This window comes from Flexistipes sp. (genome assembly GCF_036172515.1).
Lineage (GTDB): Bacteria > Chrysiogenota > Deferribacteres > Deferribacterales > Flexistipitaceae > Flexistipes.
This window is the reverse complement of the sequence record NZ_JAXKVW010000012.1, coordinates 1-57,671: the sequence shown is the minus strand read 5'-3', so window position 1 is coordinate 57,671 and position 57,671 is coordinate 1. Positions and strand designations below refer to the sequence as shown.

The following is a 57,671-nucleotide window of genomic DNA, read 5'->3' as shown; positions in this document are numbered from 1 at the left end:
ATCCTTTCTTTTTCCTTTTTTACCTGCTTATTACTCTGTGTGTCCCGAGATTTCTGTGAATTTTTAGCTGTGGAAGGTTTTCTGGTTATAAATACAATAACTACAGCCATCGCTGTAAAAAATAAAGCAACCACCACTATCATTTTATTGTTCACACCTGAGGTGCTGGCCGTTTGTGCCGCTTGTGAATTACCACCGGCAGCTTTCTGAACCGAAGGAGCGGAAGTGTTTCTTGTATATTCGACACTAACAGGTATTTCCTCAGATGCCGCAACATTCTGATAACTGACATAAAAACTTTCAAATTCTCCGTTCATTTGAGACCATTGTGATGCGGGGTTCATCTTAAAATTTTCAGATCCTGTTGGTTTCTTGACTTCAACTGTTAAATTTTTAACAGGAAACGGTGCACGGAAAATATCGGTGAATCTCCTTTGTGAAACCGTTTCATCAAAATAATCAACATAATACTCAAACATTACGGGGAATTCCTCACCGGGAGCAATTGTCCTTGAGGGTCGCCAGACAACTTTTGAATACTTACCTGCATCTTCAACGATATACCGCTGGCAGAGCATACCCTTTTCTGTTTCGCAGAGCATATTTATCTTTGACCCTTTGGGAATGTAATAAGCCAGTTTTCCGTTAAAAGGCTTACCGGTATCGTTAACAAACTTGCCGGAATAAATAATCAATACGTCGGATTTGTCATACTCCGGCCAGATAGAATACCTCAGTTGTTTCATTGTCATGGAATCCTGAGCAAATGCAGCAGATGCAGCCATAACAATAATTGCAGCAATAAATAATTTCTTAATTACATTCATACAGTGCCTCCATATCTTTTTACAGAACGGATAACAATTGATATGCCACTTTTATCTTTCTATATTTAACAGACACTTACATGATATACTCAGAAACCGGTGTAGAATATTATTCAGCTGGTTACAGAATATTATACAAAAAGTCCGTTAAATAAATTTGGTCAAGACGTGTCACTGCTTAATTATCTCTGTCAAAACAGTGTATAGGGCTTTTTTAATATTAATTGGTATTTTGGCATGATTTTTGTTTTGTAAATGGAAAAAGAACACAAACAGGAGTTGACGTGAGTAATTTTAGACTGTTAATAACACTTTTTCTTATTCTTGTTCCAATCACTGTTCTTGCTTGCGGTGGTGAAGATACGTTTTTAAATGACAGTGGAGAGATTTTAAACAAAAACATCAGCGGGTCATTGGATTATACCAATGTAAATTTTCTGCCGGAAGACGCTTTCGGTATTTTATTAAAAGCATTGCAAAATTCACGTTTTAAAGATGAAGAGTTTGTTTTCAGAAAAGCTGAATACGTTCACAGCAAGCTTGTCTATCAGTTTGAAAGCAAAAACTACTTTGAAGATGTAAATGCAAAATACCATTTCGGACCTGTTAACCAGAACAATCATAAAATACGTATTGATGTGGATGCAATGACAGGTAATGTTTACCTTGCTTCCGGATGCGGGGGTTCTCCATCCCAAAAAGTATACACACCCACCCGGTTTGAGAAATATATAGATTTCGGGGATATCTACAAAAAACCTTTCATCCAGAATAATACCGGATTTATTGCATTGCCGTTAAAGGGGCAAATTAACATTGATGGCCGTCTCAACGAAAAAGCATGGGAAAACGCCATGGCACAATACTTTTATACAGGCAAGGGGAAAAACAGATTTTATACAGAGGTGAAATCATATTATGATAACACATCCCTGTACTTTGGTGTAAAAACGGATTCACCCTACTGGCTTTCTCTCCTCTTTAAAGAAGATCCCAATATGGGGATGATGTGGGAATACAAAGATGCTCTTCTCATGAAATCTGACGGTTCTGTTACTGATGCTCACTTTGCTCAAAGAAAGGATGAATCATATTTTTTAAAAAAAGATATCAAAAGCAGAATTGAGAATTATTCAGCATCACAAAACGGTTTGTATACCTATGAGTTCAAAATCAGACTGAGTCCTGATGACAGTGATGAAGATGTCTCTTTTGCAAAAAACAATGATTATTCTGCGGTACTTATGATGGGCAATACCAAAAAACACTACGGGTTATTCACACTCGATGACGCTCATAAAGACCATGAACATTCCAAGGCAAATAAAAACCACGTAAATGTTCAGGCATCTTCAGAGGAAATTTTCAGGATTGGAGGACTTCCGGATAAAAATCTCTTCGGGGAGAATATTGCTGTCAATGCAAATATGCTCAAAACAAGTTTTTTATCAAGCTATAACCCTAACAAACGTTACACACAGCTTTCCTACACAGATACTTCCAAAAAATTCTCTGCAGGAATCACCTCGTTTTTCATCATATTAATGGGATCTTTTATCTTTTTATTTTTTAAAAAAGAAAAAACAGGCAGATCTTTCTTTTACGAGAAAATTTTAAGAAGCAGATACTTTCATCTTATTTTTACTCTTCCCACGGTGCTGATTTTTCTGCTGATAGGTTTTACGGGTTTTTTCGGCGAACAGCTGCCCAGAGAAAATCTGGCAACTATTATCACATGGATCATATGGTGGAATCTTCTGGTTTTCAGCATTATCTTAGCCGGACGGCTGTGGTGTAGAATCTGTCCGTTTGCACTTTTCGGAGATATGATTCAAAAACTGCACTGTTTTAACAAAAAACTGCCCAAAATTTTCAGAAACTATTATCTGCAAATTACACTTTTTGTTATATTGACTTATATATTCGTCAGATTTGGTATCGACAAGAGTCCTTTTTATACGGCAGTCCTGCTTCTTGTATTTACAGTTTCAGCCGGCCTGTTTTCTTTAATGTATAAAAGGCGGACATTTTGCAGATACGTCTGTCCCATAGGCGGAGCCCTTGGAATTTATTCTGTTATAAGCCCGGTACAGATAGAAAGAGAATCCGACAGTACGTGCAGTTCTCATAATCAAAAATCCTGCATCCCTGCATGCCGGACGTTTGAAAATCCCGTTAAAATGCAAAACAGTGTCTATTGCGATTACTGCATGAAATGTTTTACTGCTTGTGAGAAAAACAATCTGCAGCTTTCCAAAAAAAGGTTTGGAGTGGGAAGCGCCTTAAAAACAACTCTTTCTTCCTCGGAAACGGTCGGTTCCTACCTTCTTTTCGGAGTGGTACTCGTGCAGACACTTTCCATGACCTCTGTAAAAACGACTTTTGAAAAATTTATATCATCCATTATCGGCAGCCAGTGGGCTTTTGAAACGTTCTTCTTTCTCACCGTTTTAATACCGCTGCTGTCGGCATTGTTGATTTTCGGTACAATCAGTCTGTTTTCGCGTAACACAAAAAGTAAAAAAGAAATTCTCTCTAAATTATCGGGAGAATCTGCAATAGCTCTTATCCCCATCAGCCTGGGATTGCACTTATCCCATAATTTCTCGCATCTTGTAGAAGAGATAGGGCTGGTTGTCCCCGGCATCATAACTGGTCTGCAGAAATTGGGCGCTCTAAGCAGTTTATATGCTGATTTTAATGTTACTCCGGCAATTTCAAGTGCAGCGTCTGTTTTCTCTCTTCAGAGTGTTTTTATGGCAGGATTTGCCTCCGTTTCAATTTATGTACTGAAAAAACGGAACCTGGTTAACAAGTCCGGCAGAATATTCATTGCAGCCGGTTTCATATTGCTTAGTATACTTCTTGTGTATGTTTTAAGCTTGCCCATGGCCGGAGGGCATGTACATTAGTGGAGATGATTTGAGGTACTTGAGGTTTATCCCGCCCTTAATCACAGATTAAGGGCGGGGTTGTTTAAGTATTTTGGGTGCCAAATAAGGAGATATAGAAATGGCTGGAAAAACAAATACAGAAACAGGAAAAGTCGTTAAAATAGACGGTGACAAAGTGACAGTGAGGTTTGCAAAAACATCCGCCTGTTCTCATTGCGATCACAAAGATTCCTGCAGCAGCGAAGGTGAGGATTACATGTTTGTTGAACTTGAGAACACCATAGACGCAAAAGTTGGAGAGACGGTTGAAGTTGCATCCTCTGTAAAAAGCACGTACAAAAACGGTTTTATAGTATATATTCTCCCTTTAATCATTGTGTTGATATCCGCCGGTGTAGGTAATGTTTTTGATAAAAAGCTGGGAACGGGATTTATTACACCGGTAACGGCAGTTGCATCAATTATTATGTATTTTTCAATATTGCATCTGATTTATAAAAATAAAAAATCAGAATTAGTGCTTCAAAGACCCGGCAGAAAAAATGTCCAGGGCTGCAGCCACTGCGGATAAAACACTTGAAAATACGACAAAAGCTGATAAAATAGCATCTAAATCATCGTATTAATGATAAATGAGGTGAATCGTTGAAAAAAGTTATTGTGGCAATGAGCGGCGGAGTGGACAGTTCTCTTGCAGCAGCACTGATGAAAGACAAAGGGTATGATGTCACAGGCATTACCCTTAAATTGTTCGACGGACAGGAGAAATATCTGGAAGACGCCTCAAAGATGGCGGATCATCTTGGAATACGCTGGTATATGGCGGATTATTCAGAAGACTTTAAAAGCAATGTCATCAGCTACTTTACAAACACATACAAGCAAGGGCAAACTCCGAATCCCTGTGCCTACTGCAACCGTTATTCAAAATTCAGTTATCTGATAAGTGAAATGAAAAAAATCAATGCGAAAATGGTAGTGACTGGCCACTACGCGGATACCGCTGAACTTGACGGTACCATGCACATAAAAAAGGCTGCCGATCCCAAAAAGGATCAATCATATTTTCTATCATTGCTGACTGCGGATCAGATAAGATACCTGCACTTTCCCCATGCTCATAGAACAAAAATTGAAGTAAGAAGGATTGCCGGTGAGTACGGCCTGCAGGTCAGTAATAAAAAAGACAGTCAGGAAGTGTGCTTTCTGGAAGGCGGAGATTACAGGGATTATCTCTCAAAATTTGTACCGCTGGATTACGGCAAAGGTAACTTTATCCTTAACGGCCTGATTATCGGGGAACACAAAGGGATACTCAACTATACAGTTGGTCAGAGAAAAGGGCTCGGCATAAGCTATCACGAGCCTCTTTATGTAAAAAATATCGATCCTCACACATGCAATATTGAGCTTGCATCAAGACAAAACGTATTCTTCAAAAATATCAAAGCTATAAACTGCAATTTTGTAACAACTCCACCTGAAAGATTCACTGCCAAAGCCAAAATAAGATACAGAATGACAGAACAAAACTGCTCAGTCGAGATCAGAGAAAACAACACTGCTTTTGTAGAATTTGAGGAACAAAGGTTTGCACCTGCTCCCGGACAGATATTGAGTATTTATGACGGAGATTATGTACTTGGAGGCGGGTTTATAAATGAAGTATTTTAAGGATTACAAAAGCTGTATAGTCGCCTTAAGCGGAGGAGTGGACAGTGCTGCGGTACTGAAACTTGCAGTTGACGAACTGGGAACGGACAATGTTGCTGCGGCTACCTGTGTCAATCCTCATGTTTTTAATTATGAAATAAAAAATGCCGAGCTTATCGCAAATACCCTTGGGGTAAAATGGTATACATTCACATCAACTCCCTCAGAAGAATTTTTCAAGAATGCCGCCGACAAATGCTATTACTGCAAAAAATCGGTCATAGGTGAAATTACCAAAATTGCAGAGAAATACGGATATCAAGCCGTCTGCGATGGAAGCAACAAAGACGATCTCGATGATTACAGGCCGGGCATGAAAATATTAAACGAATACGGTGTCTTCTCACCCCTGCTTGAAGCAGGAATGGGCAAAAAAGATGCCGAAACGATTGCAGGAAAAATCAATAACGCAGAAATTTTCTTCAATACTGAATCGTGCGCCGCCACCCGTATCAAAACCGGCCGGATTACCGAGGCAAGGCTTGAGAAAATTGAAAAAATCGAAGACAAACTCAGATACAACTATCCCGGCATACGCGTCAGAGACTACGGAGAAACGGCCAGAATAGAATTCAAGATTAAAAAACATTTAACCAGGTTTGACAGAGAAATAATAGAGAATGTTGTGAGAAAATTTTTTGAAAATGTGGAGTTTGAATAGTTTAGAGGTTGAGTTTAAAAAGGAGAATACATGAAAAAAACTAACTTCAGATGGCTGATTTTACCAATTTTGATAGCAGTCGCATTCTATATTACGGCCTGCACTGACAAGACGGATGTCGAAACCGGGAATTTTACAACGATGGATAAAACAGGTTATACCGATTTTCTCGAAAAGAATAAAGGCAAAGTGGTTCTGGTAAATGTTTTTGCATCCTGGTGTCCATCCTGTCAGTATGAAATGCCGTTGTTAAATAACATTTACTCGGATTTTAAAGGGAAGGATTTTGTGATGATTGGTCTCTCAATTGACAAAAAAATGAATGATCTGAGTAAATTTATAAAGGAATACAATGTCGATTTCCCCGTATATCTTGGTGCTGAAGACCTTATGACACACTTAAAAGTAACTGGTGTGCCTGAAACGTTTCTTTATGATAAAAAAGGCAAACTTGTAAATAAAACAATCGGTCCGGTTAATGAAAATTATAGCGAAAAAGTAAAAAATATTTTATAAGCATACGGTCTTGTAAATGAAGCGCTGTTTTGTGTTTCGGAAGTATGGCTTCAGCAATTTATTGAATGGCACATTGGCAAAATGGAGAAGTGGAGAAATGGCAAGGTCATAATTTGTCGTACAATTCGACCTTCTCAAGTGACTTGTACCTTGCTCCTCAGCCCTTTTACCTAAATTTAAACGTTACCTTATTTCAACACTTAGCACCAATTACCAGGTATCATGGTATCTTCTTTGGTATTTTCTAAGTTATTTAAGTTTTTTTAACATTATATCACATACTCTTCATTTTTTTCATGTACAAGCTGAAATTCTCTGAACAGTTCGTTACGATATGATAGAAAAGCGCTGCTGGTTCGATTACACGGATGCGGCAGTTCCACTTTTACAATACGGCTGAGCCTCCCTGGATTAGTGGCCATAACAAATATACGTCCTCCCAGATAAACAGCCTCATCTAAGTCGTGGGTAACAAAAACAATGGTGGGCTGTTTCTCCTTCCACAATCGCAGAATTTCATCCTGAAGACGCATCCGGGTAAAAGCATCCAGGGCTGCAAACGGTTCATCCATAAACAAAATACTCGGTTCCACTGCCAGTGCTCTTGCTATTGCCACTCTCTGTTTCATGCCTCCGGAAAGCTGGTAAGGATGTTTATTTTCACTTCCTTCCAGGCCGACAAGAGCAATGTATTCACGGGCTGCCTGGAGTGCTTTTTCACCCTTGATTTTTTTTGCCTGAAGTGCAAACAGTATATTCCCCATAACAGTTTTCCATGGAAAAAGTCCATAATCCTGAAATATCATTATACGGTCTGAATCAGGTGATTTTACTTCTTTGCCGTCGATACTAACCGTGCCATAAGAAGGTTTTTCAAAACCCGCCATCAAACTTATAAGCGTACTTTTACCACAGCCGCTTGGGCCTACAACACAAACCAACTCGCCCGCCGAAATTTCAAGATCGATACTTGAGAGTGCGGTATGTTCCTTATAATACTTCTCCACGTCCCTTATAATAATTTTTGGAGGCTGTTTTTCAAATTTCACGATTCAACTCCCCAGAATCTTTTTATAAAAATCTCAAACATTTGCATTATTCTGTAAATTACCAGACCGATTATACCTACGGTCAGCATCCCGGCAATTATCCAGTCAGTACGAAGAAAATTTCTCGAATCAACTATCAAATACCCGAGCCCTGATTGAGAACCAAGCATTTCACCGGCAACAAGATGTATCCACGCTGTCCCTACAGCGATATGAAGCCCAACCATTATTCCGGGAAAAGCAGCCGGCAGTATAACTTTGTAAAAAACCGCCCCTTTGCCGGCACCAAAATTGGCTGCAACTTTAAAATAAATGGGAGGGATCTGGCGAACCGAATCCAGCGTAGATAACAACAGAGGGAAAAATGATGCAAGAAAAATTATGAAAACAGCGGGAGCGTTACCTATGCCGAACCATAGAACTGCGAGAGGAAACCATGCTATAGGCGATATCGGCCGCAATACCTGAATTAAAGGATCAACGGCAAAATGGAACAGAGGATAATACCCAAACATAATCCCCAGAGGGACAGCAAATATGACAGCAAGAATATAGCCTGCTAAATATCTTAAAATACTTACCGTAATATGTTCAGCAAGAACGCCTCTTTCAATGAGCTCAAACAAAGCTGTTAAAACTTGGAGCGGAGAGGGGAAAAGTGTAACTGAATAAAAGCCGGAAAAATACTGCCAAAACAAAAAAAAAGCAGCAATACTTACAATTGGCAGTAATTTTATTAAATTCTTTGCAACTCTCCCCACTTTATCCCTCAAAAAAATCTGTACTCACATAATTTTTCAAACTTACTTTTCTATCGGCAATACCGAACTCTACCATATAGTTCTGAGTGGCTTCAAAATCCGAAATCTCAGGTTTTAAATGATCAAAAGTCAGTCTGCCTTTCGGCTTGGTCAAAACATGCTCCACCACACTAGGCTTCTGACCAAGAAAATCCACGGATTTTTCTGATGCTTTCTTAGGATTATTCTTTATAAATCCGGCCGTATTTACCATTCCACCCACAAGTTCTCTTACTGATTCGGGATGATTTTTTATTACAGATTCATTTATATTAAGAACACAGCAGATGTGATCTTTCCAAATGTCTCTTGATAACATAAGAATTTCTCCAACATTCATAAATTCCGCCTGAGCGCCGAAAGGCTCTGCTACTATGTAACCGTCAATTCTACCCGTAGCCAATGCAACAGGCATCTCCGGGGGTGCCATATCAATTATACGGACTGATGATACTGGTATTTTATTTTCCAACAGAATCTTTCTTAAAAGTATATTATGAGTGGAAAAAGGGCTGGGAATAGCTATTGTTTTACCTCTTAAATCTCCTGTTTTTTTTATACTTTTACCCACTTTTACAGTTATCACACTGCCGTTTCTGTGTCCCAGCATAACTGCCTGAAGTGGAATACCTTTTTTGTAAAGGGTGATGCCAATTGGTGTAAGGAGAAAAGCACCATCAATAGCACCGGCTTTGATTGCTTCCGAAATATCAGGCCATGATGAAAATTTAACAGGCTCAATCTCCGCATGTTGGAATTTTCCCAGACTGGCGGCCATTATAAGCATATGGTCGGTAATAGGAAGATATCCAATCTTTAGTTTTACTTTCCTGTTCTCAGCAGCCCGGAGTATCGAGGGTGCAGGCCACGGCGAAGTGCTTAAAGCTGCTGCTCCTGTAAATATTAATCCTTTTTTTATAAAACTCCTTCTATCCATATCAACCTCCAATCACTTATATTTTCCAGGACAATTTGCTTCGTCGATAGTCAATATCACTCAGAATACATTCTGCTAAAACAACCGGATCTTTCTCCACGACCATCACAGAACCCAGACTTTCCCGGGTTTCATTGTAAAAAAAATTCGAAACCTTTTCTGAGCCACTTATTGGGGGTTCTATGCAATGATATGAGTTAACCCCTATTAATCTGAATCCCAGGGCTGCTCCCACGCCTTTTTCATTTGACCACTCAGGGCTTGAAAAAGCGAAAGGAAGGTTTCTAACAGATTCTCCCAAAGAGTCCGCAACCAGGCGGAACAGCGTGGAGGCTCTGGCATTATCAAGACATTCCCCCATATGCCAGACAGGCGGTAACCCGACCGGTTCCAGAATAGAACGGAGACCATTTCCAGCCCACTTTAAACCTTCTGTGTTGCAATATCCCAATTTTAACAATGCATAAGCAGCACATCCATTTGTAAGTACCAGTACATCATTTTTTATCAGCTTTTCAGCTAATACGGTAACCGCTTCTTCATAAACTATCTTGGGATTATTACATCCCACCAGATTTACAATACCTTTTATTTGACCCGTTTTCAGATATTCTGACAAAATATCTATACTGCCAAATTCAGATGCAATATTTTCAACTGAAAATCCAACTTCTGCCTCCATACGGGCGGGCGGGATGTAAACTTTGCCATCAAGTCGTTCACCAAAATTATCGATTGCATAGGAGATAATACGCTCGGCAATTTTATCAGCTTCCCGCAAATTAGAATGGTGATGATCAAAAGCCAAATGCTCAGCACCGGGCAATCTTGCAGAATCACTTGTCGTTATAACTTTCGTATTAAAACACGCGGCAACATCCATGATGCCGGGGAAAACATCCTGCACATCAGCGACCCACAAATCCATAGCACCTGTTGCCAGAACCAGTTCAGCACCTACTGCACTTGAAAGCGGCTTGACATCTTTAAATTTAGCAAGAGCAGAGTGGCCGGAACAGCAAACTCCGTAAAGCTGTATCTTATTTGCTCCGTTTTCTCTCGCTTTTTCAGTCAAATCCCCTCTTCTGGAAGCTTTGACAATTGCCGCCACAAGAACAGGAGAATGACCGTGGACAGCAATATTAACCGTATCTTTAGTTATGTTTCCCAGATTAACTTCAATTTTGCTGCGTTTAGGTGATCCATAGAGACAGTCCATTGCAATACTCGTCCCTGCAACGCTGGTCCATGCAAAAGCAAGACCGCATCTGAGCATCTGATACATCAGATTTCTCCAGTCTCCGTCAGTCCCTGTGGTGGTCCGGTGCAGAGATTCAAAAACCTCGTGATAAGCTCCTATCGGAAGAATGCCCAGTTTTTCCCAGGTTTTAAGACTGTCCTCAGGCGCAAGAGCTCTGAGAGTCCGATGCTCACCGGGCAAAGTCCTGCACAAGTCATCCAGTAAAATCATAGCAATTTCACCGGCGATATCCTCAATTTTTCTGTTGCTTGTATCTATACCAAAAGCTTTTGCACTTGATAAAACCTTATCTTTTCCCAAGATTGGCAAATCAAGTCTGCCATCCGATACAGCTTTAAGTGTCAGCATCACCTCTCTTCCTCTGGCACCGTGAGCGGAAACACCTGCGGCCACCCATCTCAAAATATTTCTTGCGGCTATGACATTTGCATCAGCACCACATACACCTTTTGGGCTCTTTTTTGTAATCCGGCATGGTCCCATGTGGCAATTTTTGCAACAAGTACCGTTTATACCGAAACCACAAAGAGGTTTCTGAGCATCAAATCTGTCAAAAGCCGTTTCAACACCAAGTTCTTCCATTCTTTCCATCATCATACGAACACCTGAATCGGGTGTCCTCGCTTTAACATCATACTTGTCCGGGTACTTCTCTTTCTTGTCCAGAGTCATCTTACTCTCCTTTTCAAATGTTCCAAACTTCAGGCTTTTTAATATAGGGGCAAAATATTGTCAAGTAAAAACATGATTTTTATGATTTTTAATCAAAAAGAAACTTTCTGCTGTTCTCTTTTATTATTAGTTATCAAGTTTTGCACTTAGTTTTGTCTAGCATTCGCTTCTAGCGAATATATAGAATGTTAAACATATTTACCAGCCTCCGGCTGGTGCTACCCACTTCCAAAACACAAAAAAGCACATTGTGCAAAGCTCTCAATAGTTGCAAGTGCGAAACTTGAGTTAGCTTATTATGGTTTTCCACCTAAATTTAAATTTTTGCTTGTCTTTTTCTTTAAAATTAAATATCATCAATTTAGTGTAGTTAACAAAAAAAAAGAGGTTAACATGAACGTTACTGCCAAAACAGTTTATTCTATAATGGCAATTGTTGAGCTGGCTAATTCTCCGAAGGGGGAAGCCGTAAAAGTATCCAAAATTGCTGAAAAGCACGGTATCCCCAAAAGGTTTCTTGAAATTTCGCTGTCGGAGCTCAGATCATCGGGCATTGTGGATTCAAAGAAGGGAGCAAAGGGAGGATTTTTTCTCTCGAAAAGCGTAGAAGAGATATCTATGTATGATATCATCAAAATAACCGAAAGCAATGTGGAAATCTTCAACTGTGAGAAATACATTGAAAATGAGAACTGTCTTTTGAAATCCATATTCAACAGCCTCAACTCGGAAATAGCAAATATTTTAAAAAACATGACTTTTGAAGATATACTGAAAATGCTTGAGGATGACAGAAAAGTCGTAAATTTTATTATTTAATCTCACCCGAATCATCGGGCAAAGCTTGTTAGCGTTGCAGAGATGATAATCATTCAACAGTATACAGGTAACCAATACACTACCGAACAGTTCAACGCTCTTTTGAATATCAATCTTTTATCCCGTATTTTTCCAGCCTGTATAAAAGAACATGTCTTGGAATGCATAGATATTTTGCCACCTGGGTTTTATTCCCGTCGAATTTTTCAAGCGATCTGAGAATAATATTTTTTTCGAAATTTACCAGATCAAAATAGTCATCAGGCAGATCAAGGTCAAGACAGCTTCTTATATCATTGCTTTCACTCCCTGGAATAACGGAAGGATCCAGCTGTCCGTTTTTTGACAGAATCGTCATTCTGTAAATAATATTGTCAAGCTCACGCACGTTACCCGGCCAGCTGTATGCTGCCAGTTTTTGCAGGATTTCTTTGTCTAATACAGCATTTTTAAAACCGTACTTTTTCAGGAAAAACTCACATAAACTCTGCAGATCCTCTTTCCGCTCTCTTAAAGGCGGTATCTCCAAAGGAAAAACATTTAATCTGTAATATAGATCCTCTCTGAATGTATTTTTCCGCACCATTTCAGCAAGGTTTCTGTTCGTTGCTGCAATAACGCGAACATCAACCTTTTCCACACTGCTTGAACCCACCGGTTCTATCTCTTTTTCCTGCAGAAAACGAAGAAGCTTCGCCTGCAGGGAATCCATAGGCAGCTCCCCTATTTCATCCAGAAATATTGTTCCCTTGTTGGCCTGGGTGATTTTACCCTTTTTATCTCTGTCAGCACCTGTAAAAGCACCTTTTTTGTGACCAAACAGCTCATTTTCAAATAAATTTTCAGGGATAGCTGCACAATTTATTGAAACAAAAGGATTATTATTTCTCATACTTCTGAAATGAATTTCTCTGGCAATAAGCTCTTTGCCTGTGCCGCTTTCGCCCAGCAGTAACACGGGTGCTTCAGTATTTGCCACTTTTCCCGCAAGATCCAGAACTTCCTGCATTTTTCTGCTGTTTCCTATAATCTGCGGTTTGAGAGAGTCCCTTACATAATTCTTCAGGTTCGTATTTTCCTGTTTCAGTTCTTTATATCTGGCAGCCTTATTTACGGTGTGCAGCAAATCTTCATTTTCAAAAGGCTTTGCGATATAATCAAAAGCACCGGCTTTTATAGACTTTACAGCATCCGAAATATTCCCGTAAGCCGTTATTACTATAACCAAAGCGTCCGGATCATCAGATAAAACACGGTGCAATATTTCATGTCCGTTGACCCCGGGCAGCTTAACGTCGGTAATTATGACATCAAACTTACCTTTTTCAAACGTTTCAAGAGCACTGTCTCCCCGGGAGCAGTAAGTGATTTCATAGCCTTCATCCTCAAGCATCATTCTGATAAGCATTGCCAAAGATTCATTATCTTCAATCAGCAGTATATTCATCACTCACCCTCTTAAATTTTATAGTAAAATGTGCCCCGTTGTCATTTTCAATTTGCAAAATGCCGTCATGATCTTTTATAATTTTGGCAGTTATTGTCAGACCGAGGCCGGTGCCTGTCTCTTTGGTTGTAAAAAAAGGTTCGTAAATCCTTTCTTTTATTTCATCCGGAATTCCACTCCCCGTATCTTTTATTCTAAAAACCACATATTCATCGTCACTGTCCACTTCAAAGAGGAGTTTTTTCTCGCCCGTTTGCCCTTTCAATTCTTCCACACTGTTAGAAAAAATATTAAGAAAAACCTGCTTCAGATTATTCACATCCCCTTCCATAAAACATTCTTCAGCCAAATAATTCCGTATTTTCAAATCTATATCGTCAGTGCTTTTACAAAGAAGCTTGAGCAGCTCTGTCAGCTCATCAAAAAAAGAAGAGACTTTTATTTTTTCATTCTCAATTTTCCCGAAATTGGCATATTGCAGAAACCTTTCCACAAAAGCGTTAAGCCTGTCTATTTCCGAAATCATAATATCAAGAATCTGAGGTGAATTCCTGCCGTCTTTAAGCATTCTTGACGCGGATTTCAAAGAGGCAAGAGGATTTCTTATTTCATGGGCAATCCCAGCGGATAGCTGCCCCATTACCCTCAATTTTTCAGATTTGGCGATTTCTTTTTCCATTTTTATCTTTTCTTCAATACTTTTTTCCAGCTGTTCATAGGTCTGTTTCAACTTGCTGTTCTGTAAATAGATTCTTTGGGAATATAATCCGGCAAATAATCCCAAAGTATACATCATAAGTATCTCAACAAAACTTCTAACCTGATAATGCTGCAAATCCAAAAGATTAAGATAAACCCCGGGAGCATAAAAAACAGTGATTATAAATGCTGAAACCAAACCTCCCAAAAACCCGAATTTCATTGCAGTGTAAATAACTGCCAGATAGAGCATATAATAGTGTATTATATGAATTATATGAAAACCGGCCGGCGTGGATAAGTGCAGGTAGGTTATTACAGAGATGGAAATAATGGAGATTAAAGCTGCGGTTTTACTGCCTGGTATATAATACTTTTCAAGCGACAATCTGTCCGTCCTTCATCATAATTTTCCTCCGGGCAAAATCAGCTATACTGCTGTCGTGTGTCACCATAACAACAGTATAACCTTCCTCATTCAGCTGACTGAAAATGTTTGCTATCCCGGTGCTGTTTTCATCATCCAGGCTGCCCGTAGGTTCATCGGCAAAAAGGATTTCCGGTTTTTTCACCAAGGCCCTGGCAACGGCAACCCGCTGCTGTTCACCGCCCGACAACTGATTGGTTAGTCTTTCATACTTTCCCTCAAACCCCACTTTGTCAAGACATTCCTTCGCTTATTCCGCATTTTTCCTGTTTAGTAGCACCAAATATGCCATAAACGTAATAATATAATACTTTTGAATAATTCAGGAAGAGCGCTCTTGTCCGCCAAAGGGTGCGATTAGCCGGGCAAAGTTTGTTTTGAAATTCAGTATTATCAAGCATGCGGGACTCAGCCCGTTGGCTTACAAATAAAGTCCGGCTTCCAAAAACTTTAAAAATTACATAATTCAAAGCTCTCGATTTATAATCGCCTGTCGTGAAGAATATTGCACATACGGTTGAATAATATTCTGCATCCCGGCTTAATTGAATAATTGAAAACTATAAGTTTGAATAATATTATCTACTAATGTATAATTGGTTAGTGTTATTTTGAGGAGGAAAATATTGTTTGACAACAATACAATTCGCATGGATTTCCGGGCCCGTTTTGCATCAAAAATTATGAAAAGTGCCTGCAGTTATTATCTGAAACCAAAGAAATTCAATGCAGATTTTCCCGAATGCCCCGATAATAAAAAGAGGCTTTTATATCTCCACATTCCTTTTTGTTTTTCTTTCTGCACATACTGTACATTTCATAAGTTTATTTTTGACCAAAAAACCGCCGAAACTTATTTCAGGCTGTTAAAAAAAGAAATGCATCTGATTCATGAAAAAGGTTATAATTTCGGGGCTATGTACATCGGTGGCGGAACTCCGACGGTTTTACCTGCTGAACTTGCCGGGCTCATCGATTATGCAAAAGAACTTTTTGATATAAAAGAGGTATCCTGTGAAAGTGACCCCGACCATGTATCCTCACCGATTCTTGAAAACACAGTGGATAGAATAGACAGACTTTCTGTGGGAATTCAGACTTTTAACGATGATTACCTGAAGCTGATAGGCCGGTACGATAAATTCGGCTCCGGAGAATCACAGTTGGAGAAAGTTAAAAATCTCATGCCTCATTTTCCGATAGTCAACATAGATATGATTTATAACTATCCCTATCAGAAAAAAGAGGAACTTATAAACGATATCTCCAAAGTGCTTTCCACCGGCTCGCAGCAGATAACATTCTATCCATTGATGTTTTCCTCCAACAGCGACTGGGGGATAAAAAACAGGGAGGGCTCAAAAAGCTATAAGCGTGAAAGTGAACTGTTTCAGCTTATTCTCACAAATATGGATACTAAAAAATACGAGCAGCGCACACAATGGGCGTTCTCCAAAGATACAGGCGATATTATAGACGAATACGTAATAGATAACGACGAATATATCGGGCTGGGTTCGGGAGCTTTCGGATTTATCGGCAATACACTGTATATAAATTCCTTTTCCCTGAAAGAATACGGCAAATTGATTAAGGATAACAAAATTTCAGCCGTTAAAAATATCAGATTTGGCAAACATGCTATAAAACAATACAGAATGATTGTGGATCTTTTCGGTTTTAACCTTAACAACAAAGCTTTTCCCGAGCCGGAATTTTCTCTTTTAAAACTGTCCGAATGTGTACAAAATAAAAACGGCGGTTACAGTCTGACACCACAGGGTGAGTTTATCATCTCACTAATGATGAGCGAATTTTACGATGGAATGAACCGTGTCAGAACGGCAATGAGAAAAGAACTAACAGACGAGGATTCCGTATTTGAAACATAAAAGTACCTTTACTTATTACAGTTCAAATAAAGAGGATAATCGTGAAAATAATTGCACACCGGGGTTCGAATCTGAAAGCGCCGGAAAATACAGTTTCAGCTGTAAAACAGGCCTGGCTTGACGGCGCTGACGGAGTAGAGGTTGATATAAGACTCACTGCAGATAAAAATGTGGTGGCCTTCCACGATGAGAATACTAAAAGAGTAACAAATGCAGAATACGAAATAAACAAATACTCTTTTAATTTTTTAAGAAATCTTGACTGCACTCTTCAAAAAGATTCTGAAAATATATCTGACAAAATACCGGTGATTGAAGAAATTGTTGAAGCAACAAAAGATGGAAAAGAACTTTTTCTGGAAATTAAATGCGGAAAAGAAATAATCAAACCTCTTAAAGAAAAATTAGCTTATATTTTCCCGTTTGATAAAAAGAAGCTTAACATCATCAGTTTTCTGCCTGAGGTATTGGTAAATATATGGAGCAGTTTCCATGAAATAAAAACCTACAAACTTATAGACCTTGACCGCAATCCGAATATGAATTACCTGAGCGCAGTAAACGAAGCCGTAAAAAACGGGATAACCGGACTGGGGATTTCCGGAGAATTTTATCGATGCAGACAAATGGTAATATTGGCTAAAAGCGCCGGGCTGAAAACAAACGTATGGACTGTAGATGACACTGAAGCCGCTGTAAAATACCAAGAAATAGGGCTGGACTACCTCACCACAAACAAGCCGGTTCTAATGAAAAAAACACTCACAATGGGAGGTGGTTAGGGGTATTAGGGTAGTAAAGGTTTACCCTGTTAAATGCTGCCAAAGGCAACCCATATGAGATGGATTTAACAGGGTTGTTGAAGTGTCAACCGAACACACTACAAAAATTATTAAATTAACGATTTGAATGCGTGGCAGTAGGAAATTCAGACGCTTTCATTTATTGAAAAAAACAGTCTTGATAACTCAGAGAATTATTATAAATTATTTTTAATAAACCAGGAAGGAGAAAATAATGTTAGCTGAAAAACTAAAGGAATCTCTTCAATATTCCCAGAATAATCTGGATTTCCCTGACTTTTTGGCAAGAGAGATAGAAATAATTATGAAAGAACCGGAAATTATGGAATCAAAAAAGAATCTGATAGAATCGCTGATATTCCAGGTGTCCGATTATGACCCATATGCTGAGGCCGGATGCTGCAAAGACGCCACTTCACCTGAGGATATAAAGAAAACAATCAACAGTATTCTTTATAAATAATTTTTCTAACCGGTCTCTTCTGCTGTTTCCTCAACATTTATATTTTTCTTGCTCTTCTTCCCGGCCTTAAGCAACTTAAAGCCGTGTCCGTTTCTTGCCTGCTGTGCAACGCCTATTACCAGAAAAGCCTCCGGATTGACTTCCGCTACAATTGTTTTTATATCCTGTACCTGGGATCTGCTCACCGTACAAAACAACATTGTATATTCTTTATTGGAATACCCTCCTGTCACATTCCATTGGCTGATACCTCTGCGCAGTTTATGCATCATTTCATGTTTCAGTTCATTAGGTTTATTAGTAATAATGGTAACAGTCCTTGCCTGGCTTACCCCTTCCATAACAAAATCATTGGCAAATCCTACAAAAAACAATGTTATCAGAGCAAGCATAGCAAGCTCCCAGCCGAAAACAAACCCGGCGGTCAATATTATCAACCCGTCAGCGAAAAAATAGGACTGACTAAGCGGAAAACCCGTTTTGTTATTGATAATCCTGCCGATTATGCTCGTACCGCCTATTGTCCCGCCGAAACGAAAAATTATACCTGATCCAATACCAAAAATAATCCCGCCATAAAGTGCGTTAAGAAGAAGATCATTGGTTATGGGAAATTTCTCAAGCGTAACGGGAAGTATATAACCAAAGTAATCCGCAAAAACAGAAAAAACTATAACAGATGAAAGTGTAGAAAATAAAAACTGCCACCTCCCCAGATGGCGAAAACCCACTACAAGTAAAGGTATGTTAAGAACAAAATACAAAACCCCCACCGGAAGACCGGTGAAGTGATTAATGATAATACCTATGCCGCCTATGCCGCCTGCCACGATATTAAACGGTACCTGGAACAACGCATAACCCAATGCTGCAATTATCGAACCCGCTGCAATCCAGATCTGGTTATTAATAATCCTGGGAAGTCCATAAAGCTCTATAAAGCTTCTGAGTCTTAACATACCGCCTCCAATGCAATAGATAGGAATGTAAACGTATATTTTTAACATGTTTTATTCAAGAGTTTTCCTCTGCCCCTGCCTATTCTTCCCTATCTCCCTACTTCACCATCTCTCTGCCCCCAATCTCCCCATTTCTCTTTCTAAACAATTTTTTTGTTGCTCCGAAATTAAAATAGGTTTAAAAACATATCCTTATGTTCAAAACAGAAAGCACAAAAATGTATATATTTTTGATGATTCTCACCATTGCCGCTTTTTCCGGTCTGCAGGGATGGCGCACAATATTCAACAACTTCGCTGTGGAAACAGCGCATCTGAACGGTTTCAATATTGGTGTAATACAATCTGTCAGAGAAGTTCCCGGTTTTTTAGCACTTCTGGTCATCTACATTTTACTCTTTATCAGCGAACACAGACTGGCATCTTTATCAATAATTCTGCTCGGCGTGGGTATCGGTATGACAGGATTCTTACCCACTTTTCAGGGGGTTATCTTCACAACGATTCTTATGTCCTTCGGTTTTCATTACTATGAAACGCTGAACCAGTCCCTCACTTTACAGTACTTTACCACTTCCGAAGCTCCTGTTGTCTTCGGAAAACTGCGCTCTTTGGCTGCAATTACAAGTATCGGGATAGGTATAGTTATATTCTTTGTGGTCAATTTTTTAACATACAAAACCATTTTTCTGTTTGCAGGGATATTTGTTGCTTTGCTGGGTTTTATAACAATTTTCATGGACCCCACCAAAAAAGACATGCCGGCTCAGCATAAAAAAATGATTTTCAGAAAAAAATACTGGCTTTTCTATGTACTGACATTTTTTGCAGGTGCCAGAAGACAGATTTTCGTAGCTTTCTCAGTCTTTCTGCTTGTAAAAAAGTTTGACTACAGTGTAACTACTGTTTCCGCCCTTTTTGTACTTAATAATCTGATAAACTTTTTTATAAGCCCGCAAATCGGCAAAGCAGTAAACCGGTTCGGTGAAAGAAAAGTGCTTTCTCTGGAGTACGGCAGCCTTATTGTAATTTTCCTCGTTTATGCGTTCTCAGAAAGCAAAATTCTTGTGGGTATCATGTATATACTGGATCACATATTTTTCAATTTTGCACTGGCAATCAGGACGTTTTTCCAAAAAATGGCCGACCCCGGTGACATTGCACCGAGTATGGCTGTCGGATTTACAATAAACCATATCGCTGCCGTTATCCTGCCTGTATTCGGCGGGATACTTTGGATATACAATTATAAAATCCCGTTCATAATGGGAAGCGCTCTCAGCCTTATCTCTTTCGTCTTTGTACAGATGATAGACAGAGAAGTGGCAAAATAATATTACCACCTGTTACTGTGTATTCTGTCTTTTCTGTATCTGTCCACTTTAAAACCAGATTTATCAGAGTATCCGATTACTACCAGGCCAAGCGGATACACACTTTTCGGCAGATTAAATTTTTCTTTAAAAGCTTCCGCTCTCGATTCATTCGGATAAACTCCACACCAAACAGCTTCCAGGTCTACTTCCTGGGTTGCAAGAAGCATATTTTCAATTGATGCGGCACAGTCCTGAACCCAGAAACCTTTATGCTTTTCCAGAGATATATCGCCGCACACCAGTATTGCAAGCGGGGCTGAGGTGCTCATGCCGGCGTAAGGGTGTATTTCAGGGATTTCATCCAGGATTTCTCTTTCATCGATTACTATAAAATGCCACGGCTGTTGATTACCTGCTGAAGGAGCGCTCATTGCGGCTTTCAACAGTGTTTCGATCTTTTCGGTTTCCACAGGTTTGTCTTTAATAAAACTTCTTATACTTCGTCTTTTAAAAATCCCTTCAAGCAGCTGCATTTCCTACCCCCTTCATGTTTTTACTTTAATATAATATATTTAGCTTAATCTAACAACCTCAGCAGAAAACTTTAGTTGTATAATCGGATAATTCAATTATAATTGGACAGGTTTGGAGGGATTTTATGAATATTGCCATTTCAGGAAAGCAGTGCGCAGGAAAATCAACACTGGCGGAAATAATATCAAAGCATAACGGAGCCAAGCTCTGTAAAGTAATAGACAAGATTTATCAAATAAATAAGTTGTTGGGCGTTCCCCGGAACCGCGGATTCATGCAGGATCTGGGGGAATCGATAAGAAAATATTTCGGTGAAGATTACTTTGTAAAAGATTTGGCATCAAGGGTGAAGCAAAGCGGCTGCTCTTTTGTAACGGATGACATGCGCAAACAGATTGAGTTTGATACTTTAAAATCTGCCGGCTTTACAACCATCTATGTTGATGCCGAAGAAGGTATCAGAAGGAAAAGAGCCGAAAAACTGGGGCTGGATTTCAGAGAAGACCACCCGGCAGAAAAAGAAATCGAACAGTTGAGAAATCAATGTGATTTTGTTATTGAAAATAACAGCACTCTGGATGAGCTTGAAAACAGAATTACCAATATTTTAAAACTGTAAAGTAAGGTTCAAAAAAAAGACTGTTGAACAATTACCCTAACTTCCCACTCAACTACTTAACCACTTGTCCACTCAGCAAATATACTATTCAACTAATTCACTTTTCGGAAATTTCCACAAACAAGTCTTCCAGATCCTTTTTCTGCGGCTGGATGTCAACAATATCAAAATTCTCTTCTTTCATTTTCGATAAAACCAGGTCAAGGCGGGATTTCGATACATTAACACTGCTCAGTTCCTCACTAACCTTAACGGCATCATCCTTAAACTCAGCAGGCAAAATTCCTTCATCTCTGTAAATAATTCTGAAACTTTCGGTACTGTAATATTTAAGTTCCGTATCATCTATTTCATTATACATCCTGCCGTTTTTTATAATACCGATTTTTGTACAAATATCTTCAATATCAGGGATAATGTGTGAACTGAAGAAGATGGTTGTACCTTTCTCATTAAGCTCTTTTAACATATCTTTGAACAGTACCCTGCCCAGAGGATCCAGTCCGCTCATCGGTTCATCCAATATTAGAAGCTCAGGAGCATGTATTATTGCTGCTGCAAAACCTATCCGCTGAATCATTCCCTTGCTGTATTTTCTTACGGCTCTGTCAGAAGCTTCTGTCAACTCAACCCTTTTCAAAAGCTCTTTGCTTTTTTTATTGATTTCGTCACTGTCCATACCATGGGATTTTCCGGCAAATCGTAAAATTTCCCGGCCGGTCAGATTGTCCATAAAAACGGGATTTTCGGGTAAAAACCCGATTTTAGCTCTGGATTTTACATCTTTGGAATCTATACCGAAAATTTTAGTACTTCCTTTATCAGCTCTTATAAAATCCATTAGAATTTTAATAGTTGTACTTTTACCAGCACCATTAGGCCCCAGAAAACCGTACATCTCCCCTTCTTCAATATGTAAATCCAAACCGTTCAAAGCCTGAATTTTTTCTCCCTTATATTTAAACTGTTTAAAGATATTATCACATTCAACTGCCTTCATTTTTCTCACCCTTTTTGTTAGTCAGCTTACTGGTTGTTCTTATTTTACCCTTTTCATTGATATAAAATTCCCCGCCGTAGGGGTCCTGGGGAATTTTATCAAGTATCCCTTTTTCCACAAGCTGATCCAGATTTTCCGGTAAACTGTTAAATCGTTTTTTATGCTCACTCACGCCATCTTCGAGCATTTTTATCATTTTAAGCGCTTCCAGCCTTAATTTATATGACTCTTTGACAGCTTCCTTGCGTGCATTTTCATACATGTACTTCAAAAAAACTATCCCCAGTTCCGTTTCACCGCCTTCATAAAAATATCTCGCAGCAAGTTTTGTGAAAAGGGGGGAACCGCTGATTTCAGCTGCTTTTCTGAAATATTTTGCAGCTTTCTCATAGTCTTTCATAAAATAACTGTAATTAAATCCAAGAAAAAACGGTATTCTGTAATCCCAGATTCTGTATTTCATCACATATTTTAAAAGCGCATTAACTTCTTTCACCCTTCCAATGTCCCATACAAAAGCAGCCTGGGCAAAATAATAACTGTCTTCGTGATAGGGATTCAAAATAATAGATGTTTCAATTGTCCTGAAAAGATTGTAAAACTCAACTTCTTTATATTTTCTTTGCCTGAGCTCATTTACTTTGCCCCCATAATAAATAATAGATTTAAAAGTGAGATAATCCCCCATAAACCATCTGAATTCGCCCAAAACCGACTTATACAACTCTCCCTGGGGTGTGTATCCGAGCTTTTCCAGACCGGAACGCTGATTCATGTTTTGCTTGAACTCAGGCAAAAAGAGAGCAAAAACCACTAAAAAAACTATAAATATCAAATAAATCTTCTTCATATATTAAGTAAAATCCCTTTTATTAAAAATTATCAGAGTCAGGGAAAAAATCAGAGTGAAATAAATCAGAAAATAACAAAAAGAGAATATCACATCTGTTAAAGCTATATCCAGCGCATAAGTAGCATTGGCAACAAAATCCAGCCCGGAGAAATTCGGCAGGATATAGTAAACACCCTTTACAACAATTTCAAAAAAAGCTGAATAGTCAGCTGCAGCCTTCTGTAAAACATATTCATAAATTCCCTGGGATGCATTGCCTGCGATATAGACGGCAACGGTTGCAAAAAAGGGTACAAAAAAAGATGTGGAGAATGACGAAAAAAGAAAACCGAAAGCCATCACCAGTAAATATTTGAGATATTGGAAACAGAATGCTGTCAGAATATTTCCCCATAAAACAGGTAAATTTGATTCATACATTGCTGCAGATATTTTTATCACAATAAATGAAAACACAATATTCAAAAGCATCAGAATCAGCATTATAACAGCAAAGCCTGCAAACCTTCCGAGAATAAAACTTGTCCTGCTCACAGGATTGCCGAGAACTGTGTAGACATATTTGCGTTCTATATCACGCCAGACAGTGGCAACACCTCCGAAAACCGCCAAAAACAGCAAAATCGTGGAATTCAGCGTCAGAGACATCGTTATGGAAACCTCCTGAATCTGTCTCATGGAGAAAGAACTGAAAAAAGGCACAACTGCAAACACCACAATCAGCGAAACAATAAGCCAGAAAATTTTATCTTTAACACTGTTTTTCAATGTTTGTACGGCTATCAGACTAATCATATTGTTACTCTCCCGCTGTTAAATTAACCTCATTATTATCAAATAAATAAACTATTTCATGCAAAAAATCAATCACCCATTCAAAAGCGACTGCAAGATATTTTCAAGCTTCGAAAAATCAAAAGGTTTCAAAATACACTCATCAAACCCGTAATCCTTATAATTTTTCATTACATCATTTTCCGAATATCCGCTTGTGACAACTGTTTTGACTTTTTCGTCTATTTCCTTGATATCCTGGAGAATCTGCTCACCGCTTCTTGAGCCCGGAATGGTAAGATCAAGAATCGCAATATCAAAGATATTTTTTTGGAATTTCTCATAAACCTCGTCCTCACTTGCAGCTGTTGTCACCTCAAATCCAATCATTTCCAGATAAATACGCGAACTTTCCAATATTGGCGCCTCATCATCCAGCATAAAAATCCTCTTATTTTTAAAAACGTCTCTTTCTTTAATCTCATATTTATCTCTGACAATGGTATCATCATAAATATCAGTCATATCGCCGATATCTCTGTTTACAGGCAGATCCACTGTAAAAGTGGCCCCCAGTCCCTCTTTTGAATCCAATTCAATCGTACCGCCGTGCTTTGTAATTATCGAATAGGATGTTGCAAGCCCCAGTCCGGAACCGCCTGTTTTCGTAGTGAAAAAAGGGTCAAAAATTTTCTGCTGAGTTTCAGGAGATATCCCCTTGCCTTCATCTATAAACTTAATCCTTAGATATTCACCGGGATTCAGTTTTTTATCATCGGTAATATCAGCCTTTTCCACCTGTATCATAAGTTTACCGCCGTTTTCCATGGCATCCCTGGCATTAACTGCCAAATTTTGAAACACCTGACTCACCTGATTGCTGTCAACATATAACGGCGGCGTATCCGGTTCAAACTGGTAAACAACTTTTACATTCGAACCTGCCAAAGTAAAATCAACAGTATCCTTTATAATATCTTTGATCTGGGTTATTTTTTTTACAGGAGAACCTCCTTTGGAAAATGTCAGAAGCTGATTTGTCAGTTTTTTAGCCCGCTCAATAGAATTATCAACCTTTTCATATATTTTCTCAGCTTTCTTCTCATCATTTATTATTCTGACGAGTGAAATATTTGAACTTATTGCCGTCAGAATATTATTAAAATCGTGAGCTATACCCCCGGCCAATACTCCCACTGATTTAAGTTTTTCCATTTTTAGCAGTTCCTGCTGCATCATCTCGTTTTCCGTAATATCCCTGAAAACAATAACAACACCGATTATATTTTTTTCGTTGTCAAAAATCGGAGCTCCGCTGTCGGAGATGATATACTGATCCCCGTTTTTAGAGATAAGAAGAATGTCATTTTCCAGTGTGATATTTTTACCGCTTTGCAAAACCCTTTGATATGGGCTTTCAAGGCGTCTTCCCGTCTTTCTGTCAACTATATTAAAAACACTGTCTATATCTCTGTCTGCAGCCTCATTCCTTGAATATCCTGTCAACTCCTCCGCCACTCTGTTGATAACCACAATTTTTCCATTCACGTCGGTTGAGATCACGGCATCCCCGATTGAGCGGAGGGTTACACTTAAATACTCCCTTTCTTCCAGAATTTCTTTCTCGTACCGTTTGAGTTCCGTAATATCTCTGCCGAGAATAACCAAATTTTTTCTCTCACCATTTTCGTTAAAAATAGGAACTTTAAACATATCAAACACATTTTCAGTACCATCCGGAGAAACAATACGCTCCTCAGACCTGTATACATTCCCGCTCTTCCATGCTTCTTCATCAGTTTTCAGACAATTTATAAAAGCTTCTTTGTAGCAGTCGCCCACTAATTCAGCTAATTCAGCATCTGTCTTTTTATAATAATCAACATTTTTAAGAGAAAATAATTCAAGTGCAGCCTCGTTTGCGATAAGCCAGCGCCCTTTTTCATCTTTAAAGCAGATAAAATCCGGCGAAGCATTTATCAGTGCATTCATACGCTCTGCACTTTCGGCAATAGCTTTTTCCGCTTTTTTCCGTTTGGTAATATCCGTTGCCACCAGAATTATCGAATTGACAACCCCCTTATTGTCGTAAACAGGATTAATAGTAAATAAAGCCGGAAAGTTTTGCCCGCCTTTTTTCCGGAAATCCATTTCTCCTTTTATTCCGTCGTGTTTTATTTCAGAATTTCCCGAAATTATTTGATTAATCAGATCTTGGATACTTTCTTTTTCGGCTTCCGGGAACAGCTTTAATATCGACTTTCCAACAATTTCTGATGATTCATATTCGAAAAGCCTGGAAGCCCCCTTGTTAAAAATAACAATTTTCCATAAGTCATTTACAAGCTCGGCTTTTATTATTGCGACATCTCTTGCCGCTCTTAATATATCCAGCAGGTTCTTTTCCCGTTTTCTCAAATCCATTGTTTTTAAATAAACCTGCTTTTTCAGGCTTATATTCCAGTACCAAACCGTAATAACCAGTCCAACAAGTATCAAAAGAAATAAAATAAGATAGGGGATATATTTGACATAAGCAGGAGTCAGCTTTGTTCCCATCCATTTGTGCTCAATCTTTTTAAGGACTCCCGTATCTTTAGCTCTTCTCACCGCTTTGCTGAGGACGGAAACAAGAATATCATTGCCTTCGGCAACAGCCATGCAGTCTTTGCCCACATAAAGGGGATCTCCCACTATTTTTATTTCGTTCAGCAAATTGTTGTCTTTCAGATAGTGAATTACTATCTGCTCGTCAGCCACAGTAGCATCAGCTTTCCCTGTTAAGACCTTATTTGCCGCCTCTTCAAAATTATCAGTATACAGGATATTATAGTTGATGTTTTTGCTTGCCAGAAAATCCAGCGCATAATCTCCCCGCTGAATTGCCAGAGTTGCTCCGTTTAAATCCTCGCTGCCCTGGATTGTTGTATTGTTATCTTTTACAAAGATGGAAGCCGGAACCCGGAATATCATATCAGTGAATTCATATTTTTTATCTCTTTTGCGGGAATAAAAAAATGTGGTTATAACATCAGCCTCTCCTGACAAAACCATTTCCTTGGCGTTTGCGAAAGTCGTGTGTAGAAAACGGGGCTGAAAATTGTATTCAATCCCCATCCAGCGTGCCAGTTCAATACTCATTCCGGTTATCTGACCGTAATTGTTCACATATTCAAATGGAGGGTATCTGTTCTGGCTTACAAACGTAATTGTCTCTTTTTTCTCAAGATATGCCCTTTCCTCAGGGGTAAGCTTGTTTTCATGAAAACAGCCGCTTATAAACAAAAATACCGCAAGCAGGACCAAAAGAAAGAGTTTATTCCTCAAAATTTGTCTCCAAAAATATGCAAGTCTTTTAATTATACATCAAATACATCACTTGTAACAATAGACATCTGAATAAATATACCCGCATATATGTTTATTATATCACTTCACATGAAACAGTTTTCTCTTCACCACATAACAGTGGTTCATAGGAATGGCGAAAAATAAGAATTCAAGTATCGCACTTTTACTTTTTACTCGTCTTTGTTCACCCTGTTAAATATGAGCTATGCTGATTGCCTCTGGCATTTAACAGTTCAGGGAGTGCTAACAACGAGGCCAAAGGCCGTCATTGCGAGAAGTGCTAACGACGAAGCAATCTCGTATTTAAGAAGTATTCTCACTTACGGGACATGAGATTACTTCGGGACTTTGTCCCTCGTAATGACTCCCAAAAAACGTCTGGAATTCACCTTTAGGTGAATAAATAGAATGTTAAACATATTTACCAGTCAAAAGACTGGTGCTAACCGTAGGCATTCTTGCAAAGAGTCACAACGACGAAACAAACTCACAGTACGGTCATTACGAGCGTAGCGAAGCAATCTCGTATGCAGGTCATGAGATCGCCACGGGCTGCCGCCCTCGCGATGACGTTTACGGTCATTGCGAGGAGTGCTAGCGACGAAGCAATCTCATACTTGAGATTACCGCTTCGTCCGCCATTGAGCGGACTCCTCGTAATGACTTGAAAAAACGGAAATTGTTTCCCTACTTCCCCACTTCACCATCTCTCTACCTCACTTTTCACGCATTACGCATTACGCGTCACGCCTTACTGCCTTTTAAATAGTCAAAAAACTCATCTTCCGGCAAAGGCCGGCTGTAGTAATATCCCTGGCATCCGTTGCATCCGATTTCCCGCAGGAAGTCGGATTGGGATTTATTCTCCACTCCTTCAGCAACAACATTCAATCCCAGACTTTTAGCCATCCAGACTATACCCTTTATAAGGTTATTATCCTTTTCATTATCAGGAATATTCTGCAAAAATACCTTGTCTATCTTTATAGAATTCAATGGAAATTGTTTCAGATAGGCAAGAGAGGAATAGCCAGTACCGAAATCATCCATAGATATTTTTACACCAAGTCCGCTCAATTCTTTAAAAAGAGCAAGCGTAGCATCAAAATCCTTCATTGCCACATTTTCCGTAATCTCATAAACAAGATCAGTTGGTTTCAGCGAATATTTTTTCAAGGCATTCTTGGTTTTTGTCACAAGATTCAGATCGTTCATCTGTTTCACCGACAGATTTACCGATATTGTTAAATTTTCAAAACCTGCATCGTGCCATTTTCTTAAATTCTCACAACTTTTATTCAGCACATGATCTCCCAGAGTACCTATCAGTCCGCTTTCTTCAGCCGCTTCTATAAATTCATCCGGGCGTATAAAACGGGATGTATCCGTCTGCCACCTTGCCAGTGCCTCCGCACCAGTTATTTTTCCGGATGTCAAATCGACGAGTGGCTGAAAATACACTTTTATATCATCTTCTTCCAGAGCCTTGGCCAGTTTTGTAGTAAGAGAAATCTTCCTCTCCAGCCTGACTTTAAGATCGCTGTTGTAAAAATAATAATCATTGGCTCCCAGCTCTTTTGCTTTGTACATAGCCATGTCCGCATTTTTTATTAAGGATACAGAATTCCTGCCATCTGCAGGATAAACTGCAATTCCGATGCTTACACTTGTATACACTTCATGTCCGCCGACCTTCTTGGCAGAAGCAACGGCCTTTAATATCCTTTCAGTAACAGTAACAATACCGTTTTCATCTTCGATATCATTCAGTATAATGGTAAACTCATCCCCACCCAGCCTGGCAACCGTGTCAGATTCCCTGCAGCAATCCAGGAGGGTTTCGCCCGCCTTGATAAGCAAAAGATCGCCGATTTTATGTCCCAGCGTGTCGTTAATATTTTTAAAGTTGTCCAGATCTATGAAAAGAAGTGCAAACTTGCCGCCGTATCTTTCATGATGAGCAACCGCCCTTTTTAATCTGTCTTCAAACAGCTGTCTGTTGGGAAGACCTGTGAGCATATCGTGGGTCGCCTGATGCCTCAGTTCTTCTTCACTTTTTTTAAGCGAAGTTATATCATGCATAAGTATGATATAATTCATCACATTGTCGTTATCATCTTTCAAGACACTCACCGACATCCATTGGGGGAAGATTTCACCGGTTTTTTTACGGCACCATATCTCTCCTTTCCATCTGTCATTTTTTCTCACTTCAGCCGCCACTTTTAACAGATATCTTCTGTTTTCATTAAACGGCTGAATTTCCAAAGGTGAGAAATCCACAATCTCTTCTTCTGAATAACCCGTGGAATCAAGAAAAGCCTGGTTAACTTTTTGAATTTTCCCGTCAGAACTGACAATCATAATTGATTCTATGGTATTTTCAAATACACTCGCAAGAAGCTGAAGCTGTTTCTCATTGTTTTTACGCTCAGTGATATCTCTGAAAATACCTTCTATAATCTTTTCTCCGCCCTTTTCCACAAGACGCATGTTGGCCTCGGCAATTAACGGTTCTCCATTCTTTTTCTTAAGAATCATCTCATAGCCGTAAACTTCCTTTTCTGAATAAACTTTCTTTACCAAATCCTGATAAGTCTGTTCGTCATACAGAAGTTTAGAAGAAAAGTTCTTATACAAAATTTCATTTTTATCTCTGTAGTTAAGTAAACCAACACCGGAAGGACTTATAAGAATAAGTTCACCGTTTTCATTTATACAGAACTGAACATCCATAATATTTTCAAACAACGACCTGTACTTCTTTTCACTTTCAGAAATAATTTCACTGAATCTCAGCTGCTTAATATACGAATAAAGAATATAAATAAGAAGAATGGCAATGAATCCGCCGATAAAGATAGCTTTATTGGAAAAACTTGAAATATTCACCAAATTAACAAAAGAAGAATTGTTTAACGAAATTCTGTACACCGAGTTTATTTCACCGCTTTCCCACTGCCTGTGACACCGGGTGCAGTAATCCACTGTAACTACAGGAAAATAATAAGTAATTTTATCACGTCCGGCTTCTGTCAAAGGTCTGCTGATTTCTGCCGCTTTAGAATCTGTGGTTTTCAAAAATTCCTTGTTGGTGGAGTACACAACTTTGCCGTTTTTATTTATAAGCGAAAATTCCTTCACCTGCTCATACGTACCTATTTGTGTCAGTATATCTTCAAAAACTTTCATATTTCCCTTTTTCAGGGAATCATAAGTTGATAAAAAAACCGTATCTTTCAGATAACCCATATAGCGGTTGAGAGAACTTTCAACATCGCTTACCATCTTGTCCTTGGCAATGATTATAATGAGACACAAGAAGAAGACTATTACTGTCACAGGTACAAGAAAATGCAAATCAACGGAAAGTTGTCTGAAAAATTTTTTTATCCGCTTCATCATTTTTTATCTTTTTCCCTGTTTTTCACTTTTTTCTGCATCTCCCACCAGGTGATATCTTCCACCTTTTCAGCAGTAATATACATATCACTGTCAAACGGCCAGTCCGGATGAACACATCCCACACAGGGGGCATTGCTTTTAATACAAAAATTCGTATTGCCGTTCCAGTTCCGAATCGGGCAGTCTGAATATGTGACAGGGCCCCGGCAGCCTTTTTTAAGGAGACAGTTGGTTTTATCCTGTGCATAATCAGATAGGTATAAGTCCTGGCTGAAATGCTGAAACCTGTTGCAATGGTTATGAATAGTGTCTTTATAATATGTTTTCGGCGTTTTCAATTCCGTTATTTTTGGGATTTTTCCGGTGGCCGCAATATAGGAGATACTGCCCATAAGCCAATCAGGGTGTACAGGACAGCCGGGAATACGTAAATACGGCTTTTGAATATTCTGCATATCAAGGTATTCGATAATGGATACGGCTCCGGTTTCATTATTCACAGCTGCGGGTATACCGCCGTGCGAAGAGCATGTGCCGGAAGCCACAATTATAGAAGCATTCTCAACCGCAGGTTTTATAAATTCTTTTAAAGGCATACCCCCTATATTGCATGCGTTGGGAATACCCATTGGAATGCTTCCTTCAAAGACAAGAATATAATCACCGTTTTTTACTGTTTTTTCAAGCATTTCAAGGTAATCATAAGAACTTTCAAAGGAGAGCATGGGATGCACCTGAAGAGAAATAATATGCCTGATAAACTGCAGAAAGTTAGTTTCATTGCCATACATCATGGAGATCGAACAGCCGGCACAAACCTGCCCCTGAATAAAAATCACTTTTATCCTTTTTTCCTCAAGTTTGATAAAGCCGTCAAAAATATCAACTGCAAAAGCTTTATTGCCGAACAATAGCATGGATAGTTTTGCACTGTGTTGCAACAGCTGCCTTCTTGTTAACATAAACCACCTAATGTATTGAGCATGCCGTACACGGATCAAAACTCCTAACAATCCTTTCCGTATGCAACTTTATTGAGGCTTCATCGGAAGATTTTACGCCGATAAGCGCTTTTTCCACGATACCCTTCATACTACCAGTAGAAGGCCCGAAATTCCAGGTGGAGGGCATTACCATATTATACTCATCAATCCTGCCGTCCACCGTTGAAATTTTATGCATCAGATCTCCCCTGGCAGCTATGGAGGTTGCAAAAGCAGAACCTGTAATGTTTTGATTCGGATCCACAGTTACGATGTTGTCATCACCGGGTCTGTATTTTGAAATCAGATCAAACAAATATTTTAAAATTATTTTACATTCCACAACTCTTGCCAGCAATCTGGACATCGTTGAAGAAAGAACATCACCTTGATAATATTTCGCAGTTTCAGTAGATATTGTTTTATTGTGGCTTATCAATAGCCTTGCGATAGGGCCGGTCTCCATAGGAAGCCCATCATATCTAGGCGCCTTTATCCAAGAGTAAGCATGGTTCTTACCATAATACGGTTTCCCTTCATCATCATAATATGATGATGCAAGTCTTTCACTTATTTTGTTATAATCCATAGGATAGAGTTTACTGTCGTGTAAAACACCCTCTTTAAAAAGCGGCTCCCAGCTCATTGACAGTGATTCATAACCAAAGAAACGATCATAAGTTGAGCCTATACCGAAATATTCCGGAAAATATTCGCACAATATCTGCACATCAGCGTAATAATCCTGAATCACAAAATCTGCTGTTTCTTCCAGTACCTTGTGATATTTATACAAAGAATCCAGTGTAACATCGGTTGTAATACCGCCCGGCAGCAACGCCTGGCAGAAAGGTGTTTTTGCTCCGAGTATTGCAAGTCCGGAAGCAGCTTTTGACCTTACATCAATAGCTTTAAAATAATTACGAACCATTCTGATACACAAATCTTCGTTCCGGATGAGCTTTGCATTCTCTTTCCTTTTTAAAAAAGGGTTGGAAGGGCGGGTTATCAGCTCTTTTATTTTAAGAAGATTTCTGTCCGATCCCGAATACTCACTGATAACATTAAAATCAACATAGTCAGGAAGACACAGATTATAAAAATGAATGATGTGATCGGTGATAACGTGCAAGCCCAGAATCAAATCCCTGAGAATCAGACCGTTAAAAGGAACATCCACTTTGTACAAATTTTCAATAGCTTTTACCGAAGCAACCCCGTGCACCTCATGGCATATACCGCATACCCTCTGGGTAATCCTCGCAGCATCAAACGGGTGCCTTCCATGGAGAATTTTTTCAAAACCGCGGTACATTTCGCCATGAACTTTCGCATCTTTGACTGTACCGGCTTCCTCTTCCACACTGATTTTCAGATGCCCCTCAATGCGGGTGAGAGGATCTATTTTCAAATTTTTTGACATAAGAATCTTACCTTTTGATGAAGCAAAATATGACTCAAACAATGAGGAAATTGTACAATTTATAACATTTTTAATCAAGTCACATAGTTAAAGAAACAAAAAAAGTCCCCGGTCTGGCCGGGGACTTAATTATTTGCATTAGCAAAAGTTTTGAATCATTATAAATTTTCCACCTTACCCCCTGATTTAGGGAAAGTAAGGTGGGGTACCTATTCAAAACTCCGTTAGTCAGTTTAAAATTTCAAACGAAATACAGCCTGACCGGAATAAGATTTATAGTCAGAGTTCATTTTTATTCCCGGTACCAAACTAAAAGAGTAACGTTTTCCAATTTCTATACCAAGCTCTGCTTTACCAACAATGGAGAAATCACTTATATCCTGCTCAACTTCCACTTTTCCGGAATTCAAGTTAGCCAGCTCCTGATCAACCGATATATCATTATCACCGGCTACCTGCTCCAGTCTTACCAGCGCTCCCAAGTAAAGTCTGTTATTGGATGATGTTCTCCAGTTCTTTTCACCGGAAATTCCCGCCATCAGTGTTGTATAAGAGTTGCTCTCACTGCTGTATTTCTTATCCCAGGCTGAATCTGATGCATCTGTTGTAAAACTGTCAAGTTCCCAGCGTGTCATTTCAGCACCAACATTAGGCATAATTTCCCAATCGCTGCCAGCAATTCGGTAACCTACAGTTAACCTACCTTTAAGACCGTTACTGTCATAGTCTGCGTCTTCTGTTAACTGATAACTTGGTCCGGTATACCCTGTATAGTCGTGATTTGTCCGGTATGCCATAGCTTTCAGACCAAAATACCAGGGAGAACCGTATCCTGCCAGTCTGTCGAGATTAATACCCAGAGAATAGAATGTCTGATCTTCTTCATCGGATCCCTGAATATCAAAATCAAGATTTCCTTTTGCATAGCCGCCGAAAACTCCAAAACGCAGTCTGTCTCCGATTCCCTTCTCATATCCCAAAACTAAACCTGTTGCGGTACTATCATAAGCTAAATCATCACCTTGCAAACTCTCATAGAAAGGATAAAGATAGACAGCATCTTTATTTTCCTGAGGACCAGCCTCATTGCCACTTAAATATCCCAGTGACGAGCCTGCATCAGTTGCTGTATTGTCGTTTTGTTCGGCCTGTGCATAATACACTTTGGTACCGGATGCAAACAATCCGCCGGAAAATGAACTGCCTGAGAGTATCCTGTCAAATATCGAATCTGCTATTATTCCAGTGTTTGTAACACCAAGGGAAGGAGTTGAATTTTGTGGATTATAGTCAAAAACAACGCCGGAATTCTCTCCCCTGTCACTGCCATACCATGAAACACCTATTTCAGGATTGGTAAACCCTTTATATAGTTTACCGAATTCTCCCGAAACCGTACCATTATCATTCTCAATGAGATAATATGGACTGTTGAAGCTTAAATCCGTTCCGGTTCTTGCTATAAGCCCGGCATCATTCAAATCGAGTGTTGAGTTATTATCCATGTAAATAGGTCTTTCATCCACACCCATCTGACCGAAAGTAATTGCAAATTTATCCTGCAGTCTTACGGATGAGTCTTCTCCGATTCTCAGTGTACGAATATCTGAATCAGCCTCAGGAGCGCTGCTCCACAGGTTTATCATACCGGTATTGGATATGTTAACAGTGTCTCCGGGCGCGCGTACAACATAAATGCCGGAAACATTGTCTACAGAGTCTGCCTGCTCTGCATCAATTTTTACAGAAATCAAGCCGTTATTTTCGATAGTGGTGTTATCTGTATCAGCGGCTACCATTCCTGCAACCTGATTTATATTTGAACCTTTACCACCGGTAACTGAAACTCCAATGTGTCCGTTGTTCACAAACTCAGAATCTCCGCCTAAATATATTCCAGTTATTCCTTCAATATTAATAGTCGAATTGTCACCTGATGCATCGCCGGCTCTTACACTTGTCAAAACAGAGCCTGTATTTTCAGCATTTTTTACTCCTGTTTCAAAACTCAAACCACCTACACCGGAAATATTAACTGTTGAATTATCTCCCGCAGCGTCACCTGCTGAGGCTACTACAGATATTTCCCCTGAGTTTGTAAGGTTATCAACGGAGGAATTAAATTCTCCTCCAAATATACTTTCTATTTCGGCTGTAGTGTCATAGCCAAGCGCACCTCCACTTTTAGCTACAACATTAATATTTCCTGAGTTAGTAAAGTTATTAACACCACTATCACTACCCGGCGTTACATCCATAAATGCTCTTACTGACCTGTATCTTGTCATAACTCCTATTATATTAGCTATATCAATATCAGAATTATCCCCTGAAGCTTCACCGGTTTCAGCGTTAACAGAAATAGTGCCGGTATTTGTAAAGTTATCCACCTTTGCATCAAAACTTGTACCCGCAACATCCCAAATATCCACATCTGTATTGTTACCTGCAGCATTACCTAGTTTAGTGTCTACTGAAATATCACCCGTATTTTCAAAATTATTTACCATGTCCGAATAGGCATCAAAATTCGCACCGGTAACACCTTCAATTCCAACAGAAGTGTTATCTGCAGCAGCATTGCCACCCAGTGAACTGACGGAAATTAAACCTTCATTTATAAAATTCCCAAGGCCGCCGTAATATCCGGAGCCTACTAAAATCCCCGTTAACCCACCAAGGTCAACTCCTGATTCAATTCCTGAAGCGTCCCCCGCTTCAGTATTTACTGAAATAGTACCGGTATTTGTAAAATTATCCATATAGGAGGCCACACCAACTCCGGCTGTTTGAAAAATACTTATATCGCTATCGTAGCCGGAAGCATCGCCGGTTCTTGCATCAACCGTAATGTCACCATCATTAACAAAATTACCAACACCTCCGGTTTCCGGATTCATACCTGCCAGGACTCCTAAAACCCCAGAGACACCCACACGGGAATTATTATCCATAGCGCTGCCTGCCTCGGCAGAAACAGCAACTGTCCCCGAATTTTCAAAATTGTATAATGTATTGCCAAAAAGCACTCCATACACAGGAAAATATGGGAAGTATGTTCTTGACACCTTCAACGAAACCTCATCTATTGAGGCACCCCCTACTTTCATTCCAGATGAACCTACTAAAACAGCTGAACCTTCTCCTGTTGCGTTACCAGCTGATACTTCTGTGACAATACTTCCCTCATTTGTAAAATTACCCACTTCACCGAGAAAACCCATACCAAAATCAGACAAACCTACTATTGAGTCTATTCCTGTTGCACTGCCTGCTGAGCCCTGAGAAATCATGGTCCCTTTATTTGTGAAATTGAACACTTTGCTGTAATCAATCCAAACTGAATTTGCCGTAAAAACACTTACCCAAGATTCCTGTCCGGCTGCATCTCCAGCTTCAGCAGAAGCGGAAATGGTGCCGCTGTTTTCAAATGAGCCGACATGTAAACCAGATGATGGAACTTGTTGTACAGTTCCCTGTAATTGAGGGATATTTGAAGGAATTGAATCTGTGTAAAATACCTCTGAAGTGCTTCCTATATCAACTCCCAGCACATGACCTGCGTAAATTTCAGAATAATCACCAATAGCGCCACCTGCTTTTACAGAAGCCTCTATATTGCCGGAGTTGACAAAACTGTTCACATCAAAATCATTTCCAATATAAGCTCCATAAGTTCCTGCATTAATATCGTTTTTATCTAAAGCAAATACATCAGATGTTCTAACTGTACTGCTGTCACCGTTTGCATTCCCCACAATATTTTCAACCACTATATTTCCCGAATTGTTAAAATCACCAACATTGCCCGAAAGCAAAGTTCCTTTAATGTTGTACGATTCAGCATTCGAAGAATAGCCATTAGCATCACCGGTAGTGGTACTTACTATAACACTACCTGAGTTATTAAAATTATTCACATCACCATATACTGATGCTCCGGAAACAGTGTCTATACTGACGTTAGTTTCATTATCATTTGCACTGCCTGTTTCAGCACTAACAGTAATATCTCCTGAATTTTGAAAGTCATTAACACCATTAACAGAGGCTCCTGACACATAACTTATGAAAGAACCGGATGAAATATTGTCAGCATTACCGGTTTGAACATTAACATCAATCAAACCTTCATTACTGAAATCGCCCTCATTAAAATAAGAAGAAACTCCAACAACTTCGTCAACATATGCATAAGAATTATAGCCATTAACATCTCCGGTTAAAGCGCTGACTGATATTTGTCCGGAGTTGGTAAATGAATCATTTAAACTATCAACAAATATACCGCGAACATACTCAATATAAGATTCAGTGTAATTATCATTGGCATCACCGGATTGAGCATTAACATCTATAAAGCCGGAATTTTCAAAACTCTCCACAAAACTTAAGTATACTCCATTAGCATCATAAATGTATGAATCGCTATTATCGTAACCATTAGCATTCCCGGTCAAAGCGCTGACTGATATTTGTCCGGAGTTGGTAAATGACTCAACTGCACCATTTAAATTAACTCCGTAAACAACATCAATATACGACAGTCCATCATCAAAACTGTTGGCATCACCGGTTTGAACATTAACATCTATTACTCCTGTGTTACTAAAGTCAGCATTGACAAAACCAGCATTAATACCGTAAACATTTTCTATCCCATTATATGTGTAATATCCTTCATTAAACCCCAATTTTGCATCTACCGATATTGTTCCGGTATTATTGAAGCTTTCTATCAATGAACCTAACTCTACACCTATAACATTATCAATATAAACATCGGAGTAAGAATCCAGGTTTCCTATTCCATTCCCGCCTTCAGCAGAAACGGAAATATTGCCGCTGTTCAAAAAATTATCAACACTACCGGTCATATATATCCCCGATACTCCCTCAATATCAATATAATTATTTGAATTATTGTCATTGTTATTCCCAATATTTGCATTAACAATAATATCTCCTGAGTTGCTGAAACTATTCATATCAGCATCACTGAAAACACCTGTGGCAGATGAAGTTAAGTAGCCGTCGATAGAACTTCCAGCCTCTGAAACAGCAGATATAACTCCCTCATTATTAAACTGTGTAACATTATCCCTAAGATAAACACCGGTAGCAACAGAGGAATAATTGTTACCATCTGTTACATTTCCGATACTGCTGTGAGCACTTATACTGCCGCTGGTAGTATTATGGAAAGACAAATTGTCCACGTTAAGCCCATACACACCGTAGGCTTTAGCGCTTTCATTATCGCCAACAATTTCCGATGCGGTGATATTATCAGAATTAGTATACAATCCTGATATACCCGTAATGTTATCCCCGTAGTCGACAGCAAGAGCTGTACCCGATAAAAATACAAACAAAAGCACTCCCAAAAACATTACCGATTTTCGATAAAATCTACGTTTCATTTTCTTCCCCCTGTTTTTATAAGTTACTGTAACTTAATATATATACATGCACACCTTTACGGCTGCATGTTTCCTTCCTCCCTATTTAATTTTCAGGAATAAATGTCACATACTAATTGGATATTTATTTATATTATACCATCTTAAAAAAAATTATGTCCAATATTTTTCAATTTTTTTTAAATTTAACTTATTATCTCAAATTTTGCAAATATGCCTACGGCTAACACCAATCTGAAAGACTGGTAAATATGTTTAACATTCTATTTATCCGATCATAGCTGATGCTATGCAAAAAACTGTCACCTCGACCGAAGCGGAGAGGTCTCTATCGTCAAACAACTTAATATCATACCCCACCCAACCTCCCCTAATTTAGGGGAGGAGCTTTATCTCCCCTCCTATCAAAGAGTTAGGAGGGGATTAAGGGGTGGTAAAATTTATAAGTATACATTATTCAAAAGTTTCACTTTAAGGTTTCTCCACTCCACTGAGCACTTAAAGTTTAAGTGCTCGGGTGTAAATCTTTACCATATGAAGCTATATGGTAAACAAATATGCAAATGTGCTTACAATGATAGTTTTGCAAAATAAACTTTGCCCGTCTGAAGCCGCACTTACTGAATTATCCAAAGTTCTCAAAGTGATTATTTTAATTTATCTCCAATGCACCTATATCAGATTGCAAATTTGCAGGCCTCTCAAAACCAAGCTGGTCATAAACAGAAATGCTATTGTTCAAGGTATTTGTCAGAATATCCATATAAATATTTGAATTTTCGTTTAAATATCCCGTTGAAAACAAGCTATCCCAGATATTTCCGTTCAGAATACTTTCATCATAACTCAAGCTGTAATTATCATGCATATATTCGCGAAGTTTCTGCCAAAATAAAATATAAGGATAATTACTAAGATTGGAAGGCCAGGTTTCTGCAGGACCATAGAAATTCACATTATCCAAAGAAGTAATGGAATTATTGTCAGGATCTGTATAATGCTGAATTCCTGAAGTATCAGGGTCTATATCGTAATTCAAAAGAAAATCCTCAAAAGAAGTTATAAAATTATTGGTTAAGTTATCTACTTGCAGATAATTTTCCAGCCTGTCTAAAAATATACGTAAGAAATCGCTGTCTGCAGTGCTGCCCGACAAATTATATTGACCTTCTACATAATTCACCGAATAAGTGTCAGGAATTTTATCCAGGGCATTACCGGCGGGCCGGTAATAAAGTATCACAGGCCCACCTGCATCAACACCTTTTGAGTTGATTATAGAAGATTCTTCAATACCTGTTGTCAGATTAAGCACCTGACTCATATCAACACTGTTTACATCTCCCACTTTCGGATAATGTATTCTGATCAAAGATCTCCACAAGTACTCTCCTACAGGCACTAAAATATGATCAAAATTAACTTTACCAAACAAGTTGTAGCCACCGGAAATAAAAGACAGCAATGAGCCGGTGAAAATGTCTTCGGCTTTTATTGTACCGTTATCATAATGCAGTTTATTTCCGGCAACTATAGACTGGCTTATCTTCATATCTTCCACAGCGTGAGCGTTTCCTATGGTAGCTGCAATACCGCCGCCGCCTATATTCGGTTTATTCAAATCATCTATTCTAAGTTTCCCACCTACTTCATTATTCACAATTGTGGAGCTTTTTATTTCCATATAGCCGTTTGACATGTAAATGCCGCCGCCACGCCAATAACCCATATCCAGGAGAAAGGGTGGAAGGTATGGATAAGGCTCGGCGAGATTCTGCGTTACAGTTGAATTAACCACTGTAATTTTTTTCTGATTACCTATACTGCCGCCGTCTGAATATATTCCACCACCGTAAGCAAACATCCCCTGAATAAGATTACCGGAGATACTTGACCTTTTAATTATTGAATTATCGGAATACGGATCTATGCCTCCGACAGAATAAACTCCACCTCCGGCTGCTCCGACACCAACAACCTCATTACCGCTGATAACCGAGTCTTCTATCTTAACGATATTTGCATATACTCCTCCGCCAAAGGCACCCCTGTCTCTTGCCTGGTCAAAATCCCCCAGACAACTGTTATGGTATATCTTACTGCCGATTATTTTCGCCGTTCCCCAAACTGCCACACCGCAGCCCCGGGACAATGTCCATGGCTGACTTTTCGAATCCAGCTTTTCGGCTTTATTATTACCGCCGGTAATGGACACATTTTTCAAAACAAGATCACCATATACTGCCAGTACTCTTGCATATTTATTATCAGAAACTCCATCCCATTTAAGTGTTATTCCATTTGTAAGATCTGATGCATCCAGAATTAGATTTTTTCGGGCATACAGCGCAGATTTACCGTAATCCCGGTCAAAATACCCTTCGAGATATGATACCGGCCCGCTCGGCTCCATTCTCATCCCCATAACTTCACCTTTTAATATGGTATGATTATCTGCAATTTTATTCAGATAAATTACTTCACCGTCCAAAGCCTGGTCAAAAATAACAGGCTGATTACTGTAAGCATTGTTTACAGCTTCACGAAGTGAAATTTTGTTATCGGAAGGATTTATTGTATCTTCTGTCGTGGTAACAATAATAGGCGGCGGTATTGAAGAATATCCGGGAGGTTTCTCGTAACTTACTACAGCATTGTCTCTATCACTGTAACCGTCACCGTCTTCATCCTTGTAATAAATGTTAGATAAATCATCAGAGATATTTTTCCCGGTAATATCATCTAAATTAAAACGAACATTTTCGTATATAGATTCTATAAAGGTCAAAGAACTGGTATTATCATCGGGGAGTAAATCTTCGTAGCTTTTACCCGGCTCTGCATGTTTAAAATAAATGTTATGTTCCAAAGGGTCAAAGTGAAGAAGGTCATCCGAATTTATCACATCATCACCCGTGATATCACTGCTTAGTAATTTTTCGGAAATTATGTTTAAATCTCTTATTAAATCATTTACGCTGAGATACCCTATATCCAGCCTGCTTTGCAGAAGTCTGTAAGCTATCTCTGTTAAAACATTAACAGTGATGTTGCCAGTAAAAGAGCTTTCCGTTAAGAAAGCCCGAATCTTTCCACTGTTTTTAATAATATCAGTAGTGTTTACAATTCCGTCATCGTTGGGATCAATATCGCTGCCTCCATTCACCTCTACCAGGTAAAAAGAACACGAATTATTATCAGAAAAGGAGAAAATACCTGTCTGGTTATAACTGTTGATGTTATAATCTGAAGTATTGCCAGCAAAAACAGCAGCAGATAAATTATCTGAACAATAAACATTTACATTTGCATTACTTAATGGTCCCAGAATAGCTCTTCCGGTTACCTGAACTGCGGAAGCAGCTGGAGCTTCAGGCTGTATATTAGTGGAATCTGAAGATTCTCCACCTGAACCACCGCAAGAGTAGAGAAACAACAATAAGAAAACAGCTATAAAATAAGATAACTTTTTCATGATCAACTCCACTTTTTATTTTTATTTTAACATATTTAATCAAGTTTCGCACTTAGTTCGATTTTGAGAGGATGCCTGTGACCAGAACCAGTCTGAAAGACTGGTAAATATGTTTAACATTCTATTTTTCCGCCCATAGCTAATGATGTGCAAAAAACTGTCACCTCGAGCGTAGTCGAGAGGTCTCTATCGTCAAACATCTTAATATCATACCCCACCCAACCTCCCCTAATTTAGGGGAGGAGCTTTATCTCCGCTCCACCGAGCACCGTACTGAGTGCTCGCTTCCGGTCGAAATGGCAGGTTGAGACTTTTGACTTTTGAATAAGTATCCCACATATTCGGGGACTTAAATTTAAGTGCTCAGAACTTTATTGTTATTTTATAAGAATACTGGGAGTGATATCTTTTCGAAAATATGAAAAGATATTACTTAACTTTTTAATTATTCTTTTGCCGATATTGTCTTTCGAACCCAGAAAAGACGGGCAATTACAGCAAGTAAAAACAGGATATTATTGTTTTCACTACTACCGGCAATTGAGCATCCACCGCCTCCGCCGCCGCCTGATGAGAGTTCTGGGGTAGTAGTTGTGTTATCAGTTGTATTGTCCGTTGTATTATCGGTAGGGCTTGTTCCGGCATCGTTAGTCGCATCACCTGTATTATTGTTGGTAGAGTCCGTTGTATTGTCATACCAGTCAATATTTACAGTTGCTCCGGAGCTTGCTTTCAGACTTAAGACAATATTTTTATACCTGTATTCCGGCAAATCAGGATCAAAAGAGCCCATTTTAATGTAATTTGTTGCAGTTTGACCACATGAGCTTGAGCTGTTCAGAGTTATTTCAGCATGTCCAGCTCCATCCAGGGACCAGCCTCCACTGAAAGTTGTATCTGCTAAGTCTGTCTCAAATTCATCCCTGAAAGCATCGCTGTATTTACTAATAAGACCAAGAGAATCCGGTTTTGCCAGATATTCGTTATATGTTGAAAATATAAATGAGCCGGGTGCATAAATATCCACCCAGTCGCCGTAATTACTGAAAGAAGAGGCATCCTCGTTTTCATTTAGAGAACCTACGGCAGTCACGTTATCATAACCGGCAGGATAATCTTTCGTGGTTTCATTATCATTTCCGGCGGCGGCAAATACGTAAATCCCATTGTCTATAAGCTGTTGTATAGCATCTTGTTCCTCACTTACAAAGGTATTCCCGCCAAAGCTCATATTTACAAATTTTATATCATACCCCTTATTCTTAAGCTCCAATATTTTATCAATAGCACTGAGTTCGGCAGAAAAATCTATATTAAGAGAATTATCACATGTAATCTTCATATTCAGAATTTTTATATTGTTATTCACGACACCCGCTACTCCAAAATTATTATTTGTAACAGCACCTATTATACCGGCAACATGGGTTCCGTGACCTATATAATCGTAAGTATCTTCAATATTTTCTGTAGGGCAAAAATTAAAACCAAAATTGCCGTAATCTATGCCAGTCAAAAGATTGCTTTGCAAATCCGGATGATTCCATGCAATCCCTGAATCCATCACAACTACGATAGGGGGTGAGGTATTACTTTGCTGTTCAAAGTAGTCCATCCCTTCCGGCCAGTCGATGTCGGAATCATTTGAAGCATCCAAACCCCATTGAACATCAAAAAACTCATCATCGGGTTGAAATGAAGATGCGCTATCAGGATTTGTGCCACTTAAATATTTATAAAAATTTAGTTTTTTAACATCACCTTTCGATGTGGTTATAGTTTCGGAATTATTTAGTAAATCCTGTTCGGAATATGCCCCAAAATAACTGTACCCCAAAGCAGCAACTGCGGTGACAAAAGGAGTAGCCATAGAAGTCCCCGACTCCATAGCAAAAGCATCGGGAGCATCACTGGCAGAAACCCTTACTGCATCAACACTTGCCGTATCACCGGAAGAGCCTTCAAGACATATTCTCAGAGAAGTAGAGTTAAGATTCTCCATATAAGAAGGCATGGGTAAAACTCTGTAAATGTAATCCATCTGAGAATAACCGGACTGAGTAGTCAAATCAACCCAACCGCTTAAGTTTCGAATACTTTTCAGTTCTCTTTCAGGGGGATTTATTTCCTTTATCGTCGAATTATCGAAAAGAGATTCTATCACTTGTCTCTCACCGGATAAGTATACATTGTCTCCGATTGTTATAACCCTCACACTATCAGGGACAATTAAATCCGGATTTTCCGAACCCGTATATTTAAACAACACATTTTCGGCAAAGACATTTAAAGCAATCAGACAAAAGAAAACAATCAGAATTTTACGCATTTTAAACTCCATAACAGCGTGACATTATACAACATCAAGAGAGGGTTGCATAATTAATCCTCTTCACCCATACGATTTTTATGAAATTCCACAAAGTCCCTGTCGGATTTAAGAATGTGATTAATAAACCACTGATTTAAATCAAAATATATATACTTTAAGATATCATCAGTTGAAACTTCATTCTTGCCTTCTTTGAAATGATCAATTTTTTCTATCATATCAACAAAATCTTTGTGCTCGCTCTTGTGAGCCCTTTTACGCGGATATCCCGATTCTTCCATCAATTTTTCTTCTTCATTAAAATGTATATGGGTATACTTAATCAGAAACCGTTGTACCTTTTCCAAATCTTCATTTGATGATTCATTGATTACTCTTGAAACAAATTTATCCATAAAAGTGAATAAAGCTTTATGCTGTGCATCAATAATCCTAACACCTGTGATAAGTTTTCTTGAAAACATTCTGCTGTTAATATAGGGAATCAGCTCATATTTAACTTTCGATAAATAGTCTTCATAAATTTTTTCAGCAAGTTGTTTTATCTGTGAAAGATTTTTTATATTTTTACCGCCATAGTAAACCTCAAGTTCCAACAACAAGTTATTCATATCCGGCAGATACTTTTCAACACTGATGTTTATAGTGTTTTTATTCTGGTAGGAACAGCTGTCCATCAGGAGGTCTGCATATCTTTTAAAATTTTCCAATGTCGAAATACAATGCTTCAGTTCCTTTGTTTTAATTTTTTCGGTAGGGGTGCCAATTATTCCTTGCAGCAATAAGCTGACATCATCGAAACTTTTTGACAACGTGTTAACACTAAAGGTCTTTTTTTCACTCATAATATTTATCCTGTTATAATTATTTAGAATTTTAACCTATCCACAATTATATTTCAATCTTTGACTATAAAATGTTTTTAGAATTTTCAAATTTGCTTGAAGTCAATGTAAAAAAACATAATTTATTTAAAAGGAGGTAAATATGAGAAAATTAATATTTTTTCTATCTTTTGTAATTTACTTTAGTTCATTCACTTTTGCAATTGCAGAAACCAAGCCTGTCCAATTCAGCCTGACACCTGATGTAGCTGTTCATGACAAAGATACATACATACGGGGCTTAACCCTAAATATCTGGGGGGAAAATCCTCAATCAGCTCTGGCACTGGGACTCGTAAACGGCTCTACTGGTAACAGCAAGGGTTTCAGCTGGAGCATGTTTTTAAACTATGCTGAAAATTATAAAGGTGTTCAGTGGGCACCGGTCAATTACACAAAATCTGATTTTGTGGGTTGGCAGTCCGGAATACTTAACTACACAAAAGGCTCAGCAAAAGGGCTGCAGTCCGGCTTTGTAAACTATGCCGGCAGTTTCACCGGTTTACAGCTCGGTTTTGTAAATTATGCAGCAACAATGGATAAAGGTGTCCAGATTGGTTTTGTAAACATCATTCCGGAAAATAAATGGTTTACTAATCTGCCGAATGAGTTTGCAAAGGGTATGACCATAGTTAACTGGCGCTTCTAAAAAAGTAACTATGCCCCGGAATCAATAGAAAAGATTTCGGGGCATTTTTATTAAATTTTCAAGTTTTGCACATTACCGGGGAAGAATATTAGTTACCACATTCCGTGTCCGCTTTTTTAGAAGCGGCAGGGCCTCTTCTTTTTTCATGTTCATCTGATTAGCCCAGGCAGAAAGCCGCATACCATGAGGGAAATAATGACTTTTCTTGGTAATACTGCCGGAACTGGTATTTGAACCACTTGTTCCTCCGCCGGCTGCCATTCGGCTGTTGCCGGTACCAGCGGCATCAAGGGTGCCCGCTCCGGTATTCCTCATCAATTCATATTCAACCTGCTTCCCACTGTATTCCTCAAGCACAAAATCGATGATCATCGCCCATTCACGGGGTTTGGAAGCATTTGAAATGCCCTGACCAATCAACCCGCCTGCCCCAACTCCAACGGCGGCTCCCGCCGCCCAGTTGTCGGTGGCATTTGCCACGAGAGCTCCGGTTCCAACTCCTACAGCTGCTCCACTGATAACGCCCATATTTTTTGCAATTGCAGTTCCTCCTGATTCGGGCTTAACCTCGCCAAAGTAACGAAGTGAAGCACGCAGCCGGTAATCAGCCTCATATGGGTCACTCACAACATTCCAACCCTGTTCTCTGGCGGCATCTCGCAATTCATCTGTTAAATTCACCGACTGGGCGTCACTAATATTTCTAAACGAGATATATACGTTTTTATTCTCCGGTTTAGGTGGTTCCAATTGTGGAGGAGGAACTACCCAGACCGTACCACTTCTCGGTTCTGCATATTTATTGGCCGTTATTTTGCCCAGTCCCCTGGAAACGCTGGTACAGGAGGCAGCAAAAGTAACAACGGTTATCAACACTGCAGTAATTAAAACTTTTTGTTTTCTCATAATTCCCTCCATAATTTTCATATTAATGTGTTCTACATATTTACCAGCCTTAAGGCTGGTGCTAACTAAAAATTAATGCTTCTTTTAAAAATTCAAGTATTATATAGGGGCAAAACGCAATTATTCGGGAATACTTTTAATAAGTAAATTCTGCTATAAAAATAATACCTCGCAAATACTGAATTTTCAAGTATTAAAATTTATTTATTGTTTCCCCCAAAGTGCGTTAATAGATAATCCAAATCAATATGTGAAAACAATCATTTGTTTGCAAAGCTAAGACCCTTGACGAAAAAGGTTAATTACACTATAAATTAGAATCATTAAACCTTAGGAGGTCTTTATGGCAATCTATTCTTGGAAACCGTCATTGAGTGTTGGAATTGAAGAGATAGACTCTCAGCACAAGCAATTGATAAAATACATAAATGATCTTTCCGAAATTATAGACAGAAAAGCCTCTCAGGAAGAGGTCAGAAAAATATTCGATGCTCTTTTTGATTATACAAGAAATCACTTTTCTCTTGAAGAGAAACTTATGGAAAAACACGGCTATCCCCTTTATGAAGCACATAAAAAAGCTCATGACAGTTTCTGTGATAAAGTTATAGCTTTTTTTGAAGATTATTCGAAAGGTAAGCCTGTGGGTGAAAAGTTAGTTACATACTTGGGTACCTGGCTTATTACCCATATTGCCAAAGACGATAAAGATTATGAACCGTTCATGAAGTCTGCTATGGAAAAGGAAAGCAAATCCAAATGGTACCAGACTCTTATTTAAAAGATATGGAAGAAATAATTTCATAAAAATAAAGGATGCTTAATTTATCCTTATAAGGTTTCGCACTTACACTGTTTTCACGTCTTTGTTCACCCTGTTAAATATCAGCTTCGCTGATTGCCTGTGGCATTTAACAGGGCAGGGAGTGAGAGCAACGAAGCAATCTCTTTATTTTCTTGTTTTGAGATTGCCACAACCCTGTTTCCACAGGGTTTCGCAAGGATGCCTATGGCTAGCACCAGTCCTTTAGACTGGTAAATATGTTTAACATTCTATATATTCGCTAAAAGCGAATGCTAGACAAAACGAAGTGCGAAACTTTATTTATAATTGTCGTAGAAAGTCTTTAAGTTCTTCCAGATGAAAAGGTTTTGTAAGAGCCCCTTTGAAGCCGTAATTCCTGTAATCAGACATTACAGGATCATCGGCATATCCGCTGGATACCACACAAACAGCTTCAGGATCAATTTCAAGTAATTTACAGGCTGCTTCCTCTCCCCCCATACCTTTTGGAATAGTCAAATCCATAATAACGACATCATAGCGTTTACCTTCTTCCAATGAATTTTTATATTCTTCCAAAGCGGCCTCTCCGTCCGGAACACATTCCACGCTGAAATTAAAGCTTTCAAGATATATTTTTACCGAATCGCATATAAGGTCATCATCATCCATAAGCAATACTCGTAATTTTTTATCTTTTTTAAAGTGCCCGGCATATGCCTTTTCGTCGATTTCTTCTCTGCAGACTGCCGGCAGATAAACAAAAAATGTGGTTCCCATTCCCGGGGTTGATTCAACATCGATATAACCCCCGTGCTTTTGGATTATTGAGTATGCTGTTGCTAAACCAAGGCCGGAGCCTATCTCTTTCGTAGTGAAAAACGGGTCAAATATTTTACCGATATCCTTTTCCTTTATACCTGCTCCCTCATCTTTGAAACTTAATTTTACATACTTTCCTTTTTTGACTGCAGGGATTTCAGACTTTTCGGTGTCAATATTCTCCATTGTGACATAAAAGTGACCGCCTTCCGGCATAGCCTGTTTTGCATTAATCACAAGGTTGGAAATTACCTGCTGTATCTGCCCCTTATCCACCAAAACAGTCCATAAGTTATCATCCTGTTCAAAAACAGCTTTCACATTACTGCCTGACAAGTCAAATTCCACAGTTTTTTTGACAATTTTGCCTATATCAGCTTTCTCCTTTATGGGCTCCCCGCCTTTTGAAAATGTAAGCAGCTGATTTGTAAGACTTGTTGCCCTCTCCATTGCTTTTTCTGCAGAACTTAAGGCATCATAAGCCGGATGACCTGCTTTCAGCTTCATTTTAGCCAGTGCAATATTGCCGAATAACGCTGTCAGTAAATTATTAAAGTCATGAGCTATCCCTGCAGCCAAGGTCCCGACACTTTCAAGTTTCTGCATCTTAAACAGCTCATTGCGTGCTTTTTTTCTCTCATCTCTTATTTTGAAAATCCGGATTCCATAAGACAAATCCGCGGCAAGATTTTCAAGAAGCCTCAATTCATCTCTGCCGAAGGCATTCGGATCTTTTGCATAAATATTTAAAGCTCCGAACACCTCACCGGCCTCTTTTAAAGGGAGAGCAATGGAAGATTTATAACCTCTTTTCAGAGCCTCATCCCGCCAAACTTTATACTCCGGGTCTGTGAGTATATCCCTGCATATCTCAGGTACACCTTCACGTATGTATTTACCGGTAGGCCCCCGCCCTTTTGGATTGTCACCCCAGCTGATTTCAACATTTTCAAGATAATCGTCTTTAAAGCCATAATGCGCCACAGGCTTAACTGTTTTACCCTCATCATGCAGAACCATTCCAACCCATGCCAGTTTGTAATCACCTTCCTCAACAATAATTCTGCAGATATCATTCAGCAGCTCTTTTTCACTTTTAGCCCACACCATCGTCTCATTACAGGCACTCAGGGTCTTCAGTGCTCTGTTGGATTTTTTCAACGCTTCTTCAGCTTTTAATCGGTCGGTTATATCTTTCAAAACACAATAGGTCTGCTTGAAACTGCCGTCTTCATAATATCCTATACTCCCCTCCTGCAGCATATCAATATAATGACCGTCCTTGTGGCGGATTTTCAGATGAACATCATGTGCATAGCCGCGTTTTTTAAAAATTTCAAATTTTCTCACAAAATTTTTTCTAAAATCCGGATGCAGAAAATCCCCTATCCAGACGCCCACCACCTCATCCTTACTGTAACCCAATGTTCTGAGCCAGGCCGGATTTACATCAATTATATATCCTTTTTCATCAAGTGACTGATACGAAAGGGGAGCATTATCATAAAGCGTTTTGTATTTTTCACTGCTCTCTTTTAAAGCCTCCCGCATATTATATTCTTCCGTAACATCCCGGAAGACCATTACAACCCCTGTAATTTCACCATCTTTATTTTTTATGGGCGCTGCGGAATCGGCTATCTGATATTCATTCCCATCTTTTGAAACGAGAAGGGTATGATTGGCAAGTCCAATAACCCTACCTGTATTAATAACCTTTTCCATAGGATTCTTAATTTTTTTACCGGTTTGAGCATTTCTAATCTCAAAAATTTCATAGAGAGGTTTTTTGACAGCATCCGCAATATCCCAGCCAGTAAGTTTCTCAGCTACAGGATTCATCCTTTCGATTCTGCCTTGAGAATCTGTTGATATAACGGCATCTCCAATGGAATTGAGGGTGGTACGCATATTTTCTTCACTTTTACTGATCTCTGCATTTTTTATTTTAAGAAGATCCCTCTGTCGGATAGCCAACAATAAAAAAACAAAAACAGGTAGTGTCACAACCACAAAGAACCAGACGCCATATTGCCTTAATATGTCTTTTAGAGTAATCTCTCCCCAGTTTTCAAAAGGCCTTGCCTTAACGGCTTTCAGACAATCTTCCACACTTTGATAGTTATCAGGTATTGTCCAGCCTGCAAGATGAGCATCTTTTGCAGCTTCGGAATCCGGCTGCATATTCAGAAGCACTACTGCCACTTTCTCAGCCAAAGCTGTATCCGTATGAGCAGCCTTTGATATCGGCCATTCAGGATAAAGACGGGTGGAAGATACAAAAGGGAAGTTTTCATATTTTTGTTTATTTATAATTTTAAAATTATGTATGTTTATTACGCCTTCGGATTCCATACGCTCCAGTGTCCCCGTTCGAACTGTTCCGGCATCAACGCCACCGTTCTCAACCGCCAAAACAACGGCATCATGAGTTTCACCGAAAAGTAGCTTTGAAAAATCTTCCTCTGGATTAATTTTTGACGATAAAAATTCCCTTTTCGCCATCAGCCAGCCGCCGAAAGAAAACGGGTCAACTGCCATAAACGATTTTCCCTTTAAATCATTAAATGAGTTAATATCATTTTTGTCTTTCTTAGTAAAAACGACTCCACCAAAAAGATTTGTTTTTTTACCCTTATATTCGTTGGTAAGAGTGGCAATCCGTTTGGCTCCAAAATCATATTCCAGAGCAACATAATAGGCTGAATTTGTAACAAAAAAATCCACACTGCCATTTTCCGCAGCTTCAAAGACTTCATCAAAGCCAAGAGGAACTATTATAAAATTATAGCTTTTTACCTCCTTGTCCAGATATTCGGCGGTTGCATCCCACCTGTCATGAACTATTGCCTCACCGCGCTTTGCCAGAACTCCTATGCGGACTTTTTTTTCTGACGCATGAGCGATAGAACTAGAAGGTTGAAATAAAATAAAAAGAAACAAAATAAAAAGGCATACTGCAGATAATTTCTGCTTATTCATATTATTTTGCCCCGGCATAAGCCATTGTGTATTTATTCAAAAGCCGATCAAGCAATTAAATTCAAATCAAAATTTATGTCATGTTGGTAATGTTTTTATAATCAATTCTTTTTTATCACCCCCTGTTACCAGATCGTGATGATCGTAATTGTAAATAAAGATTGCTTTTTATAATTTCAGTATTTGTAAACTGTTTCACAGCATTTATAATAAAATTTATACTTTCTATATTATTATAATTCACGGCTAAATGTAAAGCAAGTAAATCGGTGAAAATCTGGGAAAATTTTCTAAACTATATATTAACACTGCATCTGTAATAATATGTTTAACAAATGGTTGTAACAGTTGACCGGCAGTTTTATATGTGAGATATATGAAAAATAAAAAAACTTTAAAGAAGAGGTGAAATATGAAAGTTTTTGCATTAAATGCCAGCCCCAGAAAAGACGGAAATACCGCACTGCTCATAAATAAAATATTTTCAGTGCTGAATGATAATAATATAGAAACGGAAATGTATCAGCTGGCCGGAGAGACACTTCGCGGCTGTACCGCCTGCAGAACATGTTTTGAAAAGAAAAATATGCAGTGCGTTTTTAAAAATGACTGCCTTAATGAAATCGTACAGAAAACCGCTGATGCAGACGGTATAATTTTCGGCTCGCCCACGTACTTTGCTGACGTGACCGCTGAAATGAAAGCAATTATTGACCGCCTTGGATATGTAAACAAGGCAAACGGCAACTTTCTGAAACGCAAAGTGGGAGCCGGTATCAGTGCAGTGAGAAGAGGCGGAGCAAACAGGGTTTTTGACACATTTAATCACTTTTTCCTCATCAATGAAATGATAGTCCCCGGTTCTGTATACTGGAATTTCGCCTTCGGCCGCAATATCGGCGAGGTGGAAAATGATGAGGAAGGTATGCGGACGATGGAAGCTCTCGGCGAAAATATCGCATGGATTATGAAAAAGATAGGTGGAGGGAAGTAGAAGTATTTAAGGTATTTGAGGTAGTTGAAGTAGTTGAGGTAGTTAGTTCCCATCCGAAAACTATAAGACCCTGAACCAAGTGATTACCTTCGGTTGGCACCAGTATTTCAAACTGGTAAATATGTGACTAACATTCAGTTTATCTTCGCTTTGTCCCAAATACTACAGGGTGACAATATCCCAATTGTTCAAAAGTTTCGTTGATTATTATAAAAAAAATGATTATACCACTTCCTATGAAAAATATAGATTTTAAACATATACTGTTCCCGATTTTAAGTGCTGTATTGCTTGTATTAGCATCCCCCGGCGTATTTTCAGGTTACCTGTCCTTTTTCGCACTTGTTCCCCTCATGATAATTACAAGAAAATCCGATAACAGAGAACTGGTTACCTCAATTATAATCTTTTGCCTTGTCTATTATCTGATAAGTCTCAACTGGATAACCATAGCCGTAAGCCACTTCGGCAACGCCCCCCTTTTCATAGGCTACGCAGTGCTTATTTTTTTTATCGTTTATTTGGCTGTTTACTGGGCGGTTTTTCTATACTTTTTCCGCAGCGGCTACGGGTTAGTTTTACTCAGTCTCCTTTTTGTAATACTGGAAATTGTCCGGGGCAGGTTGTTCACCGGTTTTCCATGGCTGAATTTCGGCAGCTTCGCTTACAACATTCCGTTTTTCAAGCTCAATGCATCACTAATAGGTGAGCAGGGTTTAAGTTTTCTGTTAATTCTTTCCAATCTGTTAATATTTCAATTCATACATTCGAAAAAAGTGAAATATCTGGGTGCCTTTATTGCCCTTGTATTAATAAGTTTTGGCAGCGGATATATTTTAAAATCGACATCCGTCCCCGCTGAGGATAAAATATCATTTAGAATCATCCAGCCCTCGTACAAACAGGAAAATAAATGGATACCGACAAAAAAAGAAGAGATTACAGACAATGTCCTCGGCATGCTTAAAAAAAACATGGATACAGAAAGTGATATAATTGTTCTGCCTGAATCCGTATTCCCAGCTTTCACTGCAAATGAAAAGGATTTGTACAGCAAATTACAGAAGTTTTCCAAACAAAAGCCTATTATTTTCGGAAGTATCCGTTTAAACAGAAATGGAAACCAAGAAATAAAATTATTCAACAGTGTGTATTATATAAATGATAATAATACAAAAATTTACGATAAAATTCACCTTGTACCTTTCGGAGAATATTTTCCATTCAAAACCATATTCAAGCCTATAAACTACTACTTTTTCGGAGATGCCGAAGATTTTACCAGTGGAGATTCCATTTCCATTTTTATGTACAAAAAAACCAAAATGTCCCCTTTATTATGCTATGAAGGAGCTTTCACCAATCTGGTCAATAGAGTCAAACGGAACGATGCAGATATCCTGATATTGCTTACCAACGACAGTTGGTTCGGCAAGTCATTCGGCAGATACCAGCATCTTGCTATAGATGTAATAAGAAGTATAGAGTACGGTATCCCCGTTGTAAGAGCTGCCCAGTCGGGAATTTCAGGCTGTATTACTCCCGGCGGAAATGTAAAAGCAAAAACTCAGATCGATGAAAAGACGGCTGTCTCCTGCAGTGTTCCCTCCGAAGACAGTCCAACTTTATTTGCAAAATTGGGCTATTCATGGCTTCTTATTTTTATAATTTTTTATGCATTCAGATGGATAACGAACTATTCCAGAAAATAGTGCAGAACAAACGTTTAATATTGATTTTATCAGAAGTTGGATGTATTAATGACATTATAGAAAGCAAAATTGGAGGAAATTATGTTCGGTTTGGGAACACAGGAACTTTTGATTATTCTGGTGATTGTAATGGTCATTTTCGGAGCGGGAAAACTCCCCCAAATAGGTGAAGGTATGGGGAAAGCAATAAAGAACTTCAAGAAGTCTGCAAAAGATGCTGAAGATGCCATAGATATAACTCCGGATGAAGACGAAAAAGCAGAAAACAAGGATGAAGAAAAGAAAGACGAAAATAAAAAGGCATAAATGTCTTATCTCGCAATCGATATTGGGACCGGAACTCAGGATGTTTTGATATACAAAGAAGGGGAATTTTTGGAAAATTCCCCTAAACTCATATATCCAGCCCCCACAAAATTATTTTCCGAAAAAATCAAAAATTTTGAAAGTGATCTTTTTATAAGCGGTGTTGTCATGGGCGGCGGCCCGATTACAAAAGCTCTCAGAAATCATATAGACAAAGGTTATAATGTCTTCATCTCCAAAGACGCCGCCAAGACAATCAAAGATGACCTTGAAAAGGTTGAGTCATGGGGATTTACTATTGTTGAGGCCGTCGAAAATCCTCATCTGGAATTATCTGATATAGACTTTGAACTTTTTGAAATACTGCAGAAAAAGGCTTTCTACGGGAAGTTCAACAAAGTCCTCGTTGCAGTACAGGATCATGGATATATAAAGGGGCAGTCTGACAGAATTACCCGGATTGATTTTCTCAAAGAATTTTTGGATGGTGATTTGTCCAAGGCGTATTTTGATAAAAACACATCAATTCCTCAGAATTTCAGCAGATTCAGAAGTATCAGAGAAACAATCACCAATCATTACAATACCGATTTCGCCATAACGGACACGGGAATAGCGGCAGCTCTCGGAGCACTTTACAAAAACGAAACAAGACCGGCGGTAACAATAGATGCGGGTAACGGCCATACATTCGCAGCTCTTATTCATGAAGAATACAAAATCAGCAGCTTTTTCGAACATCACACAGGCATGCTTGACAAAAAAAAGATCCGCTATTTTGTTAATAAAATGCTCCGGGGTGAACTTACAAACGAAGAGATTTTTAATGACGGCGGTCATGGTGCTCACCGATTTTCAGGAAAAAGCTTTCCTGAAAATGTGCCCCTTATTATCACAGGTCCAAACAGACACCGCTTTTTTGATAAGAAAGACGACGTAACTTTTGCATCACCGGCGGGAGATACCATGATTACAGGTTCTGTGGGGCTCCTGATGCAACAGAATGTATTATAACACAAGTTTCGCATTTACACTATTAATAACGACTCTTTGGATTAAAAAACAAAATGTTAAAAAAAAACTATTTCGGTAAATACAGATATAAAAATTCAATTTTCCACAATATGCACCCTTTGGCAAAATTTTTTATAATAATATCCTCTATTATTTTGACAGGGCTCAGTATATCGCTTTCAAAAATATCTGTTTTAATAGCCGTTTTCTTAATATTTCTTGCCGCCTCAAAAATTTCAGCAAGAGAAATATACTCAATCTTCAAGCCTTTTCGTTTTTTGCTCATTTTTACTTTTATTATACAGCTATTTTTTGACAACACCGGTTTTAATCCGGGCGATCTTAATTATACAGCTGCAGCTGCCGTTACTTTAAAGTTTTCACTTATGATACTTTTTTCGGCTGTTTTTACAGCCACAACAAGGCCTCTGGACATTATTAAAATATTAAATCTGCTGATAAAGCCTCTGAAAATTTTTAAGATTAACACTCAGGATATAACGGCATCCGGAATCATTGCCCTGCGGTTTATCCCCCTTTTGTTCGAAGAAGCTGACAAGATAAGAACTGCTCAAATACTGAGAAACGAAGAAACTCATAAAGGTTTGAAACGTATTTTCCAAATAGAGGCTTTCATTGTGCCGCTTTTTTTCAGAGTTATTCATTTTTCCGAGCAGATAGCCATAACATTAAAATTCAGAGACAACTGGGATAAGGTTTACAAGTTTGACAGAATAAAAATCCCTGAAATAATTTTAACAGTAATATATCTGATTTTCCTCATAGGGCTTTACTATGTATAATATCAAATGTACTGTGGAATACGACGGCACTTGTTTTGCAGGCTGGCAAACTCAGAAAAATGCCAGAACCGTTCAGAGAGAAATCGAAAAAGCCATTTCAAAAATGTACAAAACCCATATTAAAATAACGGGTTCCGGCAGAACCGACTCCGGAGTACATGCCCTGAATCAGGTCTTTAATTATCATGCCATGGCATTTATACCGGAAGCTTCCATAACTGCAGGATTGAACAGTTTAATCAGTGATGACATTGTAATAAAAAATACAGAGTATGCTTCGGCGGATTTCCATGCCACAAAATCCGCAATAAGCAAAACTTATGAATATATCATACTAAACACAGCAAAACCTTCGGCCTTTTACAGAAATCACTGCTGGCATATCAGTGATTATATCGACCCCGATGAACTGATAAAAATCCTGGAACTATTTGAAGGAACCCACGATTTCAGCTCCTTCTGCAAAAAAAGAAGCATGGTTGATAACCCGGTACGGACAATTAACAGCACAAATGTACGGCAAATAGGGGATTTTCTAAAAATAGAAATAAATGCCGACGGTTTTCTTCACAATATGGTACGCAATATCGTGGGCACAGCATTACACGTGTACAGAAAAAAACTGAATCCGGAAATCATAAAAAACATGTTTATTGCAAAAGACCGTTCTGCAGCAGGCCCCACTGCTCCTGCAAAAGGGCTGTATTTAAAAAAGGTCTATTATTAACCCTCCGGCAGCCTTATATTACCCACAGCTTCAAAATAAATATATTTTTCATACCACCTGCTGAATTCCTCTTCTATAACTTTTTTATCATAATCTGAAAGTTTCGGGAATTCAGCATCATATTCCTCTTTCAGACACTTTAAACGTTCGTATTCATCATCGTACAGATATTCTTCCCTGTCACTGAGCTCAGTTATCTCCTTTTTCAATTTCAAAATCTTATTAACCATACCCTCTCCTCTTCGTTTTTTTAGAAAAGATATAAATTATTTAAACTAAATCAACACCAAAATTGTTCAAAGTTAAGCGTTGTGTTATTCGACAATTAAATACAAAGACTAAGCACACTTGAATATTTGTTTACTATATCGTTTCATATGGTAGAGATTTCTTCCCGAGCACTTAACGCTTTAAGTGCTCGGTCTAAAGAATCCCTGCGGATGGTATCAGTCGTTTAGACTGGTAAACCCGTCCGACGACGAGCGAGATATGTGTAACATTCTATTTATCCGCACATGGCGGATGCTATGCAAAAAACTGTCACCTCGACCGAAGCGGAGAGGTCTCTTGTCAAATAACACTATAAGATTTCTCCGCTCCACCGAGCACATAAATTATTATGCGCTCGGTTTCGGTCGAAATGTTCCGTGTTAAAAGTCAAGCATTTTTTGCAACCAAAGTTAAATTATTTGCATGATCCGGATCATACGGTTTGCCACTTTTCAATACACCAAATGCCTGCCTTATCAACTTGTTCGCTA

At 38.8% G+C, this 57,671-nt stretch carries 42 protein-coding genes and 1 pseudogene (1 of these 43 running past the window's edge); 19 read left to right on the top strand and 24 right to left on the bottom strand.

Features of this window, described 5'->3' with window-relative positions; translation table 11 throughout:
- Positions 1 to 827: the 5' portion of a hypothetical protein gene (locus tag UMU13_RS08825; protein WP_328218512.1), read on the bottom strand. The gene continues 73 nt to the left of window position 1, outside the view; the window shows 827 of its 900 coding nt (coding positions 1-827); it begins with the start codon at positions 825 to 827; its stop codon lies beyond the left edge, outside the window.
- A gap of 284 nt (positions 828 to 1,111) precedes the next feature.
- Between UMU13_RS08825 and UMU13_RS08820 the strand changes: the two genes are divergently transcribed.
- From UMU13_RS08820 to UMU13_RS08800, 5 genes are all read left to right on the top strand, one after another.
- A complete protein-coding gene (locus tag UMU13_RS08820; RefSeq protein ID WP_328218511.1) occupies positions 1,112 to 3,739 on the top strand; it encodes a 4Fe-4S binding protein in 2,628 nt (875 codons plus the stop codon).
- A gap of 100 nt (positions 3,740 to 3,839) precedes the next feature.
- The gene (locus UMU13_RS08815; protein WP_328218510.1) at positions 3,840 to 4,292 is read left to right on the top strand and encodes a SoxR reducing system RseC family protein; all 453 of its coding nucleotides are present in this window, start codon (positions 3,840 to 3,842) and stop codon (positions 4,290 to 4,292) included.
- Between the two features lie 74 nt (positions 4,293 to 4,366).
- On the top strand, positions 4,367 to 5,395 hold the full coding sequence (gene mnmA / locus UMU13_RS08810; RefSeq protein ID WP_328218508.1) for a tRNA 2-thiouridine(34) synthase MnmA: 1,029 nt from the start codon (positions 4,367 to 4,369) through the stop codon (positions 5,393 to 5,395).
- Positions 5,382 to 6,095: a hypothetical protein gene (locus UMU13_RS08805; RefSeq protein WP_328218506.1), complete on the top strand. Its 714-nt coding sequence runs from the start codon at positions 5,382 to 5,384 to the stop codon at positions 6,093 to 6,095. Before mnmA ends, UMU13_RS08805 begins: the two co-directional genes overlap by 14 nt.
- 30 nt (positions 6,096 to 6,125) lie before the next feature.
- Positions 6,126 to 6,611: a TlpA family protein disulfide reductase gene (locus UMU13_RS08800; protein ID WP_328218505.1), complete on the top strand. Its 486-nt coding sequence runs from the start codon at positions 6,126 to 6,128 to the stop codon at positions 6,609 to 6,611.
- 269 nt (positions 6,612 to 6,880) lie between these two features.
- Here the strand turns inward: UMU13_RS08800 and UMU13_RS08795 are convergent, their stop codons facing one another.
- The 4 genes from UMU13_RS08795 to cooS are packed head-to-tail and all read right to left on the bottom strand — an operon-like array spanning position 6,881 to position 11,330.
- On the bottom strand, positions 6,881 to 7,660 hold the full coding sequence (locus tag UMU13_RS08795) for an ABC transporter ATP-binding protein (protein WP_328218504.1): 780 nt from the start codon (positions 7,658 to 7,660) through the stop codon (positions 6,881 to 6,883).
- On the bottom strand, positions 7,657 to 8,421 hold the full coding sequence (locus tag UMU13_RS08790) for an ABC transporter permease (RefSeq protein ID WP_328218502.1): 765 nt from the start codon (positions 8,419 to 8,421) through the stop codon (positions 7,657 to 7,659). The genes UMU13_RS08795 and UMU13_RS08790 overlap by 4 nt, the downstream gene beginning before the upstream one ends.
- Before the next feature lies 1 nt (position 8,422).
- Positions 8,423 to 9,397, bottom strand: coding sequence for an ABC transporter substrate-binding protein (locus UMU13_RS08785; protein WP_328218501.1), 975 nt, complete (start codon positions 9,395 to 9,397; stop codon positions 8,423 to 8,425).
- A gap of 16 nt (positions 9,398 to 9,413) precedes the next feature.
- Positions 9,414 to 11,330, bottom strand: a complete 1,917-nt coding sequence (gene cooS / locus UMU13_RS08780) for an anaerobic carbon-monoxide dehydrogenase catalytic subunit (protein WP_328218499.1) — start codon at positions 11,328 to 11,330, stop codon at positions 9,414 to 9,416.
- 393 nt (positions 11,331 to 11,723) lie between these two features.
- Here cooS and UMU13_RS08775 point away from each other — a divergent pair, with 393 nt between their 5' ends.
- A complete protein-coding gene (locus tag UMU13_RS08775) occupies positions 11,724 to 12,149 on the top strand; it encodes an RrF2 family transcriptional regulator (protein ID WP_328218497.1) in 426 nt (141 codons plus the stop codon).
- 109 nt (positions 12,150 to 12,258) lie between these two features.
- Here the strand turns inward: UMU13_RS08775 and UMU13_RS08770 are convergent, their stop codons facing one another.
- The 3 genes and pseudogenes from UMU13_RS08770 to UMU13_RS08760 all read right to left on the bottom strand — a co-directional run.
- Positions 12,259 to 13,596, bottom strand: coding sequence for a sigma-54-dependent transcriptional regulator (locus UMU13_RS08770; protein WP_328218495.1), 1,338 nt, complete (start codon positions 13,594 to 13,596; stop codon positions 12,259 to 12,261).
- Positions 13,577 to 14,683, bottom strand: a complete 1,107-nt coding sequence (locus tag UMU13_RS08765) for a two-component system sensor histidine kinase NtrB (protein WP_328218493.1) — start codon at positions 14,681 to 14,683, stop codon at positions 13,577 to 13,579. The genes UMU13_RS08770 and UMU13_RS08765 overlap by 20 nt, the downstream gene beginning before the upstream one ends.
- Positions 14,673 to 14,957, bottom strand: a pseudogene (locus UMU13_RS08760) (ATP-binding cassette domain-containing protein); the annotation flags it as partial. The pseudogene UMU13_RS08760 and the gene UMU13_RS08765, both read right to left, overlap by 11 nt.
- A 391-nt stretch (positions 14,958 to 15,348) precedes the next feature.
- Between UMU13_RS08760 and UMU13_RS08755 the strand changes: the two are divergent.
- From UMU13_RS08755 to UMU13_RS08745, 3 genes are all read left to right on the top strand, one after another.
- The gene (locus UMU13_RS08755; RefSeq protein ID WP_328218491.1) at positions 15,349 to 16,614 is read left to right on the top strand and encodes a coproporphyrinogen III oxidase family protein; all 1,266 of its coding nucleotides are present in this window, start codon (positions 15,349 to 15,351) and stop codon (positions 16,612 to 16,614) included.
- Positions 16,615 to 16,655: 41 nt separating this feature from the next.
- The gene (locus tag UMU13_RS08750) at positions 16,656 to 17,396 is read left to right on the top strand and encodes a glycerophosphodiester phosphodiesterase family protein (RefSeq protein WP_273267018.1); all 741 of its coding nucleotides are present in this window, start codon (positions 16,656 to 16,658) and stop codon (positions 17,394 to 17,396) included.
- Between the two features lie 235 nt (positions 17,397 to 17,631).
- Complete coding sequence (locus tag UMU13_RS08745) at positions 17,632 to 17,880, top strand: GSU3529 family protein (protein ID WP_328218490.1); 249 nt, start codon at positions 17,632 to 17,634, stop codon at positions 17,878 to 17,880.
- Positions 17,881 to 17,885: 5 nt separating this feature from the next.
- Here UMU13_RS08745 and UMU13_RS08740 read toward each other — a convergent pair whose 3' ends face one another.
- A complete protein-coding gene (locus UMU13_RS08740; RefSeq protein ID WP_328218489.1) occupies positions 17,886 to 18,839 on the bottom strand; it encodes a YitT family protein in 954 nt (317 codons plus the stop codon).
- A gap of 194 nt (positions 18,840 to 19,033) precedes the next feature.
- Here UMU13_RS08740 and UMU13_RS08735 point away from each other — a divergent pair, with 194 nt between their 5' ends.
- Positions 19,034 to 20,173 (top strand): MFS transporter, encoded by a 1,140-nt coding sequence (locus UMU13_RS08735; RefSeq protein ID WP_328218487.1) that lies wholly within the window; start codon positions 19,034 to 19,036, stop codon positions 20,171 to 20,173.
- Positions 20,174 to 20,175: 2 nt separating this feature from the next.
- On the opposite strand, the gene UMU13_RS08730 is transcribed toward UMU13_RS08735, so the two are convergent.
- Positions 20,176 to 20,688: a nitroreductase family protein gene (locus UMU13_RS08730; protein WP_328218486.1), complete on the bottom strand. Its 513-nt coding sequence runs from the start codon at positions 20,686 to 20,688 to the stop codon at positions 20,176 to 20,178.
- A 125-nt stretch (positions 20,689 to 20,813) separates the two neighbouring features.
- Between UMU13_RS08730 and UMU13_RS08725 the strand changes: the two genes are divergently transcribed.
- Complete coding sequence (locus UMU13_RS08725; RefSeq protein ID WP_328218485.1) at positions 20,814 to 21,308, top strand: dephospho-CoA kinase; 495 nt, start codon at positions 20,814 to 20,816, stop codon at positions 21,306 to 21,308.
- Positions 21,309 to 21,405: 97 nt separating this feature from the next.
- Here the strand turns inward: UMU13_RS08725 and UMU13_RS08720 are convergent, their stop codons facing one another.
- The 11 genes from UMU13_RS08720 to UMU13_RS08670 form a co-directional block, all read right to left on the bottom strand.
- Positions 21,406 to 22,308: an ABC transporter ATP-binding protein gene (locus tag UMU13_RS08720; protein ID WP_328218484.1), complete on the bottom strand. Its 903-nt coding sequence runs from the start codon at positions 22,306 to 22,308 to the stop codon at positions 21,406 to 21,408.
- Positions 22,295 to 23,158, bottom strand: coding sequence for a hypothetical protein (locus tag UMU13_RS08715; protein ID WP_328218483.1), 864 nt, complete (start codon positions 23,156 to 23,158; stop codon positions 22,295 to 22,297). The genes UMU13_RS08720 and UMU13_RS08715 overlap by 14 nt, the downstream gene beginning before the upstream one ends.
- A gap of 3 nt (positions 23,159 to 23,161) precedes the next feature.
- The gene (locus UMU13_RS08710) at positions 23,162 to 23,956 is read right to left on the bottom strand and encodes an ABC transporter permease subunit (protein WP_328218481.1); all 795 of its coding nucleotides are present in this window, start codon (positions 23,954 to 23,956) and stop codon (positions 23,162 to 23,164) included.
- A gap of 72 nt (positions 23,957 to 24,028) precedes the next feature.
- Positions 24,029 to 27,262, bottom strand: coding sequence for a PAS domain S-box protein (locus UMU13_RS08705; protein WP_328218480.1), 3,234 nt, complete (start codon positions 27,260 to 27,262; stop codon positions 24,029 to 24,031).
- A 768-nt stretch (positions 27,263 to 28,030) separates the two neighbouring features.
- A complete protein-coding gene (locus tag UMU13_RS08700) occupies positions 28,031 to 30,691 on the bottom strand; it encodes an EAL domain-containing protein (protein ID WP_328218478.1) in 2,661 nt (886 codons plus the stop codon).
- On the bottom strand, positions 30,688 to 31,653 hold the full coding sequence (locus UMU13_RS08695) for a hydrogenase small subunit (protein ID WP_328218476.1): 966 nt from the start codon (positions 31,651 to 31,653) through the stop codon (positions 30,688 to 30,690). The genes UMU13_RS08700 and UMU13_RS08695 overlap by 4 nt, the downstream gene beginning before the upstream one ends.
- 7 nt (positions 31,654 to 31,660) lie before the next feature.
- Positions 31,661 to 33,097, bottom strand: coding sequence for a nickel-dependent hydrogenase large subunit (locus UMU13_RS08690; protein ID WP_328218475.1), 1,437 nt, complete (start codon positions 33,095 to 33,097; stop codon positions 31,661 to 31,663).
- Positions 33,098 to 33,330: 233 nt separating this feature from the next.
- Complete coding sequence (locus UMU13_RS08685) at positions 33,331 to 38,520, bottom strand: autotransporter outer membrane beta-barrel domain-containing protein (RefSeq protein ID WP_328218473.1); 5,190 nt, start codon at positions 38,518 to 38,520, stop codon at positions 33,331 to 33,333.
- A gap of 652 nt (positions 38,521 to 39,172) precedes the next feature.
- Positions 39,173 to 41,995 carry a CSLREA domain-containing protein gene (locus tag UMU13_RS08680; RefSeq protein WP_328218472.1) on the bottom strand — a complete coding sequence of 941 codons (2,823 nt, stop codon included), beginning with the start codon at positions 41,993 to 41,995 and terminating at the stop codon, positions 39,173 to 39,175.
- 445 nt (positions 41,996 to 42,440) lie between these two features.
- Entirely contained in the window at positions 42,441 to 44,324 is a 1,884-nt protein-coding gene (locus UMU13_RS08675) for a S8 family peptidase (protein ID WP_328218471.1), read from the bottom strand.
- Positions 44,325 to 44,377: 53 nt separating this feature from the next.
- Positions 44,378 to 45,172, bottom strand: coding sequence for a bacteriohemerythrin (locus UMU13_RS08670; protein ID WP_328218469.1), 795 nt, complete (start codon positions 45,170 to 45,172; stop codon positions 44,378 to 44,380).
- 142 nt (positions 45,173 to 45,314) lie between these two features.
- On the opposite strand from UMU13_RS08670, the gene UMU13_RS08665 reads away from it, so the two are divergent.
- Positions 45,315 to 45,860, top strand: coding sequence for an LA_2272 family surface repeat-containing protein (locus tag UMU13_RS08665; RefSeq protein ID WP_328218467.1), 546 nt, complete (start codon positions 45,315 to 45,317; stop codon positions 45,858 to 45,860).
- Between the two features lie 72 nt (positions 45,861 to 45,932).
- Here UMU13_RS08665 and traT read toward each other — a convergent pair whose 3' ends face one another.
- Positions 45,933 to 46,766 (bottom strand): complement resistance protein TraT, encoded by an 834-nt coding sequence (traT, locus tag UMU13_RS08660; RefSeq protein ID WP_328218466.1) that lies wholly within the window; start codon positions 46,764 to 46,766, stop codon positions 45,933 to 45,935.
- 343 nt (positions 46,767 to 47,109) lie between these two features.
- Here traT and UMU13_RS08655 point away from each other — a divergent pair, with 343 nt between their 5' ends.
- Positions 47,110 to 47,547 (top strand): bacteriohemerythrin, encoded by a 438-nt coding sequence (locus UMU13_RS08655; RefSeq protein ID WP_328218464.1) that lies wholly within the window; start codon positions 47,110 to 47,112, stop codon positions 47,545 to 47,547.
- A gap of 324 nt (positions 47,548 to 47,871) precedes the next feature.
- Here UMU13_RS08655 and UMU13_RS08650 read toward each other — a convergent pair whose 3' ends face one another.
- The gene (locus tag UMU13_RS08650) at positions 47,872 to 51,354 is read right to left on the bottom strand and encodes a PhnD/SsuA/transferrin family substrate-binding protein (protein ID WP_328218462.1); all 3,483 of its coding nucleotides are present in this window, start codon (positions 51,352 to 51,354) and stop codon (positions 47,872 to 47,874) included.
- A 412-nt stretch (positions 51,355 to 51,766) separates the two neighbouring features.
- Between UMU13_RS08650 and UMU13_RS08645 the strand changes: the two genes are divergently transcribed.
- The 6 genes from UMU13_RS08645 to truA all read left to right on the top strand — a co-directional run bounded on the left by UMU13_RS08645 (position 51,767) and on the right by truA (position 56,910).
- Positions 51,767 to 52,348 carry a flavodoxin family protein gene (locus UMU13_RS08645; RefSeq protein ID WP_328218460.1) on the top strand — a complete coding sequence of 194 codons (582 nt, stop codon included), beginning with the start codon at positions 51,767 to 51,769 and terminating at the stop codon, positions 52,346 to 52,348.
- Between the two features lie 236 nt (positions 52,349 to 52,584).
- Positions 52,585 to 54,060 carry an apolipoprotein N-acyltransferase gene (gene lnt, locus UMU13_RS08640; RefSeq protein ID WP_328218458.1) on the top strand — a complete coding sequence of 492 codons (1,476 nt, stop codon included), beginning with the start codon at positions 52,585 to 52,587 and terminating at the stop codon, positions 54,058 to 54,060.
- A gap of 81 nt (positions 54,061 to 54,141) precedes the next feature.
- Positions 54,142 to 54,366 (top strand): twin-arginine translocase TatA/TatE family subunit, encoded by a 225-nt coding sequence (locus tag UMU13_RS08635; protein ID WP_328218457.1) that lies wholly within the window; start codon positions 54,142 to 54,144, stop codon positions 54,364 to 54,366.
- Positions 54,367 to 55,380: a DUF1786 domain-containing protein gene (locus UMU13_RS08630; RefSeq protein ID WP_328218456.1), complete on the top strand. Its 1,014-nt coding sequence runs from the start codon at positions 54,367 to 54,369 to the stop codon at positions 55,378 to 55,380.
- A 53-nt stretch (positions 55,381 to 55,433) separates the two neighbouring features.
- Positions 55,434 to 56,183, top strand: coding sequence for an energy-coupling factor transporter transmembrane component T family protein (locus UMU13_RS08625; RefSeq protein WP_328218455.1), 750 nt, complete (start codon positions 55,434 to 55,436; stop codon positions 56,181 to 56,183).
- The gene (gene truA, locus UMU13_RS08620) at positions 56,176 to 56,910 is read left to right on the top strand and encodes a tRNA pseudouridine(38-40) synthase TruA (RefSeq protein WP_328218454.1); all 735 of its coding nucleotides are present in this window, start codon (positions 56,176 to 56,178) and stop codon (positions 56,908 to 56,910) included. The genes UMU13_RS08625 and truA overlap by 8 nt, the downstream gene beginning before the upstream one ends.
- On the opposite strand, the gene UMU13_RS08615 is transcribed toward truA, so the two are convergent.
- A complete protein-coding gene (locus UMU13_RS08615) occupies positions 56,907 to 57,140 on the bottom strand; it encodes a hypothetical protein (protein WP_328218453.1) in 234 nt (77 codons plus the stop codon). The two genes, truA and UMU13_RS08615, sit on opposite strands and share 4 nt — an antisense overlap.
- Positions 57,141 to 57,671: the final 531 nt, after the last annotated feature.

What these genes read in the sequence shown, in the direction of transcription:
- UMU13_RS08645 (WP_328218460.1), top strand. Translation starts at nt 51,767, where the DNA reads ATGAAAGTTTTTGCATTAAATGCCAGCCCCAGAAAAGACGGAAATACC.
- UMU13_RS08720 (WP_328218484.1), bottom strand. Translation starts at nt 22,308, where the DNA reads ATGAAGGCAGTTGAATGTGATAATATCTTTAAACAGTTTAAATATAAG.
- UMU13_RS08740 (WP_328218489.1), bottom strand. Translation starts at nt 18,839, where the DNA reads ATGTTAAGACTCAGAAGCTTTATAGAGCTTTATGGACTTCCCAGGATT.
- UMU13_RS08690 (WP_328218475.1), bottom strand. Translation starts at nt 33,097, where the DNA reads ATGTCAAAAAATTTGAAAATAGATCCTCTCACCCGCATTGAGGGGCAT.
- UMU13_RS08800 (WP_328218505.1), top strand. Translation starts at nt 6,126, where the DNA reads ATGAAAAAAACTAACTTCAGATGGCTGATTTTACCAATTTTGATAGCA.
- UMU13_RS08785 (WP_328218501.1), bottom strand. Translation starts at nt 9,397, where the DNA reads ATGGATAGAAGGAGTTTTATAAAAAAAGGATTAATATTTACAGGAGCA.
- UMU13_RS08700 (WP_328218478.1), bottom strand. Translation starts at nt 30,691, where the DNA reads ATGATGAAGCGGATAAAAAAATTTTTCAGACAACTTTCCGTTGATTTG.
- UMU13_RS08815 (WP_328218510.1), top strand. Translation starts at nt 3,840, where the DNA reads ATGGCTGGAAAAACAAATACAGAAACAGGAAAAGTCGTTAAAATAGAC.
- lnt (WP_328218458.1), top strand. Translation starts at nt 52,585, where the DNA reads ATGAAAAATATAGATTTTAAACATATACTGTTCCCGATTTTAAGTGCT.
- UMU13_RS08675 (WP_328218471.1), bottom strand. Translation starts at nt 44,324, where the DNA reads ATGCGTAAAATTCTGATTGTTTTCTTTTGTCTGATTGCTTTAAATGTC.
- UMU13_RS08625 (WP_328218455.1), top strand. Translation starts at nt 55,434, where the DNA reads ATGTTAAAAAAAAACTATTTCGGTAAATACAGATATAAAAATTCAATT.
- UMU13_RS08735 (WP_328218487.1), top strand. Translation starts at nt 19,034, where the DNA reads ATGTTCAAAACAGAAAGCACAAAAATGTATATATTTTTGATGATTCTC.
- UMU13_RS08670 (WP_328218469.1), bottom strand. Translation starts at nt 45,172, where the DNA reads ATGAGTGAAAAAAAGACCTTTAGTGTTAACACGTTGTCAAAAAGTTTC.
- UMU13_RS08655 (WP_328218464.1), top strand. Translation starts at nt 47,110, where the DNA reads ATGGCAATCTATTCTTGGAAACCGTCATTGAGTGTTGGAATTGAAGAG.
- UMU13_RS08635 (WP_328218457.1), top strand. Translation starts at nt 54,142, where the DNA reads ATGTTCGGTTTGGGAACACAGGAACTTTTGATTATTCTGGTGATTGTA.
- UMU13_RS08650 (WP_328218462.1), bottom strand. Translation starts at nt 51,354, where the DNA reads ATGAATAAGCAGAAATTATCTGCAGTATGCCTTTTTATTTTGTTTCTT.
- UMU13_RS08745 (WP_328218490.1), top strand. Translation starts at nt 17,632, where the DNA reads ATGTTAGCTGAAAAACTAAAGGAATCTCTTCAATATTCCCAGAATAAT.
- UMU13_RS08710 (WP_328218481.1), bottom strand. Translation starts at nt 23,956, where the DNA reads ATGATTAGTCTGATAGCCGTACAAACATTGAAAAACAGTGTTAAAGAT.
- UMU13_RS08725 (WP_328218485.1), top strand. Translation starts at nt 20,814, where the DNA reads ATGAATATTGCCATTTCAGGAAAGCAGTGCGCAGGAAAATCAACACTG.
- UMU13_RS08615 (WP_328218453.1), bottom strand. Translation starts at nt 57,140, where the DNA reads ATGGTTAATAAGATTTTGAAATTGAAAAAGGAGATAACTGAGCTCAGT.
- truA (WP_328218454.1), top strand. Translation starts at nt 56,176, where the DNA reads ATGTATAATATCAAATGTACTGTGGAATACGACGGCACTTGTTTTGCA.
- UMU13_RS08730 (WP_328218486.1), bottom strand. Translation starts at nt 20,688, where the DNA reads ATGCAGCTGCTTGAAGGGATTTTTAAAAGACGAAGTATAAGAAGTTTT.
- UMU13_RS08715 (WP_328218483.1), bottom strand. Translation starts at nt 23,158, where the DNA reads ATGAAGAAGATTTATTTGATATTTATAGTTTTTTTAGTGGTTTTTGCT.
- UMU13_RS08630 (WP_328218456.1), top strand. Translation starts at nt 54,367, where the DNA reads ATGTCTTATCTCGCAATCGATATTGGGACCGGAACTCAGGATGTTTTG.
- UMU13_RS08680 (WP_328218472.1), bottom strand. Translation starts at nt 41,995, where the DNA reads ATGAAAAAGTTATCTTATTTTATAGCTGTTTTCTTATTGTTGTTTCTC.
- traT (WP_328218466.1), bottom strand. Translation starts at nt 46,766, where the DNA reads ATGAGAAAACAAAAAGTTTTAATTACTGCAGTGTTGATAACCGTTGTT.
- UMU13_RS08805 (WP_328218506.1), top strand. Translation starts at nt 5,382, where the DNA reads ATGAAGTATTTTAAGGATTACAAAAGCTGTATAGTCGCCTTAAGCGGA.
- UMU13_RS08770 (WP_328218495.1), bottom strand. Translation starts at nt 13,596, where the DNA reads ATGAATATACTGCTGATTGAAGATAATGAATCTTTGGCAATGCTTATC.
- UMU13_RS08695 (WP_328218476.1), bottom strand. Translation starts at nt 31,653, where the DNA reads ATGTTAACAAGAAGGCAGCTGTTGCAACACAGTGCAAAACTATCCATG.
- UMU13_RS08775 (WP_328218497.1), top strand. Translation starts at nt 11,724, where the DNA reads ATGAACGTTACTGCCAAAACAGTTTATTCTATAATGGCAATTGTTGAG.
- cooS (WP_328218499.1), bottom strand. Translation starts at nt 11,330, where the DNA reads ATGACTCTGGACAAGAAAGAGAAGTACCCGGACAAGTATGATGTTAAA.
- UMU13_RS08665 (WP_328218467.1), top strand. Translation starts at nt 45,315, where the DNA reads ATGAGAAAATTAATATTTTTTCTATCTTTTGTAATTTACTTTAGTTCA.
- UMU13_RS08685 (WP_328218473.1), bottom strand. Translation starts at nt 38,520, where the DNA reads ATGAAACGTAGATTTTATCGAAAATCGGTAATGTTTTTGGGAGTGCTT.